The sequence below is a fragment of the Streptococcus sp. SR4 genome (assembly GCF_000517725.1).
In the GTDB taxonomy this organism is placed as follows: Bacteria; Bacillota; Bacilli; order Lactobacillales; family Streptococcaceae; genus Streptococcus; species Streptococcus salivarius_F.
In genome coordinates this window covers 1-57,671 of the sequence record NZ_AZYW01000070.1, presented here as the reverse complement: position 1 = coordinate 57,671, position 57,671 = coordinate 1, and the positions used below count along the sequence as shown (strand labels likewise).

The window sequence follows — 57,671 nt, the reverse complement described above, 5'->3', positions numbered from 1 at the left end:
AGGCAGAAATGGCTTATCTAGTAGCCAGTACGCTGTATAAAGAAACATAAGAGGTAAAATATGGTAAAAGAATACGATTATATTGTCATTGGTGGTGGTTCTGGTGGTATTGCCAGTGCCAATCGTGCTGCCATGCATGGTGCTAAGGTTATTCTCTTTGAAGGAAAAGAGGTCGGTGGTACCTGTGTCAATGTAGGTTGTGTGCCTAAAAAGGTCATGTGGTATGGTGCTCAGGTTGCTGAAACCCTTCACCGTTATGCAGGCGAGTACGGTTTTGATGTGACAATTAATAAGTTTGATTTTGCAACGCTTAAGGCCAATCGTCAGGCTTATATCGACCGTATCCATGGTTCTTATGAGCGTGGTTTTGATAGCAATGGCGTTGAACGTGTATACGAGTATGCAAGATTTGTTGACCCTCATACGGTTGAAGTAGCGGGTGAGCGTTATACAGCACCCCATATCCTTATTGCGACTGGTGGTCACGCCCTTTATCCAAACATTCCAGGTAGTGAATATGGGATTACCTCCGATGGTTTCTTTGAACTAGATGAGGTGCCAAAACGTACAGCTGTTATTGGTGCTGGCTACATCGCCGTTGAGGTTGCTGGTGTTCTCAATGCTCTTGGAAGTGATACACACCTCTTTGTGCGTAAAGATCGTCCATTGCGTACCTTTGATAAGGATATCGTTGATGTTTTAGTTGATGAAATGGCTAAATCTGGTCCGACCCTCCATACGCATGCTAATGTGACAGAGGTAGTGAAGAATGCAGATGATTCCTTAACCATTAGTTTTGATAATGGAGAAACGATTACTGTTGATTGCCTCATCTGGACTATTGGACGCGCAGCCAACACCTCTGGTTTTGGACTTGAAAAGACAGGTGTTAAACTGACTGAAAAAGGAACAATCTATTCGGATGAGTTTGAAAATACATCTGTTCCTGGAATCTATGCCCTTGGCGATGTAACTGGTAAACTTGATTTGACACCAGTTGCAGTCAAGGCTGGACGTCAATTGTCAGAGCGACTCTTCAACAATAAAGCTGATGCTAAGCTTGATTACACTGATGTAGCCACTGTGGTCTTTAGCCATCCAGTTATTGGTTCTGTTGGCTTGACTGAAGAAAAAGCAATCGCCAAATATGGTGAGGAGAATATTACGGTTTATAAATCTAGTTTCACTCCAATGTATACGGCCCTTGGAGAGAATCGTCAGCCTTCAACTATGAAATTAGTAACGCTTGGTGAGGATGAAAAAATCATTGGTCTTCACGGTATTGGCTATGGTGTTGATGAGATGATTCAAGGTTTCTCTGTGGCTATTAAGATGGGAGCAACTAAGGCTGATTTTGATAATACGGTTGCCATTCATCCAACAGGTTCAGAAGAATTTGTAACGATGCGATAGAAAAGTGAAGTCTGTTAACCGAGAGTTTCAGGCTTTTCTTTGTGTCTGAATGGGTTCAATTGAAACTATCCTTCTAACGGGTTCAGAAGAATTTATAACGATGAGATAGAAAAGTAAAGTCTGTTAACCGAGAGTTTCAGACTTTTCTTTGTGTTCAAATAGCAGCCTACACTTTGTGTAAAACTATAGACTGTCTAAATAAAAAAAGGCCTTCAGGCCTTTCTTTCGTTAATTAAGTAGTTTCTTACTTCTGAGATAAAGTAAAGAGATCCAGTGACAACAAATAGGTCATCAGAATTTGATGATTCAGCTTGTGCTAACCAGTCTCTATAGTCGGCTGCACGTTTGAAGTCTTTGGGATAGTCGTCCAAGGGCAGTGCCTCAAAAAAGTCAAAGCTGGTTACCGTTATATCATAATCTTTCAATTCCTCTAGTAAGTCTGCCAAAGGCTTTCGTCTAAGTCCTGCAAAGAGGATATGTACCCTACGATTAGCGAAGTTATCTTTTAGTACCTGCTTTAAGCTGGCAATTCCTTGAGGGTTATGGGCACCATCTAGATAAATGTTATTTCCTATCCACTCACTACGACCAGGCCAATGCGTCTCTTCAATCCCCTCTTGGATGCTCTTATCGGTAATCTTAGAAAATGTTTGAGCTAGGAGATGGGCAGCAGTGACAGCTAGCCCAGCATTGTTTTCTTGATGCTGCCCTAACATTGGAAGTTTAAGATTTGGACTTTCCCAATGGTCATAAGAAATTTGGATCGTTCGATTGTCTTTCGGAAGCAGCTGAATTTCCCTATCAATGATGGCTAAAGGAGCTTGTAGGTCATGTGATTTTTGGTCGAAGAAATGTTCAACTTCTGCAGAGACACGCCCAAGTAAGATGGGTGTATTTTCTCGCATGACGCCTGCCTTATGATTGGCAATGTCCAAAAGGCTATTGCCCAAGGTTTCAGTGTGATCAAAGCCAATCGAAGTACAGATGACAAGCTCTGGCGAAAGAACATTGGTCGAATCAAGTCGTCCACCAATTCCAGCTTCAATGATAGCCATATCAACCTGTTTAAGGTCGAAGTAGAGGAACATGAGTAAGGTGACCAACTCAAATTCCGTTGGTCTGCCAAAATTAGTGTGCTCTTCTAAATCGTTGAGAATAACCTGAGCTTTCGCGACAAGGCTAATCAAATCCTTATCAGGAATTTCTGTGCCGTTAATACTAATACGTTCGTTGAAGCGAGTAATATAAGGGGAGGTGAAAGTCCCGACCTGATAGCCTGACTTTGTTAGGATATTTTGTAGGTAGCTAGTTGTTGACCCCTTACCGTTGGTCCCGACAATATGTACCGTTGGATAGTGAGACTGGGGATCTCCAGCTTGTTTCAAGAGCCAACGCATACGTTCGAGTTGAGGGCGACGGCCATTGCCCTTGAAAGAATGGATAAAATTTAGAGTTTCTGTATAGTTCATAGGATTATAGAAAAAAGGCAGGGTTTCCTAGCCTTTTACATGTCTTAGTTAGAAGCGGCGTCACCAGTTGTTGCACCACCAGTAGTCGCATTGCCAGATGTTGTGTCTGCAGTAGCTGCTGATGAAGAGGTAGTCGTATTGCCACCCGTTGTTGTATCTGCAGATGACGAATAGGTATTAGTTCCTGCTTGGCTACTTGTTTCTGTTTCTGAATCAGTCGCATTGCCATAACTAGATGAGGCAGCACTTGATTCTTGAGTCTTATTATTGCCTTCTTTGATGACTACAGTTGATTGATTGGCTGATGAATCAGAAGTGTCCTTATTTTTAGAGGCTGTGAAATTCATGATAGTGATTGAAGCCACGATGATTGATAAAATTGTCCCGACGGCAGTAAGGACTTTTTGGAAGGCAGTGAAGCCTTTTGTAACGTGTTCAGTCACCTTTGGGGCAGATTTTTTTTCTTCTTTTGATGAATGATTACGGCGTGAGTAATTTTCAGACATGATGCTCTCCTTAAAAATATTTCGTACTTTCTATTATATGATTTTCTCGCAAAAATTGCTAAAAAAATTATGCTATAATAAATAGTAAATAAAAATCGAGGAAAAATCATGATTTATTTTGATAATTCGGCCACGACGGTGCCTTATCCAGAGGCACTTAGAACCTATCAAGAAGTGGCTACTAAAATTTTTGGGAACCCATCCAGCCTACACCAATTAGGAACATCTGCGACACGTATTTTGGAGGCTTCTCGTAAGCAAGTTGCGGAACTCATTGGAAAATCAGCCGATGAGATTTTCTTTACGTCTGGAGGAACCGAAGGTGATAACTGGGTCATCAAAGGTGTAGCTTTCGAAAAGGAGCCTTACGGCAATCACATCATTGTTTCTGATATTGAACACCCTGCGGTAAAAGAATCTGCCAAATGGCTTTCAGAACATGGTTTCGAGGTATCTTATGCACCAGTAAATGAGCAAGGGTTTGTGGATGTTGAAGCTCTTGCTGGATTATTACGCCCTGACACAATCTTGGTTTCGGTTATGGCTGTTAATAATGAAATCGGATCAATTCAACCTATTCAAGCCATCTCAGATCTCTTGGTTAATGAGCCTACCATATCTTTTCATGTGGATGCTGTCCAGGCTATTGGAAAGATTCCAGTATCGTCCTATTTAACTGACCGTGTAGATTTTGCGACTTTTTCTGGTCACAAGTTTCATGCTGTTCGTGGTGTCGGTTTTGTCTACAAAAAGGCAGGGAAAAAGATTACGCCACTCTTAACTGGTGGTGGCCAAGAAAAAGATTTTCGTTCAACGACTGAAAATGTTGCCGGCATTGCGAGTATGGCCAAGGCCTTGCGCTTGGTAACTGACAAAGAGGAATTTTCTCTTCCTAAAATTGCCAAGATGAAAAAGATTATCTTTGACGAATTGGCTAAGTACGAGGACATTTCTATTTTCTCAGGTGAGGGTGAGGGTTTTGCTCCCAATATTTTGACCTTTGGAATCAAGGGTGTTCGAGGTGAAGTTATTGTCCATGCTTTTGAAGAGCATCAAATTTACATTTCAACGACATCAGCATGTTCATCTAAGGCGGGTAAACCAGCGGGAACCCTTATTTCTATGGGTGTACCGACTAAGTTAGCTCAAACGGCCGTTCGTATCAGTCTTGATGATGACAATGATATGGGACAGGTGGAACAGTTCCTCACGATTTTCAAGCAGGTCTACGCCAAGACACAAAAAGTGAGATAGCAAGATTTAATCGATTAAACAATAAAACTAAATTCACATTTAAAAGGAAAAGGAATGACACTAACATATTCAGAAATTATGGTTCGCTATGGTGAATTGTCTACTAAGGGCAAGAACCGTATGCGCTTTATCAATAAACTTAGAAATAATATTAAAGATGTCCTATCCATCTATCCAGAAGTTAAAGTGACTTTTGATCGAGACCGTGGACATATCTACCTCAATGGTACAGACTACGAGCCAGTAGCAGAGTCTTTGAAGCAAATTTTTGGTATTCAAGCCTTTAGTCCTGTTTACAAGTTTGAAAAAGATGTCGAGGTTTTGAAAAAAGCTGTTCAAGACATTATGACTGGACTCTATCGTGATGGTCTCACTTTTAAAGTAACTGCCAAACGTAGTGACCATGACTTTGTTCTCGACAGTCGCGAGCTCAATCTTACTTTAGGAAATGCAGTCTTTGATGTATTGCCTGATATTAAGGCTCAGATGAAGGGACCAGATGTCAATCTTAAGGTAGAAATTCGTGCCGAGGCGGCTTATATTTCTCACGAGGAAATCAAAGGAGCAGGCGGTCTACCTGTAGGTACTGCTGGTAAAGGAATGCTCATGCTTTCAGGTGGGATTGATTCGCCAGTGGCAGGTTATCTTGCCCTTAAACGTGGTGTGGATATTGAAGCTGTCCACTTTGCAAGTCCTCCTTACACTAGTCCTGGAGCTCTTAAAAAGGCTCAAGATTTGACCCGTAAGTTGACTAAATTTGGTGGTAATATTCAGTTCATCGAAGTACCATTTACTGAAATTCAAGAGGAAATCAAAGAAAAAGCACCAGAAGCTTATTTGATGACCTTGACACGTCGCTTTATGATGCGTATTACTGACCGTATTCGTGAAGAACGCCGAGGCCTTGTGATTATCAATGGTGAAAGTCTTGGTCAGGTTGCTAGTCAGACCATGGAGTCTATGCAGGCGATTAATGCTGTTACATGTACGCCAGTGATTCGCCCGGTTGTCACTATGGACAAGTTGGAAATCATTGATTTGGCACAAAAAATTGATACCTTTGACATTTCCATTCAACCTTTTGAGGATTGCTGTACCATCTTTGCACCTGACCGTCCAAAGACTAATCCAAAAATCAAAAACGTTGAACAATATGAACGTCGTATGGATGTTGACGCCTTGGTTGAACGTGCGGTTGCAGGAATCATGGTGACTGAAATCACACCTATTGAAGAGGCGCAAGACGAAGTGGGTACACTTATCGAAGACTTGCTCTAATCTAGGAAGATATCGTACTAACATAGTAGTGCTTAGCTGCTACTAGAGTTAGGTATGTCGAAAAAGAAATGTCGATGTTGAACTTTTACCCAGAAAGGAAAATACATGACTGTTTATAACATCAATTTAGGAATCGGTTGGGCATCAAGTGGTGTTGAGTACGCCCAGGCCTATCGTTCTACAATTTTCAAAAACACAGGTATTAAGGCCAAATTTGTCTTTATGGATATGTTCTTGCAGGACAATCTTTCTGATTTGACCCGTAACATGGGGTTTGCGGATGAAGACATTATCTGGCTCTATAGCTATTTTACAGACCTAAAAATTGCTCCAACGACCTATACGGTCAAGGATTTGGAAAAGGAAATTCCTTATGACATCACGCGTCGTGAGATTAATGGTAAGGTGGTTAAGCTTTTTTGTGCCAAGGAAGATATCTTCTATGCAGCCTACTTGCGTAAAGAGGGTGAAGATATCGTTCACCGTGTGGAAAAAGTATCGCGTGGTTGCTTAATCCGTAAAGATTTTTACTCTTACACTAAGATGTTCACAGAGTACTACACACCGGTAGACAATAAGGCTCACCTCTATCAACGCCGTTTCTTCAATGAAGATGGTAGTGTTGCTTATGATGAAATTGTTGATGGAAAGGATAGTGTCTTCCGTTTTCCAGATAAGATTTTGTCATCTAAGCATGAATTTATCGCCTACTTCATGTCTCAACTTGGTCTAACTGACCAGGACATCGTCATCTTGGACCGTGCAACTGGTACAGGGCAGGCCGTTTTCCGTAACACCAAACCTGCTAAGCTTGGGGTTGTGGTCCATGCAGAGCACTTTAGTGAAAATGCTGTGACAGACAAGACTATTTTATGGAATAACTTCTACGAGTACCAATTCAGCAATGCAGATAAGGTTGATTTCTTTATCACAGCGACAGAACGTCAACGTAGCATTATGCTAGACCAGTTCAATAAATACACACCATTTACACCTCATATTGTAACCATCCCTGTGGGAAGTGTGGATAAACTGAGAAAGCCTGAAGGAGAGCGTAAACCATTCTCAATCATCACAGCCTCACGTTTGGCCAATGAAAAACACGTGGACTGGTTGGCCAAGGCTGTCGTTAAGGCTAAAGAAAGTCTGCCACAGGTAAACTTTGATATCTATGGAACAGGTGCTGAAGAAGCCAAACTTAAGGCCATTATCGAGGAAAATCAAGCTCAGGATTATATCCACCTTAAAGGTCACCAAGACTTGACAGAAGTCTACAAGGACTACGAACTTTACCTATCAGGTTCTAAGAGTGAAGGGTTTGGTTTGACACTTCTAGAAGCCGTGGGATCGGGTCTCGGTATGATTGGTTTTGATGTTCGTTATGGGAACCAAACCTTTATCAAGGATAATGAAAATGGCTACCTCATCCCTCGTTTTGAAAAAGATGATGAGCCTGCTATCGTAGCTGCTTTGGCAGAGAAAATTGTAGCCTTTTTCAATCGCTCAGATTTGGATCATGTTCATCAAGTTTCTTATGATATTGCCAAAGGCTTTTTGACAGAGGAAATCGAGCAGAAGTGGCTTAACTTAGTAAAGGAGATGACTAGTCATGATTAATTTATTTGAAAACTATAGTCAGGGTAGTTGGGATCTCCATTACTCACTGATTGTCGCTAGCTATGTAAATACAACAGTTTGTCTTTCAGATGATGGCTTTCTGCCTAGTGATGTGACCTCACCCTACCTTTATTTCACTGGTTTTGACAAGGTTCAAGGTTCCGCACTTTACTTTAATCAGGTCCCTGTGCCTGACTACTGGGAAATTATAGGAACGAATAGCAATGCGGAAATCTTCCGTTTTGATAAGAAACGTGGTCATATTCATTATGCCCATCCTGCTCACCAACGTTTAGTTAAAGCAGTGGACTGGTATGATGAGTCAGGACGCTTGCGCGTGACTGATCGCTACAATAACAAGGGTTACCGATTCTCACAAACAACCTATAATGTTAAGCAAGAAGCGACCATTACGAGCTATTTCACTCCAGACAATAAGGAAGTTATTGTCATCAACCATTTGACTAAAGACGTTATCTTGAATTGGAAAGACAAGGTCTACATTTTCAAAAATAAATCTGAATTTGTCGTCTTCTATCTAAAAGAAGCTGGTTATGATTTGAGTCGTATTCTATACAACTCACTGGCGACGCCTTTCTTGACAACTATGAATCTTCCAAATTCTGGTCAAGACGTTCTCTTCTGGCAAGAGCCTATCACTGATTCAGTTCCTGGGAATATGCGTCTGCTTCTTGAGAGCAACCATCGTCAGACTAAGATTGTTGTACAAGATTACACAGCTTATACGAATCTTCTAAAGTTGGTTAGTCCAGAGCAGGCTTCTCGCGTGGCCTTCCTTGGATTCATGTATCCATTTGCCCGTCAGAACAACTTCCAAAATCAAGCGCTTATCTTGACCAACTCAGATCAGATTGAGCATTTGGAAAGTATTGTCAGTGAAGTGCCTACCATGCACTATCATGTTGGGGCAATCACAGAAATGTCAAGTCGCTTGATGGATTTGGCTAAATATAGTAATGTTAGTCTTTACCCTAATATTACAACAGAGCAGGTTAAGCGTCTTTATAAGGAAGCGGATTTCTACTTGGATATTAACCATCAAAATGAAATCTTGTCAGCGACACGTGCTGCCTTTGAAAATAACTTGCTTATCCTTGCCTTTACGAACACTAGCCATGGTCCTGAGTATACCGCGCCAAGTAATATCTTCTCACCAATGAATGCTGGGCAATTTAAGCAAACGCTTAAAGAAGCCTTGGGCAACCGTGACTTCCTTAGTCACTTGCTTGATCGCCAACGTGAGCACGCTCATGTAGCAACACCAGAAGATTATAAGAAGGTTATTGGTTAGGAAAATGACATTAGAGGTTCGTAACATTTATCCTCTGACACCAACATTTAAGAAGGTCGCTTCGCTTTATGAAGCGGCTTTTCCTGTGGAGGAGCAACTCCCACTCTGGCAATTGTCTTGGAACAGCTTGAAAAGAGGACAATCTTTCTTGGCCTATTTTGATCAGGAAGTCTTCGTTGGCTTGACCTATGCCATTTATACTGACAACCTGGTCTACCTACTTTTTCTTGCAGTTGAGGAAAGTAAACAATCTCAGGGATATGGCAGTCAGATTTTGGCACAAGTTAAGAAAGAAGCAGGGGTACGACCCTGTGTGCTTACGATTGAACCCATGGATGAGGAGGGTGCTTCTAACCGTAATCAGCGCTTAAAACGCTTAGCATTTTATGAGCGACATGGCTATCAGCTATTGAATCACTTCTATTTTGAAGGGACTGAACGCTATCAAATTTTGACAACGGATAGGAGCCTTTGTTTAGCTGATTTGGAGCAGGATCTAGCTAAGACCTTCTTAGGAAAATACGGAATAAGGGTTGAGTAGGGGAATCATTACTTGGTTAAAGGTCAATGAGCAGAATAAGAATAATCAAAATAACTTTTTCTCTTGTCATTAGAGGGAAAAAATGATAGAATTGTAACGTTGACTAAATGCACGTCCTGTGCAACCGCACGACTACTGTTTGCAAGTGGGTTCGTCCCCGCAGTACTAGGCGAGTCTTCACAGAGGGAAACCTCAGACACATTAAAAATTTTAATAGGAGGTGCATCATGAGCACATACGCAATCATCAAAACTGGTGGAAAACAAGTTAAAGTTGAAGTAGGTCAAGCAATCTACGTTGAAAAAATCAACGCTGAAGCAGGATCAGAAGTAACTTTTAACGAAGTTGTTCTTGTCGGTGGTGATAAAACTGTAGTAGGTACTCCAGTTGTTGAGGGAGCTACTGTTGTCGGAACTATCGAAAAACAAGGTAAACAAAAGAAAGTTGTTACTTTCAAATACAAACCTAAAAAAGGTAGCCACCGTAAACAAGGTCACCGTCAACCTTATACAAAAGTTGTTATCAACGCTATCAACGCGTAAGTTAGCGACTAATCACTAAGAAAGGACACAATCTTATGTTGAAAACTCTTGAAAACTTGCAACTTTTCGCCCACAAAAAAGGTGGGGGTTCTACTTCCAATGGTCGTGATTCACAAGCTAAACGTCTTGGTGCTAAAGCAGCTGATGGACAAACTGTATCAGGTGGATCAATCCTTTACCGTCAACGCGGTACACACATCTACCCAGGTGTAAACGTAGGCCGTGGTGGTGACGATACACTCTTCGCTAAAGTTGAAGGTGTTGTACGTTTCGAACGTAAAGGTCGCGACAAAAAACAAGTATCTGTATACCCAGTTGCTAAATAATTAAGCTAAAGTCTGCACTTTTGTGTAGGCTTTTCTTTATGAAAAAAGGAGAATTCCATGCCTTTAAATCACTACCAACAAGAAGTAGGGCCAAGTCTAGCGGATGCTAGTCCGGGTAAAATGCCAGATGTTGCTCTATTAGAAGGTCGTTATTGCAGCGTTGAACATTTGACGGTGGCAGAGCATTATGAGGACATTTTAGACTTTTACTTTACTAATCAGATCCTTTCTGATTGGACCTATATGTATGCGGATCCTTTTGAATCTGAAGAAGCTGTACGTCAGTGTTTGGAGGATTATGAGCAATCCCAAAATCCTTATTTCTTTGCCATCAGGGATAAGGCTTCAGGTAAGGTTCTGGGAACCTTTTCACTTATGGCTATTACACCCAAAAATCGTAGTGTTGAGATGGGACGGGTGATTTTGGCACCTGCTTTACAAAAGACTCGAGCAGCCACAGAAGCTCAATACCTGCTTATGAAATATGTCTTTGAAGATCTTAGCTATCGTCGTTATGAGTGGAAATGTGATAGTCTCAACCGTCCTTCTGCTAATGCTACCATGCGTTTAGGGTTCACCTATGAGGGGCGTTTTCGTAACCATGCTATCTATAAGGGGCGTAGCCGTGATACGGACTGGTTCTCGATTATTGATAGTGAGTGGCCAGCACTTAAGAAACGATTTGAGAATTGGCTAGCTCCTGAGAATTTTGATGAAAAGGGACAGCAGAAACGTTCTCTTAGGGACTGTTAGTTGATATGAAAAGAGCTCTCTTCTGATGAAGAAGCTCTTTTTTAGTTGTCTGAGGGCTAAATCAAAGCTCCTACTTTGCTAGTGCCCAGTAATGCCGTCAGAATCAGTCTAAATACTCATTTTTCTGTCAATAATATTCCCATAAAAAAGCATATTTATGCTATAATAAAGAGTAATTGTATCAAGGAGAATATGACTAATGGAATTAATTCGCGAAAAAGTATTTGTTAACCGTTACCACTACGATGTTCGTAACCATGAGTGGGAAAAAGAGAATGGTGTTCCTAAAACAAATGTTGAAGTAACTTTCCAGTTGCACAATAAAGATGAAGAAGCTAACAATACGTCTGTTGTAGCTGTTTTGCAATTTATGATTGTCCGTGATGAGTTTGTTATCTCAGGGATTGTTTCTCAAATGGACCACATTCAAAACCGTATCGTCAATGAACCAAAAGACTTCTCACAAGAAGAAGCAGAAGCCTTGGCTGCACCGCTCTTGGATACGCTTCAACGTTTGACTTATGAAGTAACTGAAATTGCCTTGGATCGTCCAGGTATCAATTTGGAGTTCTAAGATGTCTCTTGCAGTTATTACGGATTCATCGGTTAATCTCCCTGCTGAAATTCAGGGCCATGCTGATGTTTATGTTTTAGATATTCCGGTCATCATTGAGGGGCAGCCTTTTGTTGAAGGAAAAAACTTGGATGTCAATCAGTTTTATGCTCAAATGGCAAACTCTGAGGAACTGCTCAAGACGTCGCAACCTAATCTAGCTGACTTGGATAACTTGCTTATGGAGTTTGAGGAGAAAGGTTATACCCATGTCGTTGGGCTTTTCCTTTCTTCAGGAATCTCTGGTTTTTGGGCCAATAGTCAGTTTTTGATTGAGGACCATGCCAAGTTGAAGATTGCTTTTCCTGATACAAAAATCACAGCAGCTCCTATGGGAACCATGGTGAGAAACGTTTTGCATTGGTCAGCTCAAGGGATGTCTTTTGAGAACATTTTGAAGAAGCTTGAGGAGCAGGTTGACCAAACGACGGCTTATATTCTTGTGGATGATCTTAATCATCTGGTAAAAGGTGGTCGTTTGTCGAATGGTTCGGCGATTTTAGGAAATCTTTTGTCTATCAAACCTATTTTGAATTTTAATGACGAAGGAAAAATCGTTGTTTTTGAAAAGGTACGTACAGAGAAGAAAGCTGTGAAACGTTTGGTTGCCCTAGCTGAGGAAAATCGTGAAATGGAACTTAGTATCCTTCACACGAATGCTCCTGAAAAAGCTGAAGATTTTAAAAGACAGCTAGAAGCACAGGGAATTAGCGTTTCAACAGTGGTATCCTTATGTGCCGTAATTGCGACACACTTGGGTGAAGGAGCGCTAGTACTAGGTCTAACACCTAAATTTACCAAATAAGTACTATCCATCTGGGATGGGGCTTGTCTATGATTAAGATCAATAGAGAGGAAAAATAACATGTCTATTAAAGTTATTGTTGCTGGATTTAAAGGAAGAATGGGTTCAACTGCGGTTGAAATGGTCAAGGGAGATGACGAATTGACTTTGGCTGCCTTGCTTGACCCATTTGCGACAGAAAAAGAAGTGGACGGTGTTCCTGTCTTCACAGATAAAGCGGATTTGGTTGGCTTTGACGCAGATGTCTGGGTGGATTTCACTATGCCAGCCGTTGCCTATGAAAATACTCGTTTTGCTTTGGAGAATGGTTTTGCACCAGTTGTGGGTACCACAGGATTTACTGAAGCACAAATTCAGGAATTGACAGACCTTTCTAAAGACAAGTCTATTGGTGGTTTGATTGCACCTAACTTTGCTATTGGTGCTATCCTTCTTATGAAGTTTGCGGCAGAAGCTAGCAAATATTTCCCAGATCTTGAAATCATTGAGCTTCACCATGACAAGAAAAAAGATGCGCCATCAGGTACAGCAGTGAAAACAGCTGAACTTATTCGTGAGGTTCGCGAGACTAAACGTCAGGGAGCTGAGGATGAGGTGGAAACACTTGCTGGGGCACGTGGTGCGGAGTTTGATGGTTTCCGCATTCACAGTGTGCGTTTGCCAGGTCTTGTGGCTCACCAAGAGGTTATCTTTGGTGCCCAAGGAGAAGGATTGACCTTGCGTCACGACTCTTACGACCGCATTTCCTTTATGGGTGGTGTTAATCTTGGGATTAAAGAAGTTGTTAAACGTAATCAGCTTGTTTATGGTTTGGAACATTTACTATGAGATTAAGTTATTTGCCTTCTGAATTTCAGAAGGCTTTACCAATATTAGAGAAAATTAAGGCTGCAGGGTTTGAGGCTTACTTTGTTGGTGGTTCGGTACGTGATGCCCTTCTTAACCGTCCCATTCACGATGTTGATATTGCTTCGTCTTCTTATCCTGAGGAGACTAAACAGATTTTTGAGCGTACGGTAGACATTGGTATTGAGCATGGGACCGTTTTGGTCTTGGAAAATGGCGGTGAGTATGAGGTGACGACCTTCCGAACAGAGGACGTTTATGTCGATTACCGTCGTCCGTCTAGCGTTTCCTTTGTACGTTCATTGGAAGAGGACCTTAAGCGTCGTGACTTTACAGTCAATGCTTTTGCTCTTAATGAAAATGCTGAGATTATTGATAAGTTCAATGGTCTTGATGATTTAGACAACCGTGTCTTAAGGGCTGTTGGTAAGGCTGAGGAACGCTTTAACGAGGATGCTCTTCGTATCATGCGGGGCCTACGTTTTGCAGCGAGTTTAGACTTTGATATCGAAGAAAAGACTTTTCAGGCTATGGCCAGCCATGCTCCTCTTTTGGAAAAGATTTCGATTGAGCGAAGTTTCATCGAATTTGATAAGTTGCTCTTGGCACCACATTGGAAAAAAGGAATCAAGGCTCTTTTAGCGACGAAGGCTTATCAGTACCTTCCGGATTTTCAAGAAACTGCTGAAGAATGGCAGTCTTTTGTGTCAGATTATGCTGATGACTTTAGATTTACAAGTTCTGAGCAGGCTTGGGCGGCTACTCTTTTGGCTCTCAAACATGATAACCCGCGCTCTTTTCTTAAAAAATGGAAGACATCTGTTAATTTCCAAAAGACAGTTCAGTCCCTGGTTGACATTTTCAATTTCCGTTTGGAGAGAGCTGTGACCAAGCAAGATGTTTATCAGTATGGTAAGGAACTCTTAGAGGAGGCTGAAACCTTGAGACGGGCTCAGGGCTTGGACGTCGATTATGAGCGTATTGCCGAGTTGGATGGTCAGTTGCTCATCCATGATAAGCACGAAATCGTTGTGAATGGTGGCACACTGATGAAGGAGCTAGGATTCAAACCTGGTCCGGACCTTGGTCGTGCACTTAAGGCTATCGAAAATGCCATCGTTGATGGTCAACTAGCTAATGCCGAGGAAGCCATCATGGCCTTTGTTCAAGCTATGAAATAAGTCTAGAGACGTGATAAAAATGACACACCGCTACAGAGCATGCGTAGGATCCGTAGCGGTGTTATTTGTAAGAAGGAAGTAAGATGTCAGATTTTATTGTTGAAAAATTAACCAAGTCCGTTGGGGACAAGACGGTTTTTAAAGAGATTTCATTCATTATCCATGATCTAGATCGTATCGGGATTATTGGTGTCAATGGGACAGGTAAGACAACCTTGCTAGATGTTGTATCTGAGCGTATTGGTTTTGATGGTGATGTGTCACCTTTCACCAAGGCTAATGGCTATAAGATTTCTTATTTGACTCAAGAGCCAGAATTTGATGATAGCAAGACGGTTCTTGAAACTGTCTTGTCATCAGACCTTCGTGAGATGGCTTTGATTCGAGAATATGAAACCCTTATGGCAGAATATTCTGAGGAGAATCAGGCTCACTTGGAGAAGGTAATGGCTGAGATGGATAGTCTAGATGCTTGGTCCATTGAGAGCGAGGTTAAGACAGTCTTGTCTAAGTTGGGATTGTCAGACCTCTCGCAAAAGGTCGGGGACCTCTCAGGTGGTCTTCGTCGCCGTGTGCAGTTGGCTCAGGTTCTCTTGAATGATGCAGATCTCTTGCTCTTGGATGAGCCAACTAACCATTTGGATATTGATACTATTGCTTGGTTGACTAATTTTCTCAAGTCTTCTAAAAAAACGGTCCTCTTTATTACCCACGACCGTTATTTCTTGGACAATGTGGCCACACGTATCTTTGAGCTAGACCAGGCTAATCTGATTGAATACCAGGGAAATTATCAAGACTATGTTCGTCTAAAGGCTGAACAAGATGAACGAGATGCAGCAGCTCTTCACAAGAAAAAGCAACTCTATAAGCAGGAGTTGGCATGGATGCGAACGCAACCACAGGCACGTGCGACCAAGCAACAAGCTCGTATCAATCGTTTTAAGGAGCTTAAGGGTGAGGTTCACCAAACGATCAATAATGACGATCTTGAAATTAACTTTGAGACTAGCCGTATTGGTAAGAAAGTAGTGAACTTCGAGCATGTCGATTTTGCTTATGAAGATGGCAAGCAAATTCTCAGTGATTTCAATCTTATCATGCAAAACCGTGATCGTATCGGTATTGTTGGGGATAATGGTGTCGGGAAATCGACCTTGCTTAATCTGATTAATGGTGACCTTGTGCCTACAGCTGGTGTTCTGGATATTGGTGAGACGGTACGTATTGGTTATTTCTCGCAGCAAATTAAGGACATGGATGAGAGCAAGCGTGTCATTAACTACTTGCAAGAAGTTGCAGATGAGGTTAAGACAACGGTTGGAACAACTAGTATCACAGAGCTCTTAGAGCAATTCCTCTTTCCTCGTTCTACCCATGGGACACAGATCGCTAAGCTCTCTGGTGGGGAAAAGAAACGTCTTTATCTACTTAAGATTTTGATTGAAAAGCCTAACGTTCTGCTCTTGGATGAGCCGACAAATGATTTGGACATTGCAACTTTGACGGTTTTGGAAAACTTCCTTAATGGTTTTGGTGGCCCTGTCGTGACCGTAAGTCACGACCGCTATTTCTTGGACAAGGTGGCTAACAAGATTCTAGCCTTTGAAGAGGGTGGTGTGCGAGAGTTCTTTGGTAACTACACTGACTACCTTGATGAAAAAGCCTTCTTCCAAGAGCAAGCAGTCCTCTTAGAGAAGGAAAAAGCACAAGCTAGCGTTAAAGTTGAGAAAGTCAAAGAAGACAAAAAACGCATGAGCTACTTTGAAAAACAAGAGTGGGCGACCATCGAGGACGAGATTGCTGACCTTGAAGCCAAAATCGAAGAGATTGAAGCAGCTATGCTTGAAAATGCTAGCGATTATGGACAGTTAGCTACCCTTCAACGTGATTTGGATGCTGCTAATGAAACCTTACTTGAAAAGTATGAACGCTATGAGTATTTGAGTGAGCTAGAGGGATAAGCTCTTTAGTAATCAAAGTATGACAAAAGCCCTGCATTTGCAAGGCTTTTTTATGTTTATGTAGTGTCTGGTTTCTTCTTACCACAAGCGGAATGAAAAGGAAAGGACTGAAACACCCGTAAAGATAATTAAGGAAGCTACCAAGCGCCCAATAAGAAAGGCTGAGAAAAACGGAGCACTAAAGAGTAAGAGCCCAAATACCAGACAAATTAAGGCGATTGACAGGGCAGGTTGTCCTGAGAAGCCGAATTGACGTTGGCGATGAGCTTGAAAGCCTTGTGTAAAGGCTGAGACAAGAAGCCACCAAGCGATAATGGTTACAGCTACACCTGAGAGCACCCATGCTGATGTTGATAGCAAAATAATCCCAAAAACAATGGAAATGATACTCTGAAGCAGTTGGAAGAAGGAGCGGTTTTCGTTATCTCGTTTAAAATAAACCATGAGACTTGAAACACCAGATACCAGCATCACTAGGGCAAACAGCCAACCAACGATGGCAAGAAGGTTTGTAGGATTAGCGAAGAAAAAGACACCCAAGAGTGTAATGAGAATGCCACTAATCAATGTAAAACTTTTCATAGGCTACCTCTTATTAATTTTTCTTAATACTACTAAATAAGTATCAAATTGTCAAACAAAGACCTACTTTAGAGTGGCTTGATGTTATAAGTGTAGGTGGCAGCTTTTCTGGTTCTCGTAGCTACCTGACGACCTGTTTTTTGGAAGAGGTGTTTAAAGCGGCGCAAGAAATTTGTGGAATCCATCTTGAGGTAGTCTTCATTAAAGGTACCAAAAAGTTGACGGTAGGTAGTCAAGGTGTTTTCCTCGGGCATAATGGAAAGGATAGTTGGATAGTATTCGAGTCGTCCCTTGATACGTTTCATAGCTGTTAAGAGGATTTCCCAGTGGTCAAAGGCGAGGTCATCATGTGATAGTTGTTTTTCACCATCAACAAGTTGCAGTCGACCGTCTACCATGGCGATGTCTAACCAATGCGTAGATGCTGCATCGTCGGCAGCCTTTTCCACTTGAATGTCATTAAAGGTCATAAAGCAGAGATAAGCCACTGTAATGGTCCACATTCGAGGATCCCGATAAGGTGTTCCCACTGTAATGAGTTGCTCAATGTGGTCAGGATTGAGTTTAACGGATGTTTCTTCCTGTACTTCGCGACAGACAGCTAGATTGAGATCTTCTTGCTCCTGAACGAAGCCACCACTGAGGGCGTATTTCCCCATGAAGGGATGGTTTTTTCGCTTGATAAGTAAGGTTTGGACTCTTCCTTCATAATAGCGGAAGATGACCGAGTCAACGGTCACTGAGGGCTTAACGTACTTATCCTCTTCCTCTCGCCTATAGATGTCCAAAAATTCCTTTTCACTACCAGAGTTTTCGAAGGTTTTAGTCATAGGTTTCCTCCTTTATTTATTGTAAGTGCAAATGATGAGTGCTTTACACCAGTCTTCTAAATCTCGATGTGTAGACGTTCCTTGATTGCTTTTTTGGCATTGTGGTAGTTGTCCGCAAAGAAGCTGTCGCTATTACTATTTTCCCCTAAAATAACAATTTTATCTTTGAATGGTGATAGGAGGTTTAAGAGATGCTTGGTAAACCAGTCACGTGTTTGATTATCGGCCATAGTCATGTCACGGAAACCATCATCTACATAGTTTGATTTTGGCAGAATCACAAAAATCAAATCCCACTTTTCACGGGCCTGAGTTACCTGATAGAGACGATCCAACATGTCGAACTCTTCTTGGGAGATATTTTCTTTCAAATAGTAGTCAATATAGACCTTAGTGACTGTTGAATTGGTATCGGCAAAGATAAGTCCTGAGTGTTGCCCTTTGTCAATGATATCAGAGGTCTGGGCATATTGATCTGTTAGGAGGTGAATATAGTCGTTGGTATCTAACTCGTCATCTCGTACATTATACTTTTCTTGATATTCCCTAGCATATTCCAGAGAGCAGGGAGCATTGTAAGTGCGGGCCAAATCCTTAACAAGAGTAGTCTTTCCACCGCTAGCAGAGCCCACAACAAGGACCTTGCGCGTAAAGTGGCGACGGAAAGGCTTGGTGATAAAACGCCAATTTTCCATCGGATTGTCTCGAATCTCAGTAGCAGAGATATTGATAATAGACCGTTCGATGAGTTCTACCTGAGCTTGAGGGTAATAGCGATTGAGCTCAGTCACATACTCTGGCTCTCCAACATAGAAGGTAATCTTTTCAGGATCATCCGTATTCTTAGCGATAAGCTCTTTGACACGATTAACCCAAGGCACCCAGCCCTCTGGATAGGCTGGCATCCCAGCTTCGTCTAGTTTATCCACAACGACTAATTCATCATCATAGAAGACTTCTCGAACATAACGGAAACGTCGATTGAGTGATAGGCCTGCGCGTGTCCCACGATCTTCTTGTGTGTTGCTGCCACTTACGATGACGAGCACATTGTCATTAGCGCGTTTTGCCTTGGTAATGAGGTCAACGTGTCCAACGTGCATTGGAGCGAAAGTTCCAAAAACAATGCCGATGCGCTTTCCAGATAATTGTTTTCTTTTCATAAAAATGATCCTTTTTGAGATTTAGTAAAATTACTAAATTCATGATAACATAGTTGGTAATCTTTGTAAATGTAAAAATAGTAAATTTACTAAATTATTTTCAACACATTTTAGCCTTAAAGTTCAAAAAAAGTTTAAAAAATTTTGGAGAAAAACTAGAAAAATGGAATCCGCTTACATTGTTGAATTGATAACATTTTAGGATTAACTTAAAAAAGAGAGGTCACTTGCTATGTCATAAAACCTAACATAAAAATCAAAAAAATAGCAGAAAATACTTGACAAGAAGATTCTGAAAATTTATACTATTCATGTAATTAAATTACTAAGGTAATTATTTGAAAGGAAACATTGATATGACAACAGGTAAAGAGTACGTTGCTAGCGTTTTTGAAAAAGTGAAAGCTCAAAATGGCCATGAGGCTGAGTTCCTTCAAGCAGTTGAAGAAGTTTTCGATTCACTTGTTCCTGTCTTCGATAAATATCCTAAATATATTGAAGAAAACCTTTTGGAACGTTTGGTTGAACCAGAACGTATCGTTTCATTCCGTGTGCCATGGGTTGACGATAAAGGACAAGTACAAGTAAACCGTGGTTTCCGTGTACAATTCTCATCAGCTATTGGTCCTTACAAAGGTGGTCTTCGTTTCCACCCATCAGTAAACCAATCAATCATCAAATTCCTTGGTTTCGAACAAATCTTTAAAAACTCATTGACTGGTCAACCAATCGGTGGTGGTAAAGGTGGATCAAACTTCGATCCTAAAGGTAAATCAGATAACGAAATCATGCGTTTCTGCCAAAGCTTCATGACTGAATTGAGCAAACACATTGGTGCAGATACAGACGTACCTGCAGGTGATATCGGTGTTGGTGGACGTGAAATTGGTTACCTCTACGGCCAATACAAACGTCTTCGTAACGAGTACACAGGTGTTCTTACTGGTAAAGGTTTGAACTGGGGTGGATCACTTGCTCGTACAGAAGCAACTGGTTACGGTGCTGTTTACTTTGCAGAACAAATGCTTAATGCACGTGGTGAAAACTTTAACGGTAAAACTGCAGTTGTTTCAGGTGCTGGTAACGTTGCCATCTACGCTATCGAAAAATTGCAAAGCCTTGGTGCTAAAGCGGTAACATGTTCTGACTCATCTGGTTTTGTTTATGATCCAGACGGAATCGACGTTGACTTGTTGAAAGAAATCAAAGAAGTTAAACGTGAACGTATCGTTAAATATGCAGAAGCACGTCCAAATGCAACCTTCACACCTGCTGGTGGTGAAAAGACAGTTTGGTCAGTTAAAGCTGACTTGGCATTCCCATGTGCAACTCAAAATGAATTGGATGAAACAGATGCAGAAACACTTGTAGCAAATGGTGTATTGGCTGTTTCAGAAGGTGCTAACATGCCATCAACTTTGGGAGCTATTGATGTCTTCCTTAAAGCTGGTGTATCATTTGGTCCTGCCAAAGCTGCTAACGCTGGTGGTGTTGCTGTATCAGCCCTTGAAATGGCGCAAAACAGCGGACGTACACAATGGACATTCGAAGAAGTTGATGCTAAACTCTACGATATCATGAAAGGTATCTACGAAAATGCAGCAGCAGCAGCTAAAGAATTTGGTCATGAAGGTAACCTTGTTGTAGGTGCCAACATTGCTGGATTCCTTAAAGTTGCAGATGCTATGTCAGCACAAGGTATCGTTTAATTGATAGACTATTGCCAATAGCCTCTCGATAAAATAAGAAAAGAAGCCTGCGGGTTTCTTTTTTTGTCTAGACAGACTTAGGAGGAGATTTGTCCTTTTTTGGTATAATGAGCTAGTAAGAAATCTCTTTCTAGAGTAAATTTTGATGAATTAGAATACGAGAGGAGTAATCGTGAGTCTTGGAAAGGATCCCTGTGGGGCAAAAGAAAAGAAGTATACTAATCAGACAGTCATTCTAATAAGTTTCTTGATCAGCATAGTGTCAATACTGCCTATGTTCTTTTTTAGGGACAAGCTTTATGGTGATGATATTGTCTTTCACATTAACCGACTGTTATCCTTGGATACTGTCTGGAAGAGTCCTATCAATTTTACAACTAACGGAGGGACCGGACAATTAATCAATACCTTTTATCCCTGGTTAACCTATTATCCTATTTTCATAATCTATAAGCTGACTCAGTCAGTCTTTGTAGCCTGGATGAGTTTTCAATTTCTTATTCGCTTTGTAACTTGTTTGCTTAGTTTTTACGGATTACGTTTATTGAACTATTCTGATAAACAGGTGATGATATTTGTTACCTTTTATCTTTTTTCGGGTTATTTCTTGCACAATTCTTATTACCGGGCAGCCGTTGGCGAAACGCTGGCTATGATTTTTTTACCCCTAGTTTTCGTTGGCGTTCGTTTGATAACATTTGGAGATTATAAGAAATGGTGGGTCTTGACTCTTGGCATGCTTGGTTTAGTCTATTCCCATGTCTTATCTGTCCTTTTGGCTTCTCTTATGATTTTCATAGCAGTGGTAGCTAGTTTTGGGATTTGGGATAATAAAAAAGAACGTATTCTAGGATTTCTTAAGGCCACTCTTGTCACTCTTAGTATGTCTCTAGCTTTCTTTGTTCCTATGATAGAGCAATTCAAGTATGTCACCCTACGAACGACTTTTAAACCACTCCTATCAAAGACTGCCTTAAGTCTGGCAGACAACTGGGAGTTGATTCTAAAAAGTGATTTAAGGACTCCATCAGTTAATCTTCTCTATCTCTTGGGTCTAGTGCTAAGCCTAATCTTTGCTAAGCGTTTTGTGAAGGATAAGGAAGCTAGAATTTACCTTTTTATTTCTCTTGTTTTGGCCTTTTTAACTTTGAATAGTTTTCCTTGGCAGTTATTGCAGGAGAGTCTAGTGTCCAATCTTCAATTTCCTTGGAGATTATGGAGTTTTGCCTTGCTTTTCTTCAGCTTAGCCTTGGCTAATGTCTTAGAAAATATTTCTATGAAGGCAGCGATGTTGCTTGTCTTGTTGGGTCTTTGTCTGAATATGTTTCAGATTGGTACTGTCCAAGATAAGATGACTAAAGCCAAGAATATATTGCCAAGCAATACAAAAGTCACGAGAGAAATGCTAGCTAAGGGAACTTATAAAAATATAAATGGCGATTACACCAATAAAGAAGTGCCCTTTGGCTTTGTCTTTGACAAACATCTTTTCTTGGATAATCAGGAAATTAAGTCAACCATCAGCCGTTCTCCAAAGGAGCTAGCACTTACAGTAGATAATGAGTCAAAAGAAGCTAAGGTTTTGTCGCTACCAGTTTTCTACTATAAAGGACAAGAAGCGAGGATTGATGGAAAGCGAGTAACTACTTACTTAGCTAAGGAAAAGAATCCAACTAATCTAGTCCTACCACCAGGTAAGCATGGTGTCGTTTTGACCTATAGCTATACCCCAGTTGCCAAATTGGCAATGGGTGTTTCAACTATTAGTCTTTTGGCGTTTATTGGTTATTTGTATAGAGTGAAGAAAGATGACTAAAAAGAAGCCTGCGGGTTTCTTTTTTTGACTGTTTTACTAGAGGGTAGGCCTTTTGATATAATAGGTCAAGGTGATTAATATGAAATTGAAAACCTTTGGTTTCGATAAAAGAAAGGTATATGATTTCATATTTTAGATAAGAAAAGGGAGTAAATAGATGATAAAAACTATCGTAAAGGATGTCTTTTTCCTTGGACAAAAATCGACAGAAGCGACTAAAGAAGACCTCTATTTGGCTAAAGATTTACGTGATACACTGGAGTTTCATAAGGATGCCTGTGTGGGTATGGCTGCCAATATGATTGGCGTTAAAAAGCGTGTTATTATCGTCAATATCGGTTTTGTTAATCTAGTTATGTTTAATCCTGTTTTAGTCAGCAAGTCCTCACCTTTTCAAACAGAGGAGTCTTGTTTGTCTTTAGAGGGAAGTCGTCCAACCAAACGTTATGAGTCGATTGAGGTTGCTTATTTAGATGAACAATGGATGCCTAAACAGTTAAGTTTTTCTGGTATGCCAGCTCAAATTATCCAACATGAATTGGACCATTTGGAGGGGATTATTATTTAGATAGCTTGGCTCAGGTGGTCTTACATTTTAGACCCTAAGGTCTTAATAATCACAGTTACGGAGTGAGAGTGAAAAGCAATTTTCTTTCTCACTCTTTTTTAGTTCTCATAAGAACTTTTTTCTTGACAATAGTTCTTATGAGAACTAAAATAGTTTCCATGAGAATTATTCAAGGAGGAATTTGCGATGCATGGAAAAGATCCTTTTAGTGAATTCAGAGAATTCATCAATACTATGGAATCTCGCGTGCAAGAGTTAGGAAAGGTCCATGGGGTTGAGCATTTAGCTGGCCCTCAAGGATTTGCTGTCAAGTATTTGTCTGACAATCAAGATAAGGAAATTTTTATCAAAGACATTGAAAAAAGACTATGTATTTCTAAATCAGTGGCTAGTAATTTGGTCAAACGAATGGAAAAAAATGGTTTTGTTGAGTTGGTGACATCGGATAAGGATAAACGCTACAAATATGTTCATCTGACAGACTTAGGTAAAAAGAAAGCTCGAGATGTCAAACATTTTCGAGAGGCCATCCATGAACAGCTGTTAGAAGGTATTTCCAAAGAAGATGCTGAAACAGCCTTTCGTGTCTTTCACCAAATTCGTATGAATTTAGAAAAAAATAAGGAGTAACTTATGTTTAAAATTTTTAAACGTTTGACGACAAAAGAGTTAATTATGATTGTCTTTGCGGTGATTTTTGTTTGCTTGAACGTCTATCTAAACTTGAAAATTCCAGACTATATGTCTGATATTACGACACTCTTATCAACTAAGGGAACTAAAGCGTCGGATATTTTTGCCTGGAATACAGATGCCCCAGGGATGCGAATGCTTTTAATGTCATTTGCAGGCTTTATGGCCTCTGTTGTGGTTGGTTTCTTAGCTGCCAGAACAGCGGCAAGTTTTACCACCCGTCTTCGTGATGATATCTTCCATCAGGTTCTAGATTTTTCGGATGCAGAGATTAAGAAATTCTCAATTCCTAGTCTTTTGACCCGTACGACAAATGATATTACCCAATTGCAGATGGTACTGACCATGGGATTACAGGTCATTACACAGGGGCCTATCATGGCCATTTGGGCGATTACAAAGATTGCCGATAAAAATGGAAATTGGCTCCTTGCCTTGCTTGTCGCTGTGGCAGTGATTGCCATTCTCATGCTCTTCCTCTTGATTATGGTTATGCCTAAGCAACGCTTGATTCAAACTCTGACCGATAAACTGAATAGCGTAACACGTGAATCTCTTACAGGAATTCGTGTGGTGCGTGCCTATAACGCCGAAAGTTACCAAGAGGAGAAATTTGAAAAGGCCAATACTGATTTGACCCAAAACAATCTCTTTATCGGTCGTTCTTTTGCCTTACTGACACCGGTGATGACTGCTGTATCAAGTGGTTTGACACTGGCTATTTATTGGATTGGTGCGCATTTGATTGAAGATGTTAAGATTCCAACAGATCCAACTAAGATTGCTGGTGCCATGGAAAATAAGGTCCATCTCTTCTCAGACATGGTGGTTTATTCATCTTATGCCATGCAGGTTGTTATGGGATTCATGATGATGATTGTTGTTTTCTTCCTTCTTCCACGTGCAGTTGTAGCAGCTGGTCGTATCAATGAAGTTCTAGATACCCAATCTTCAGTCTCTTATCCTGAAAATAGTTCTGAAAAGCCTAAAGAAGTGGGTACTGTCGAATTTGATGATGTTTCCTTCCGTTATTCTGAAACTTCAGAGCCTGTTTTGGAGCATGTTAGCTTCAAAGCTAAAAAAGGTGACACGGTGGCCTTTATTGGTTCGACTGGATCTGGTAAATCAACACTTGTCAACCTTATCCCACGTTTTTATGATGCCACGCAAGGAACAATCAAGGTTGACGGAGTCGATGTACGCCATTATGACCACGAAACCTTGCACAATATAGTCGGTTATATTCCACAGAAGGCAGTGCTTTTCTCAGGTGATATCACGTCAAATATGACGATGGGAACGAGCAATAACAGTCCTCTTGATGATGCTAAGATTTGGGAAGCTCTCGAATTGGCTCAAGGAAAAGACTTTGTTGAAAATAAAGAAGGTCAACTTAAAGCAGAAGTTGCCCAAGCTGGGTCTAACTTCTCAGGTGGACAGAAACAACGTTTGGCTATTGCGCGTGCTTTGGCACGTAAGCCTGAAATCTTGATTTTTGACGATTCCTTCTCAGCCTTGGATTATAAGACCGATCGTAAGTTACGTCAAGAATTGGCTGAAAAAACACAAGACTTGACCAAGTTGATTGTTGCCCAACGTATCTCTACTATTATGGATGCTGACCAAATCTTGGTACTTGACCAAGGTAAGGTTGTTGGTCAAGGAACTCACGAGGAACTCTTGGCAAATAATGAGGTTTACCAAGAAATTGCCTATTCACAATTGTCTAAGGAGGAGTTAGAAAATGGAAAATAAGCCAAAAACATCATCCTATAAACGTTTAAAACCCTATATTAAAGGTTTCCAAATTCCGTTTGTCCTTGCGATTTTTGGAGCAATTATTTCAGCGGTCATTACAGTTATTGGACCAGATAAGCTTAAAGAAATTACCAATACTATTACTGAAGGTATTACACCTACCAAAATGGGGACGATTCCAGGCATTGATTTGGACAAGGTAGCAAGTATTGCTATGACCTTAGCTGTTTTATATGCCATTTCAGCGATTGTTGGTTACTTACAAAGCTTTACGGTTGCGACAGTTACACAACGCTTTTCACAACGTTTCCGTACAGCTATCCAAAAGAAAATTAACAGTGTCCCTCTTAATTATTTCGACAGTCACTCTCAAGGGGATACCCTCTCTCGTGTGACCAATGACGTTGACCTTTTGGGACAATCGCTTAGCCAAGGGTTAGGTACCTTGATTACTTCAAGTGTTCTCTTGGTGGCAGCCATTATTATGATGTTCTACTCAAATGTCACTATGGCTTTCACTGCGATTGGTTCTGTCTTGATAGGTTTTGTTCTGGTAGCCTTCATCATGGGCTTCTCGCAACCCCTTTTCAAGCGCCAACAAGAAAATTTGGCTAATATTAATGGTTATATTGAAGAAATCTACACGGGTCAAGCAGTCGTAACGAGTTACAATGCTGCTCAAGAAAGTAGTCAAGCTTTCAAGGGACTTAATGATAAACTCTATAAATCGATGTGGCAATCACAGTTTATCTCAGGTATTATGATGCCACTTATGATTTTCATTGGGAACTTTGGTTATGTCATGGTCTGTCTTGTGGGTGCTATCAAAGTTATTGATGGTAGCTTGACGATTGGTGATGTGGTAGCCTTCATGACCTATGTTCGTATCTTCTCACAACCTCTTTCTCAAATTGCACAAGGAATTACACAACTCCAATCAGCTACTGCAGCCATTGGTCGTATCTTTGAATTTTTGGAAGAAAAAGATATGGACGACGAGTCAGCTAAGACAGCTGAGTTGACAGATACTAAAGGTCAAGTAGTCTTTGACCATGTTTCCTTTGGTTATACTCCTGAAAAGACTATTATTCATGACTTTTCAGCTCTTGCTAAGCCAGGTCAAAAGATTGCAATCGTTGGTCCAACGGGTGCTGGTAAGACGACTATTGTTAACCTACTTATGAAGTTCTATAACATCGACCAAGGTCGTATCACCATTGACGGTGTGGATACTAATGACATGAAGCGTGAAACTGTTCATGATCAATTCTCTATGGTGCTTCAAGACACTTGGCTCTTTGAAGGTACTATTCGTGATAATTTGATTTACAACCAAGAGAATATTTCTGATGAGCAAGTTATTGCTGCAGCCAAGGCCGTCGGTGTTCACCACTTCATTACCACACTTCCAAAGGGTTATGATACTTATTTGGATGATTCTGTGACCTTATCAGTTGGACAGAAGCAGCTCTTGACCATTGCACGTGCGCTTCTTAAGGATGCCCCTCTTCTTATCTTGGATGAAGCGACATCATCGGTTGATACCCGAACAGAAGAATTGATTCAAAAAGCCATGGACAAGCTTATGGAAGGGCGGACTTCCTTTGTCATTGCCCACCGCTTATCAACCATTCGAAATGCTGACCTTATCCTTGTGATGAAAGATGGTAACATTATTGAACAGGGCAATCATGATGAGCTCATGGCAGCAGATGGTTTCTATGCTGATCTTTATAATAGTCAATTTACAGAAGAAGTTGCCTAAACTTTTCTTATAAAATTATAAGATTTTACAAAAGGCCATAGAACGTATGACTGTCAGTCATGCGTTTTGTGTTATACTGAAAAAAACAGACAGATTAGGAGATTATGATGCAATATCGCAAAGCAAGACTAGACGAAGTTCAGGAAGTTGCACAAGTATGTGCCGATGCCTTTGAAGATTACCCCTATCTTTCAATGATTGCCAGTAATTTAAAGAAGCCTGAACAGTATCAGGAATTTGTCTTAGCCTTGCAGGAAATATTGGTGCGTTTGGCGATTAAACGGGACTCATGTTTGGTGGCTGAAAAGGATGGTCGCATTGTTGCGGCAGCTATTTTACAACATCAGACGATTTCTATGCTTAATTATCTTCAAAATGGGGCGACCAAGCTTTTCCGTTTTATAAGCATCACTAAGTTGTTCAAGTATTTTAACTTTGTTGAAGAGTCCGAAAGACATCTGGAAGATTCTGCAGAATACGACTGGTACTTGATGATGTTGGCGGTGACTCCAGATTATCAAAGAAAAGGGATAGGAAGTCGCTTTTTGCTTGAAGGGGTTGAACCTTTTGTGCGTAGTACAGGCGGTCACAGTCTTGGTTTGATTACCAATCGCGATTACAATGTACCTTTCTACGAGAAAAATGGTTACAAGCAATGTGGTTATAAGGTCTTGACCTATGAAACACACAAACTAGGCAACTGGCCTTTTGTCAAATCACTTGATGCATAGCCTTGTGCTATTTAACTTAGATAAGCAAAATAAATCTGGCTTCGGCTGGATTTTTTTCTTAGCTTTAGAGTCCTTCTTGTCTGGCTCATTCCTTATTTTTAAGCCTAACTATGCTATAATTAGGAAACGCTATTAGAGGAGGTTTATATGTCAACTCCAAGTATTTATGGGGAATATGCTCAGTATCTCCCCAAGATTTTACAAGAAATAACAGACCCGATTATTGCGGCTAATATAACTAGCAAAAAAGAAACAGGCTTTAAACTCTATGAACATTTTATTTCACGAATCAAAGAAAGCGATTCTATGCGTGAAAAGTGTCGTAGGAAAAATTTGCCTGAAACCAGCCAATCTGCTCTCAAGGAAATTCGTGATAGTATTGGGATTCGAATTGTTTGCGGCTTTGTCGATGATATTTACAAAACTATCGATGTCATCAAGGCTATCCCTGGCGTTTCCATCTATAACGAGAAAGATTACATTTTAAATGCTAAGCCCAATGGCTATCGTTCTTACCATCTCATTTTGGAAGTAGAAACCGAGTTTCCAGATGTTCTAGGAAATGAGAGAGGAACCTATTTTGTTGAGGTTCAGTTACGGACCATTGCTCAGGATTCCTGGGCCAGTTTGGAGCATCAGATGAAATACAAGCACGACATCAAGAATCCAGAAATGATTACCCGTGAGCTTAAGCGCTGTGCGGATGAATTAGCTTCATGCGATTTGACCATGCAGACCATCCGTAACTTAATTCAAGAAGGAGGGGACTAGAATGGCTTTGAAAATTCTACTTGCTGAGGATGAAGAGGCTCTTTCTCGAGTTTATAAGGTAGCCCTAGAGCATCAAGGTTATGAGGTAGATCAAGCATTCAATGGGCAAGAGGCAGTAGACCTAGCTGCACAGAATGCCTATCAAGTAATGATTATGGATATTATGATGCCCATTAAAACAGGTATTGAGGCCCTGAAAGAGATTCGCTCCTCTGGGGACAGGACACATGTCATTATGTTGACAGCTATGGCTGAAATTGATGATCGCGTGACCGGGCTTGATGCTGGGGCAGACGATTACTTGACCAAGCCTATTTCCCTGAAGGAACTTTTGGCGCGTTTGCGCTCATTAGAGCGTCGTGTGAGTGAGAGCTTCACAGCCAAAATTTTGACTCTTGGTTCTGTTCGTTTGGACCAAGAAGAGCAGGAGTTGGTAGCTGGGAACGCCATTCGACTTTCAAGCAGAGAGACCAAGTTAATGGCCCACTTCATGCTCAATCCTGCCAAGAAATTAACGACTGAGCACCTTTTTAAGACCATTTGGGAGGATGAGGAAGATGTGGACGAGTCTATTGTCTGGGTCTATATTTCCTATCTGCGTCAGAAATTGCAAGCCATCCAGGCTGATATTAGCATTCTTGGTGAGAAGGGTGGCGACTTTTGCCTCCGTACCAATTAGAGAGGAGCAGCCTATGTTTAGACGTTTGCGACTTCAATTTATTACGATTGCTTCCTTGGCTATCCTTTTTATCTTGGTCTTTACGGTGGGAATCATCAATACGGTGAGGTCCTTTCAGACAGAGCAGGAAATTAGTAAGGTTCTTAACACGCTTACAGAAAATAATGGTAGTTTTGGAAAAACAAAAAAAATTGAGACCAACCAAGGGTATGAAATTCCAGCAGATAGTTTTCGTTTTTTCAGCGTGACCTTGTCTGGTGATGAAGTGGTCAGTCAGGACACCAGTCATACTTCCTTGATAAATGATGAAGAGGCTGCTACTTATGCCCGTGCAGCTAGCCGAATGACGAGTACTCTTGGAACCATTAGAGAAAAAAATATTAATCTCAGTTATCAGGTTAGTAAAGTTAGCAAAAATAAGATCCTTGTGGTCTTTCTAGACACGACCTCTTATTATAATTTTTCCCAAGCCTTGTTAAGTCTTTCTATCCTTTTATCAATGTTTGGCTTTATCTTTTTTGTCATCATTGTCAGTGCCTTATCAGGAATTGTCATTCGTCCCTTCATTCGAAACTACGAAAAACAGCGACGTTTTATCACCAATGCAGGTCATGAATTAAAGACACCATTGGCCATTATTTCTGCTAATACGGAGCTACAAGAACTCATGACTGGAGAGAACGAATGGACCAAGTCGACGAACGACCAGGTGGCACGTTTGACTACTCTAATCAATTCTCTGGTAGCCCTATCCCGTCTGGAGGAGCAGCCGGATATTGTTCTTCAAGATGTAGATTTTTCCTATATTACTGAGGATGCAGCAGAGGACTTTAAGGGGCCTGTTGTCCGAGATGGTAAATCTTTCGTTATGGACATCACACCAGATATTCATGTGAAAGCAGAGGAGAAGTCTCTCTTTGAACTTGTAACCCTCCTTGTGGATAATGCTAACAAGTATTGTGATCCAGAAGGGACAGTTACGGTAAGGCTCCGTCAGATTGGAAGGACACGAAAACGGGCTCGTTTAGAAGTATCGAACACCTATAAAGATGGTAAGGATGTTGACTATAGTAAATTTTTTGAACGTTTTTATCGTATTGAAGAATCCCATAATAACAGGGAACATAAAGGTTTTGGTATTGGCCTCTCTATGGCTCAAAGTATGGTCAAATTATTTAAGGGACGTATCTTTGCCTCTTATAAAAATGACACCATCACCTTTACGGTTATCTTGTAAGGATATTTTTTAAATATTTGACTAGGTGAAAACCCTAATTTATGATAAAATAGTAAGGATGAAGATTTAGTGTTTCCTTTGCAAAAAAGAAACTATTTTCCTATCCCAATCATAAAAAGGAGATGCTCGAATGAGACCCCTTAACCACCTTAAAAGGCTGGTAATGGACGACTTAGGAAAGATAAATCTCAGCTAAGAATCAAATCATAAAACAAAATAGTTAATAGGGAGAAATCATGGCAGAACCAAAATACAAACGTGTCCTCATTAAGCTTTCAGGTGAAGCTCTAGCTGGTGAACGAGGTGTTGGGATTGATCTTCCAACTGTCCAAGCTATGGCTAAAGAAATTGCTGAAGTAGCGGATTCAGGTATTCAAATTGCTCTAGTTATCGGTGGTGGTAACCTTTGGCGTGGTGAACCTGCAGCTGAAGCAGGAATGGATCGTGTTCAAGCGGACTATACTGGAATGCTTGGAACAACTATGAATGCCCTTGTTATGGCAGATAGTTTGAAACAACTCGGTGTTGATACACGTGTTCAAACAGCGATTGATATGAAATCTGTGGCAGAGCCTTACATTCGTGGTCGTGCCCTTCGTCACCTTGAAAAAGGTCGTATTGTTATCTTTGCAGCAGGTATTGGTTCACCATACTTCTCAACAGATACAACAGCGGCTCTTCGTGCAGCTGAAATCGAAGCTGATGCTATTCTTATGGCTAAAAACGGCGTTGATGGTGTCTACAATGACGACCCTCGTAAAAACGCTGATGCTGTTAAATTTGACGAATTGACACACGTGGAAGTAATTAAACGTGGTTTGAAAATTATGGATGCCACAGCTTCTACCCTTTCAATGGATAATGACATTGACCTTGTTGTCTTCAACATGAACGAACCAGGAAACATCAAACGTGTTATCTTCGGTGAACAAATTGGAACAACTGTATCTAACAAAGCAGAATCACACAAATAAGAAAGAGAGAATTTATGACAAACGCAATTATTGAAAAAGCAAAAGAACGTTTCGCCCACTCACACGAGTCATTGGCCCGTGAATTTGGCTCTATCCGTGCAGGTCGTGCCAATGCCTCACTTCTTGACCGCATCACTGTAGAATACTATGGTGCTCCAACACCACTTAACCAATTGGCTTCAATCACGGTTCCTGAAGCACGTGTCCTTTTGATTTCACCATTTGATAAAGGTTCAATTGCTGATATCGAACGTGCTATCAATGAATCTGACCTTGGAATCAACCCAGCTAATGATGGTTCTGTTGTGCGCTTGGTTATCCCAGCACTTACGGAAGAAACACGTAAAGAGTTGGCTAAAGAAGTGAAAAAAGTCGGCGAAAATGCTAAAATCGCTATCCGTAACATCCGTCGTGATGCTATGGATGAAGCTAAGAAGCAAGAAAAAGACAAAGAAATCACAGAAGATCAATTGAAATCTTTGGAAAAAGATATCCAAAAAGCAACTGATGACGCTGTTAAGAAGATTGACAGCATGACAGCAGAAAAGGAAAAAGAACTCCTTACTGTTTAATCAATAGAAAATAAGGAGAGTGGGACAGAAGCAAAAGAGCATGGACTATGTTAGCTTCCTTGTCCGACTCTCTTTTTAGAGGAAAAAAGATGAATACATTACTTGGAACAATTATTACTGCCCTAGTAACTGATGAAAATGACAAATTTTATTTTGTTCAAAAGGACGGTGTGACTTTTGCCTTGTCTAAAGAAGAAGGGGAACACGCCATTGGTGACATGGTGACAGGTTTCGCCTATACAGATAGCAAGCAAAAATCACGTCTGACTCAAAAGGAAATCAAAGCAACTCGTGATTCTTATGATTGGGGAGAGGTCACTGAAGTTCGTAAGGATTTGGGTGTCTTTGTAGATGTGGGAATTCCAGATAAGGAGATTGTTGTCTCCCTTGATGTTTTGCCGGAACTCAAAGAGCTTTGGCCTAAGAAAGGCGATAAGCTCTATATCAAACTCGATGTGGATAAAAAAGACCGTATTTGGGGGCTTCCTGCTGAACCTGAGGTCTTTCAACGTATGGCTGGTCCCGCTTACGATAATATGCAAAACCAAAAATGGCCAGCCATTGCCTACCGTCTCAAACTCTCAGGAACCTTTGTTTATCTACCAGAGAATAACATGCTTGGTTTCATCCATCCCTCAGAACGTTATGCTGAGCCACGCTTAGGTCAGGTCCTTGAAGCGCGTGTGATTGGGTTCAGAGAAGTTGACCGTACCCTCAATCTTTCTCTTAAACCACGTTCTTTTGAAATGCTTGAAAATGATGCTCAGATGATTTTGACTTATTTAGAGAGCAATGGTGGCTTTATGACGCTTAATGACAAGTCATCACCAGCAGATATCAAGGCAACCTTCGGTATTTCTAAGGGACAATTTAAGAAAGCTTTAGGTGGTCTGATGAAAGCTAAAAAAGTCAAACAAGACCAGTTTGGAACAGAATTAATCGGTTAGGAGAAGGCATGAGAAAATCCTTTTATACTTGGTTGATGGCCCAGCGTAATCCGAAATCCAATGAACCAGTAGCAATCTTGGCTGACTTGGCTTTTGAAGATTCAACCTTCCCGAAGCATACTGATGACTTCGAAGAAGTCAGTCGTTACTTGGAAGATCAAGCTAGCTTTTCCTTTAATCTGGGGCAGTTTGACCAGATTTGGGAAGATTATCTGGCTCATTAATAGCGACTAAGTCTACGATAAGCATAATGACTTTTAGCATTTTCTTTAAAAAGTAATTACCATTTGAATTGGTATGAATTGTTACAATTTTTTACAAATATCTCAGCTGTTTTTCAATAAATTAGGCTTGTTACAACTAGTTAGTAATTGCTTTAAAGTGCAGTAAATCACCCCTTTTTTGACAAAAAGTGTGGTATTATTGTAGATGTTAAAATTGTTAAAAAAGGAATGAATTATACATGTTATCAAAATCTAAAACAACAAAGGCACTTCTTTACTCGACTGCAGCACTTTCACTTTTTGCTGCAAGTCACGTACATGCCGATGAAACTTCAAACTGGGCAGCACGTTCAGTAGATCAAATCAAAGCAGATATCGCTGTAAGTGATAACCAACAAACTTATACAGTTCAATACGGTGATACTTTGGGAAGTATCGCTGAAGCAATGGGTATCGATGTGAATGTTTTGGCTAACATCAATCAAATCACAAACATTGATTTGATTTACCCTGGAACAGTCTTGACAGCAACTTACAATGCTGATAATCAAGCTATCTCTGTTAAAGTTGAAACTCCAGCTTCAGAAACATCAACTACACCTGTAGTTGCAGAAGCTAATTTGACAACTAACGAAGTGACTGTAAATGGTCAATCTGTAGTTGCAGCGGACTTGACAGCTCCAGTTGAAACAGTAAGCACAACAGCTACTCAAGCACCTGCTACAGAAGAGTCAACTCAAGCTGTTTCAGAAGTGACAGAAGCTATCGCATCAGCATCAGAAGCACCAGCATACGCAGAAACTGAACAACCAGTTGCTGATGCTATTGATCATGTAACTGCGTCAGCAGAAGCTACGCCTGAAGCAGAAGCTACTCCAGCTGCTGAAACACCAGCACAACCTGAAGTAAAAGAAGAAGCACCAGTGGCAGAACCAGCAGCAACATCAGAAGCGTCTTCAGAAGCACCAGCGACATCAGAAGCGCCAGCAGAACAGCCAGCGGCAGAACCAACAGCAACATCAGAAGCGTCTTCAGAGGCACCAGCTGCTTCAGAAGCGCCAGCAGAACAGCCAGCGGTAGAACAAGCAGCAACGTCAGAAGTGGCATCAGAAGCACCAGTAGCTTCAGAGGCACCAGCAGCACAACCTGCATCAACGAATACACTTCCAACGGATCCACACCTTCAACCACAAGCTGAAGCTTTCCGTCAAGATGTAGCAGCACAATTCGGTCTTACTGATATCGGTGGTTACCGTGAAGGTGATCCACAAGACCATGGTAAAGGACTTGCCGTTGACGTTATGGTACCAGTTGGTTCAGAAGTTGGTAATCAAGTCGCTCAATATGCTGTAGACAATATCTCAAATGCAGGTATCTCATATGTCATCTACAGACAACAATTCTACGCACCAGTAGATAATATCTACGGACCAGCTAACACATGGAACCAAATGCCAGACCGTGGTAGCGTTACTGAAAACCACTATGACCACGTTCACGTGTCATTTAATGAATAAGTCAGAATAATAAAAAGTCACGCCTGGCGTGATTTTTTTGATATAATGGAGAAAAATACGAAAGAAAGAGGAACTCTATTTGCAAGAGTATTCTGTTGAAATTACCCTAAATCACCCAGATGATGTCTTGTCACTTTTTGGGACCAATGAGCGCCATCTAAAACTTATCGAGGAAAACCTAAATGTTATCATTCATGCTCGAACAGAGCGGGTGCAGATCCTTGGAGATGACGAGGAAAGTGTTGAATTGGCTCGTTTGACCATTCAAGCCCTCCTTGTTTTGGTGGAGCGTGGGATGCTAGTCAACACTTCAGATGTTGTCGCAGCCTTAACCATGGCTCAAGATGGTTCGATTGACAAGTTTGTTGCTTTATATGAAGAAGAGATTATCAAGGACAACAGTGGTAAGCCTATCCGAGTGAAGACCTTGGGGCAAAAGGTTTATGTTGATAGCATTAAAAACCATGATGTGGTCTTTGGGATTGGTCCAGCTGGTACAGGGAAGACCTTTTTGGCGGTTACCCTTGCGGTTACAGCTCTTAAACGTGGTCAAGTTAAACGTATAGTTTTGACACGTCCAGCAGTTGAGGCGGGTGAGAGCCTTGGTTTCTTGCCTGGTGATCTCAAGGAAAAGGTGGATCCTTACCTTCGCCCTGTTTATGATGCTCTTTACCAAATTCTCGGCAAGGAGCAGACGACCCGCCTTATGGAACGTGAAATTATTGAGATTGCCCCCCTTGCTTATATGCGTGGTCGTACCCTAGAGGATGCCTTTGTTATACTTGATGAAGCACAAAATACAACCATCATGCAAATGAAGATGTTCTTGACCCGTCTTGGTTTTAATTCTAAGATGATTGTCAATGGGGACATGAGTCAGATTGACTTGCCACGTCGTGTTAAATCAGGCCTTGTCGATGCTATGGAGAAATTGAAGGGAATCAAGGCTATTGATTTTGTTCACTTCTCTGCTAGCGATGTCGTACGTCACCCAGTTGTAGCTGATATCATTAATGCCTATGAAAAAGATGCACCTAAGCTTGACTTTGAGGGAAAATCAGAGGAAGCAAACAAGGTTGAAGAAGTAGCGTCAGGATTGACTGAATACCCAGTTATTGGTGCTGAGGATCTTAAAAAATAAATAGCTAAAAAGAGGTTTGAGAATATGTGTTCTCAACCTCTTTTCCTTTGTAGTCATGTTATCAGCTTTTCCCCTATTTTTGGTAAAATAGTATTGAAGAATGGGCCAATAAGAAGGGAAAAAGTATGACTAAAGCAAAAAAATGGAAGATTGCTATCATTGTATTGCTTGGACTTGTTGTGACAGTCTTGATAGCTATGGTAGAGGGAAGATTTTGGAAGTATCAACAGAACTATATTCCAGACGGCACTTATCAGATGATAAAATATGAGGCTAAATCGGCATATTCCAATGAATTGATAAATTGGACTGAGCGGGGAGAGAATAATGATAGTTTATATGAGGATTTTATAGTTGTTGAGAATATGAAATCTCAATTTTATTATGTTTTTGTGGGAGATGGGGAATCTTTTGTCTCACCATTTGAGCATGATGAAAAGCTCCCACAGACTTTTGACCCACGTACAGGGACTTTGAAACAGGATCTAACAGTCTCTGAATATGAAGCTCTAGTGATTTCTCATATAGATAAGATTTCTAAAAAGGGAGAGGAGTATTCAAGAGTAAAAGAAGTATCTGTCCAAAGGTGTGTAGACGATTATAAAAAAATGTTGAAGCAAAAAAGAACTTATGAAAAGCGCCCTAATGGTCTCGTTCTGACTGTTTATGCTGATGATGGACATATTGAGTCGCGTAGAACTTTTAAACGATTGAGCTCAGAGGAAGCCAAAGGGGTCAAAAGTGGTTATGATAGGGATTATGAGTATGCCTTGAAGTATTATAATTATTCAAGGCATGATGGGGATTATCTCATCTGGCGCTGATCCACTTACCAATCAAGCACCTCTTTACTATTGAGAATCATAGCCTAACGTTTTATTAAAGAACCTTACAGTCTTTATGATAATTGTCAAATACTATTTCACCATTTATTTTGGTACAATAGAACAGTAGACCAATAAAAAAGGAGATTATTATGAACCAGCAAGAGTGGATTGAGTACTTTGAATTAGTCAACGGTCGCAAACCAACTCCCGCAGAGTTAGCTCAAGCTCAGGCAGCAGGCGAGTTTATCCTTGAACGACCTAACCCTAACGTCTTTGGCTCAAATGGACAGGTGACGGAGCAAAGACCGATTAAACCAGCTGAACCTGTGATAACGATGACACAGCAGCCTCAGTTTGCCCAAACAACAGCAACCTTCCAACAAGTCGTACCTGCTAAAAAAGGTATGTCTAAGAAAACTAAGATTATTTTGGCATCAGTCTTTGGTTCCTTGGCAGCGATTTTACTTATCGTTGGAGGCTACTCACTATGGCGCTACCAATCAGGTAAGATTGCGGATGGAACATATGAGGTAGTTTCTTTCTCTCGTTATGATGAAGACAAAGATAAAATGGTTGACGGCATAGATGAATACAAGAACGAGGATTTGGAGTTTCAGTCTTTTGTAGTTGTAAAGAATAATCAATCTAGAACCTACAATTTAGTAGAGAGTGACAATAAATCATATGTTAGTTTGATGGACTATGAGATAGATGTTCCTCAGGTATTTGATCCGTGGAATAGAACAGAGAGTCAAGTTTTAGATGCGGATCAAGTCGAAGATGTCACAAAAGACTTCATGAAAAAGATGAGAAAAGACTATTCGTTTTATACCAAAGAGGAAGCTGACAAAGTCGTTAAAAAAACAACAAGAGAATATAAAGATACCTTGAAGGAAAAACGTACCTATGTCAAGCATGGCGATGAATACACTCTGACTACTTATGATAAAAAAGGGAAGCTTCAGTCACGTATTACTTATAAACGTATGAGTAAGGGAGACGCTGAGGAGCGCTGGGATGACTATAAGGATGCCATCAAAGATTATAAGAAAGATTTGAAGACTTATAGTGATCAATATGATGACTTCAAGGATTACTATGATTATGGTTATGGCTACAATTACGGCTATGGTTATGGTAATGACTATGGCTATGGTAATAGCGATGACTATGGTAGTGGTTCTAAATCAGGCTCTGACGATAGTAAAAGTAGTAAAAAATCTAGTGATAAAATCTAATCACCCAATGATGTAAATGAGTAAAGTGGTACGAGAAGGAGAGCCAAAACTCCATTCTGGTATCGCTTTTCTTTATATGGAAATAATCAAATAGCCTTGGAGTCTTTTTTCTGTTAGAATGGAAGTATCAATGAAAAAGGGGACTTTTATGAACGAAAAAGAGTGGTTAGATTATTTCGAAACAATCAATAATCGTAAGCCGACAGAGGAAGAAATCCAACAAGCAAAAGCTAATGGGGAATTTATTTCTCAAGAGGCTAAGGACGAGGGTATTAATCCACAGCAAGCTCAGTTGAGTGACCAAGTGACACAAGCCGTTTCACAAGTTGCTCCTGCTAAGACAGGCTTGTCTAAGAAAGCTAAAATTATTATTGCTTCTGTAGTGGGGGCGATTGTCCTAGTGGCACTTTCATTTGGTGGCTATGCGTTTATGCACTTGCAAGGCGGTAAAATACCTGAAGGAACCTATCTGCTTGAAACTTATCGCTTTTACCATAAAGATAAGAAGAAAATGGTTGATGGTATGGAATCTTTCAAGAAAAGTGGTCTAGAGGCTCATGATTTTGTTAAAGTCAAAGGTAATAATGTTAAATTTTATTTTTATACCTTAGCTGGCGGGAACAATCTGGTTGACTTTACAGACTATGATACTGACGAAGCATACCATCCAGATGCTTGGTCAGGAACGCTTAAACCAACCATGTCACTATCTGAATATACCAAAGTCATTGACCAAGCGGTAGATAATCAATACAAAATAAGTGAATATCGAACTCAGGCTGATAACGATGAAAGTAAAAAGATTTACGTTAAATCCTACAAAGAATCTCTTGAAGAAACCGTTCGATACAAGGTTAAGGGTGATAGATTGATCGTTACAACTTATAATAAGAAAGGCAAACTTATTGAAGAAAGAAGTTTCAAACGCCTATCAGGGGATGACGTGAAGAAATTAGATTATGACTATGAACGTGATGTTAGAGTTGATAAAAAGCGCTTCCAAAACTAGTAATGTTTAAAACCAGCTTAGCTGGTTTTTTTAGTGTCCAAAACGTGCTATAATAAGATGTTATATCATCAGTGTTAGCCCATTTGTTAACACATGAAAGGAAATTAAAATGACAAAAACATTCTACATCACAACACCTATCTATTACCCATCTGGTAAATTACATATTGGTTCTGCCTATACGACCATTGCTTGTGACGTCTTAGCACGTTACAAACGTATGATGAACTATGATGTCTTCTACCTTACTGGGCTTGATGAACACGGCCAAAAGATTCAACAAAAGGCTGAAGAAGCAGGAATCACACCACAAGAGTATGTGGATGGTATGGCTGTTGGTGTTAAGGACCTCTGGCAACTTTTGAATATCTCATACGATAAATTCATCCGTACGACTGATGATTACCATGAAAAAGTTGTTGCTCAAGTTTTCGAGCGTCTCTTGGAAAAAGGAGATATCTATCTTGGTGAATACTCAGGTTGGTACTCAGTTTCAGATGAAGAATTCTTCACTGAAAGTCAGTTGGCAGAAGTTTACCGTGATGAGCAAGGGAATGTCATTGGTGGGGTAGCTCCATCAGGACATGAAGTAGAGTTGGTTTCTGAAGAATCATATTTCTTTAAACTCAGCAACTACGCAGACCGTTTGACTGCCTTCTTTAAAGAACATCCAGAATTTATCCAACCTGATGGTCGTATGAACGAAATGCTTAAAAACTTCATCGAGCCAGGCTTGGAAGACTTGGCCGTGTCACGTACAACCTTTACTTGGGGAGTAAAAGTACCATCAGATCCAAAACACGTGGTTTATGTCTGGATTGATGCTCTTATCAACTATATCACTGCCCTTGGTTATGGTCAGGATGAGCATGGTAACTTTGATTTATTCTGGCAAAATGATGAAAATCACGAAATCATCCACATGATTGGTAAGGATATCCTTCGTTTCCACTCTATCTACTGGCCAATCATCCTTATGGCTCTTGATTTGCCATTGCCTACACGTCTTGTTGCCCACGGTTGGTTCGTCATGAAAGACGGTAAGATGTCTAAGTCTAAGGGAAACGTGATCTATCCAGAAATGTTGGTAGAACGTTTTGGTCTTGATCCACTCCGTTACTACCTCATGCGTAGTCTTCCTGTCGGTTCAGATGGTACCTTCACACCAGAAGACTATGTAGCTCGTATCAACTACGAACTGGCTAACGACCTTGGAAACCTCCTCAACCGTACAGTTGCCATGATTAACAAGTATTTCGGTGGGCAAGTGCCTGCCTATGTTGAGAACGTTACAGACTTTGATGCTGATTTGGCTAAAGTTGTGGCTGAAAATATCGAAGAGTTCCACAAACAAATGAAGGCTGTAGATTTCCCACGTGCCTTGGACGCCGTTTGGAACATCATTTCACGTACCAATAAGTATATTGATGAAACAGCTCCATGGGTCCTTGCAAAAGAAGATGGTGACAAGGAACAATTGGCAGCTGTTATGGCTCACTTGGCTGCTAGTCTTCGTGTCGTTGCCCACCTCATCCAACCATTCATGATGACCACTTCAAATGCCATCATGGAACAGCTCGGATTGTCAGGAGCGTTTGACCTTGAAAATCTTGAACTTTCAGGATTCCCAGAAAATGTGACAGTCGTTTCAAAAGGAACTCCAATCTTCCCACGTTTGGACATGGATGAAGAGATTGCCTATATCCAATCTCAAATGAACGCAGGCAAACCTCAAGAGAAGGAATGGAACCCAGAAGAGGTTGAACTTAAGTCTGAAAAAGACCAAATCAAATTTGATGACTTTGACAAGGTTGAAATCCGTGTCGCTGAAGTTAAAGAAGTAGAAAAAGTCGAAGGTTCAGACAAATTGCTTCGCTTCCGTCTTGACGCTGGTGACGGTGAAGATCGTCAAATCCTCTCAGGTATTGCTAAATTCTATCCAAACGAACAAGAATTGGTCGGCAAGAAACTTCAAGTCGTGGCTAATCTCAAACCACGTAAGATGATGAAGAAATATGTCAGCCAAGGTATGATTCTTTCCGCAGAACATGATGGCAAACTCACAGTCTTGACAGTAGATCCATCGGTTCCAAACGGAAGTGTGATTGGGTAAAATATCATGAAAAACAGTTTATCAATCTTTTGAATTGGGAAACTGTTTTTTACGAATCTTCAGTTGTGACTAAAGCGCTTGAAATAGATCTTTGTTGAGTGCTCGGCAGTTTTGCTTCCTTAAAACCGGAAATCATCTACTCTTAAGGAAAGTCTTAAGAGGACCTGATGTATAAGAAAACGAGTTCAGTCGAACTCGTTTTTTTATACACTATATTTCAATAAATGTTTAATGCGTTCCACACTTTCATCAGGACCATAAGCATTTGGGTATCGGTCTAGTTTACTGATAGCGTCAAGGTCTGCTTGGTCTAGGTGGAAGTCAAAGCTATTAAAGTTTTCCTTCATCCGTTCGATATGGGTACTCTTAGGAATGGTCAAAATCCCTTGTTGGGTTTGCCATCTGAGGATGACCTGGGCAACTGTCTTGCCATGTTTTTCAGCAATAGCAGTTAGAGTTGGGTCCTGAAAAATACCATCCTCTCCTCTATGAAAAGGAGCCCAGGCTTGCGTTAGGGTACCAAATTCCTTATCAGCTTTCTGGATTAGTTTGTGTTGTTTATAGGGATGCAACTCGATTTGATTGACTGCTGGAATTACAGGTGTCTGCAAGGCAAAATCCTCCAAACGCCCTGTTGAGAAGTTAGAAACACCAATGGCTCTAATAAGTTCTTCATGCTTAAGCTCAATCATAGCACGCCAGGCACCATGTAAGTCGCCAAAAGGTTGATGAATCAAATATAAATCAAGATAGTCAGTATCTAGTTTGCGAAGTGTTTCTTTTAGGGCTAATTTGGTATCTTCGTAGCCAAGCTGGCTAATCCAGGCCTTACTAGTCAGGAAAATATCCTCGCGAGGGATACCAGATGCCTTAATAGCACGTCCCACGGCTTCCTCATTTCGATAAAGGCTAGCAGTATCAATCAATCGATAGCCTACAGAAAGAGCATCTTCAACGGCTTTTTGACATTCCTTTTGATTAAAAATTTGCCAGACACCAAAACCAAGCACGGGTATTTTGATGCCATTATTAAGTGTTTGAAATTCCATTTTCTTCTCCTTAGTGGTGGGGTAGTAAGCTATCCTGAATTTCCTCGATAAAAGCTTGAATAATTGCGGATTGTTTCTGTTTATTATTGGTCACAAACCCCAAGGTGTGCTTTGGACTGTTCTTCAGTGGAAGTAAAACAATTTGGTCCTTAATGAAACTATTAACAATACCGAGACCAGAAGCGTAACTATCTGAGGCACAGAGCAGATTCATGACACTGCCTCGGTCATTACTGTAAATTACTTGTTGGTCAGGCAGAACCTCGAGAGGATCTTCGTCAAAATGGATTCCAGAGCTTTCTTGACGAAAGCGGACCTGTGGGTATCCCTCTAAATCTTTGAGATTGAGGGATTTTTTGTGAGCTAGGGGATGTTGGCGACCTAAGAAAATCTTAGTTTCAAACTCTCCAAGTGGGGTGAAAGTCAGATCCATGTGTTGGAAACTGCGTTCAAGGATATGGTCATTGTCTTCATCTAGATAAATAATCCCCAGGTCACTTTCGAAGCTCTCAACGCTTTTGAGAATCTTCCTAGTCGTTGTTTCAATCAGTTGAAATTCTTGATAATCACTACGAAAACGTTGGGCAATGTGAGCCATGGGAAGTGATAAGAAATCGTAGTGGTGACTGGCAACAGTGAATGATTTCTTGAATGATTTACGGTAACGTCCTTCTAGGAGATCTAACTCTCCAAGAATACGTTTGGCGTATTTGAGAAAATCATGACCGTCATCAGTTAGTTTAGCTCCTGTATTGGAACGCTCAAAGAGTTGGACACCAAGTTCTTCCTCTAAGTCACGGATGGATGCTGAGAGATTAGGCTGAGTCAAAAAGAGTTTTTTAGCAGCCTTACTAAAAGACCCTGTTTCAGCGATAGTCTGAACATAGCGACATTGTTGAAAATTCATAAGCATCCCCTTTGAAAAATATGATTGTAGGTCATATTATAACAAAATGAGAAGTCTAAAATCAGCAAAATTCTGATAGGAATAGATGAAGACCTGATATGAAATTTCTATGATTAAATCGTTTTAGGAGTAATTATGGAAATTGAGATAAGTCGTAAGAAAGCAGTTCTGATAAATGAAAAACTGCATCCACAGGTTAGACACTGAAAATCTAACTTATGGGATGCAGTTTGAAATATTAATCATTAAGATATCTAATGGCTTTCAATTTTTTAGGACGAATAAGGAAGAGTCCTAGGGCAATTAAAGGTAGCCAGAAAATGAAATTCCAGATACTTGTAGCTGGTGCAGCCTGTGTTGATTGCGAGATAAGGACACTGCCAAAATCAATCAAAAAGTGCAGAATAATAGTCCACCAGAGGCTACCGGTACGTAGGTAAATAGCAGCAAAGAATATGCCATAAGCTGTTGCATAATAAACTTGGAACAGGGTAGCGTTCAAGGGCTGGTGAGTAAGATTTCCGAGATGGGCCAATCCAAAAAATATGGCAGACAAGAAAACGACTCCTAAAACCTGTTTTGAAGATCTAATACCATCTTGAAAGGCGAGCTTAAGGAAAAGTCCACGAAAAAAATATTCCTCAAAAAAACCGGCTCCTAAGGCAATAATCAAGGCAGTTCCTATCATGTGAGGTGCTTTACTGATACCCAAAGCAACCGCAGAAAGAAAGAAAAAATCTGCCAAAAGAACCAACCAACAAACACTTAGGGTTTCAGACCAACTTATCTTTTTTGTCGATTTGATCTTTAATCCGAGGCGTCTCTGTACGATGAAATAGTACACACACATAAGGCCAAGCGTTTTAATGAGATAAGCTATATTCTCAGGCAGAGGCCTAAGAATCAAACGAAGTACAAGGTTCGCTAAAATAATACTAATCCCAAGAAGGATCAGCAATCTCATTTCTTTTTTTGTCATTGAAAAGTCCCCCAACTTTCTTAACATTTTTTTCAAGCATACGACGAAAAACGCTTAAAGTCAAGGTCTTGAAGGTATTTTTTATGTGTTTTTAGTTATGAAGAGGCCAGTTATTGATGACCTGCTTCTAATAGGAAGCCTATTCTATCGTTGAAACAGTTTATTATGAGAAAAAAATGAACGGCTGTAAGAAAGTAATAAGTGAAAACTCTGTAAAATCCTTACGAATTATAATTAATTGTAAAGAAATGATTAAATTATAACAAAAGTGTGTCAAATTTTAAAAACATGTAGCAAATATATAATATTTTTTTCAGAAAGCTATTGCCAAATTTTGAAAATCACGGTAGTATATTAAACGGTGAAGAAAATAGGTTAATAAAATGTTAACCAAGAAGGAGAAAGTGTAAATGAAAGTCAATCCATTTAAAACAACATTGTATTCAAGCGTATTGCTTGCAGGACTCGCGGCTACAAGCGTAGCAGCTGCGGATGAAGCTAAAGATGTAACAGCAACTACTGATACTGATGCAACCGTATCAAATACGGCTGCAGAATCAAGTGCTAACCTTGTTAAAACAACAGGTGATGCAGCAGTTGTTACTACAGTACCTGGAACAGAAGAAAAAACTACTACTGAAACAGATACTACTGTAAAAACAACAACTAAAGCTATTGCTGAAGTTTCAAATCCTGACTTCGATAACGCTGTTGAAGCTGCAACAACGACTGCAGCAGCATCAAAAGATTCTGCTGATGTTAAAGCTGTCCAAGATCAAGCAGCTAAAGATGCTCAAGAAGCTTCAAATACAGTTGTTTCTGAAAATAAATTGACTCGTGAAGAAGCTGATGCAGCTCTTACATCTGCAAAAGCAAATGTTGTTGCAACAGGGGGATTCACAGCTACAGAAGAAGCAGGTGTTAAACACACTAGCGTCGAAGCTGCTAACAATGACAACAAAGTTCAAACAACAGCTTTGACAACTGCGGTTTCAGAATATAAACAAAAACTTGCAGATTACAAGACACAATTGGATAAATACTACCAAGACGTTCTTGCCTATGCTGCTTGGGAAAAAGCTTATAAAGAATACACTGGTGGAACAACTGCTCGTCTTTTGACAAAAGGATTGGCTGAAAATGCTACCGGCTTGATCTATAAAACAGAATCTGATGCTACCATGACTGTTGAAAATTCAGCAGGTTCTGTTGACTACTTGGATAAAACAATCCAATCAGGTCACTCAGTAGATGAAATCCTTGAACAATTCAACACATCTCGTTACATTCCAAGTGACTTCAGCGCAGCTAACGGTACACAATACACTATCAATGCTGACGGTGAATACACTGAAGATGTATGGTTGAAGATGGCTACAGGTCAAACATTGACTGTAACATACAACAACCTAAACGGAACATCATTCAATGGTACTCCAGTTAAGAAAATTGTTGCAACTTACACTTTGGTAGAAACACCAAGTACAGATGGTTCAGCCATTGTTAAGTTGTATCACGATCCAACTAAGACACTTTTCATTGGTTCACAAACTGACGACACTAACAAAAAACTTCACGTTAAGATGAACTTGAACTTCTTTGATTCTGAGTCATCAGTGACACCACTTGATTTGTCTAAGAACGGATCAGTTTTGAGTATCTCATCACTTAACCACTGGAACACTGAGCTTGGAAACCACATTGAAAAAGTTGGTTTGAATGGTAATGAATACGTTCAAATTCCTGGTTCATCTATCACTTTGCATGAAGATGGTTATGCTTATGCAACAAACGATAACGAATTTGTGGCTAACGGTTCACGCTTTAACAGTGACCCAACAGTGGATCCAACAACTGGTGAAGTTACAGATGAAGGTTGGGATGCGATCAACCCAGACGGAACACCTCGTACGAAGAATGCCTACTATGGCGCTGCTGCAACAATCTTCAAGGGTGAACCAATGGACTTCATCGTAAGCGGAAATAACCTTAACGTTCCAACTGCTTACTGGTTCGCAACTAACTCAACAGTAGTTGTTCCTGAATTGCCAGAAGAACCAAACAAACCAGTTCTTCCAAACACTGTTTCAGCAAAAGTTACTTACCACAAAAACTTTGTATCTGTTGAAGAAACAACTGAGAAACCAAAACCTCAAGTACCAACAACTCCAACAGAACCTACACCAGGTAAACCTGTAACACCAACATCAGTACCTGTAAAAGAAGAAGCTCCAGCTCTTCCATCTACTGGTGAAAAATCAACAGCAGCTTCTGCAGCAGCAGGTGCAGCTATGGTGACATCAGCTTTGGCCTTGTTCGGTATTTCAACTTACAAACGTAAACACTAAGATAATACATAAAAAGCTAGGAAAATTTCCTAGTTTTTTTAGTTTGGAAAAATCAAGTTAACCAGAAATAATAAAGATGAAATTTTCTGACATTTCCTAAAATTACTTGATTTAGACTGAAAAAAGAAAAATAGACATACATTTTCTAATTTTTTCAAAATCGCAACTAAAGCCTATATTATAAGCTTTTCTCTATAGTTAACTATGTGTAAAATAAGGGTGTAAATATTATTTTCAAAAAATATGAAATAAATTAATTGACAAAAAATTATAATACAGTATAATAGATTGTGTTAGGAAGAGTTTGTTTTTTTGGCAGGGTGACTCCCTAGTCAAAAAGGACTAGCTTAGAATCTGGAATTCTAAGTTATCAAATTCCAATGTTTCATTGTGATGATTTAAAAAAGAGAAGATTTAAACAGCAAAAAATTAGATTAATCGATTTAAAACATCAGCATCATCGTAGCGGGAGCTAGCGGTATTTTTAATCCGTGTAGAGCAAACGACAGATTCAAAAACAGCAGAATCGGTAGAAACTAATCGTCAAAAGCGAAGAGGGAAAGAAAATAAAACAGTAACTGCTAATATACCTATCAGAAGGTGGACTAAACCTAATGACTGATAGGTGGTATGTTTTGAGAGTGCGGTTTTTAGCCGATACTCTTCTAGGAAATAGTATCTTGTAAGCAGTGCGACGTTCTGCGTAAAGAAGCTAGAGGGAAAGTTCTTCAGATTGACTGACTATCAATCACAAGATACTCTTAACTAGAAACCATTTTGGACCAACACGGTTTTGCGTTTGTTGGTATTGAACTGCACCTAGGGAAATGGTGGTTCAATGTTAGTAAATAAAGACTTTAACTAGTAAAAGTCTAAAAATTGTTTTATCTCATTATCAACTCAAGGATTAAGGTTTTAGTGGGATTGCGGAACAAAAGGGTGATAAGCATATTGGGATGATGCTTCAGTGACGGAATTTGACCAGATGTTTGTGAGAGCATCTGTCTATGCTACAATAGCTATTTTTAATGGCTATGTGGGATAGGAACTGTTTTCAAGGTCCTGGTACCAAGGAAAGTTGGGGGATTTTCCTTTAGGTATCGAGATTGTTGAAAAGAGATCAAATGGACTGAGCGGCACTTGTATCCCAAGGTAAGCAATACACCTATAAACCTAAGTTTCCATACAGCAGGGAGCAAGTTTCAGTTTGAATGGGGAACGCATCTAGAGTAATCTAGATGTTTTTTTATTTTGTGAATTCTTTTACGAATAAGTAAGAGAGTGCACGAAGGAGAGAGTCATGTTAATTGCAAGAAATCAGGAGGGGAAGCTTGTTTCAGCTCTAGAAACCAGTTTGCAACGTAAGGAATCCTATAGCTGTCCTGGTTGCCAGGGAGTTGTCCTGTTAAGGCATGGCCAGGTAATGTGTCCACATTTTGCTCATAAGTCTTTGCAAGATTGTCAGTTCTTCTCGGAGAATGAATCGGCCCAACATTTATCCCTTAAGGCAGCTTTGTATAAATCTTTGGTTAATCATGGTGAAAGAGTATGGATTGAAAAGGTTTTGCCTGAGATGGGGCAAATTGCAGATTTATTTGTCGGAGATTCCCTAGCTCTGGAAGTCCAGTGTTCTCGTTTATCCCAGCAACGTTTGAGAGAGAGGACACGTGCTTATCATCAAGCGGGTTACAAGGTGCGCTGGCTTTTAGGCGAAGACCTTTGGTTGGGTCAGCGTTTAACTGGTTTACAGCGGGACTTTCTCTGTTTTACGGCTAAGATAGGATTTCACCTATGGGAGCTTGATTGGAAGCGTGAGGAAATTAGACTTAAGTATCTCATCTATGAGGATATTTTTGGGAAAGTCTATTATTTAACTAAGGCCTGGTCGTTAACCGAAAATCTCATGACCGTTTTACGTTTTCCTTATCAAGCAGAGCAGGTTGAGACTTATCAAGTAACTCAGCGAAAGAGGGTCTCACATGTGATTCAACGAGAATTAATGGGGAAAAATCCAAGATGGATGAGAAGGCAGGAAGAAGCCTATCTTAAGGGAATGAATTTGTTATGCTTGTCTGATCAGGATTTTTTTCCACAAGTGAGATTTCCAGAATCTAAGCAAGGTTTTGTACAAATTAGACAGTCACTTGAAGGTTTTGAAAAGCTTTTTAAGCAATATTACCGAAAAAGGCATTTTTCTTATCGACAAACTCTCTACCCTCCCACCTTTTATGCTAAAATAGTAAAGAATAGATACAATTAAGGAGAATATTATGTCAGACAATCGTGCTCATTTAGAAGAGAAATATACATGGGATTTGACGACCATTTTTGCGACAGATGCAGATTGGGAGAATGAATATGAAAGCACTGTTCAGGATTTGAAGAAGGCTAGTGCGTATGCAGGTCATCTCTTAGATTCTGCTAAGAACTTGCTTGAGGCAACAGAACTTTATATGAGCCTTATGCGTCGCTTGGAGAAGATTTATGTCTATGCGTCAATGAAAAATGACCAAGACACAACAGTAGGGCTTTACCAAGAGTACCAAGCTAAGGCTTCAAACCTATATTCACAGTTGAGTGAAGCCTTTGCATACTTTGAGCCTGAATTTATGGACTTAGATGATAAGAAATTAGCTGAATTTAAAGAACAAGAGCCAGGTCTTGGACTTTATGACCACTATTTCGAACGCCTTTTGGCAAACAAGGACCACGTTCTTTCTCAAGAAGCTGAAGAGCTCTTGGCAGCAGCCGGTGATATTTTCAACGGTCCAACGGATACCTTCAATGTCTTGGATAATGCTGATATCCTCTTCCCATGGGTATCAGATGGTCAAGGGGATGTGGTTGAGTTGACACATGGTAACTTTATCACTCTCATGGAATCTAAGGACCGTGACATTCGTAAGGGAGCTTATGAAGCGATGTATGGGACTTACGAGCAGTTCCAACATACTTATGCACAAACACTCCAAGGCGTTGTCAAGGTTCACAATTACCAAGCCAAAGTTCGTCACTATAATTCAGCACGTCATGCAGCACTCGCGGCTAACTTTATTCCAGAGAGTGTTTATGATTCACTCTTGGAATCAGTGAACAAGCATTTGCCACTTTTGCACCGTTACCTTGATTTGCGTAAGAAGGTCTTGGGGCTTGACGAGCTTAAGATGTATGATGTTTATACACCACTTTCTGAGACTGAAACTGCTCTTACTTATGAAGAATCCCTCAAGAAAGCAGAAGAAGTCTTGGCAATCTTTGGTGAAGAGTATAGTAAAGGGGTTCATGCAGCCTTTACGGAACGTTGGATTGACGTTCACCCTAACAAAGGAAAACGTTCAGGTGCTTACTCAGGTGGGGCTTATGATACCAATGCCTTCATGCTTTTGAACTGGCAAGACACTTTGGACAATCTCTTTACCTTGGTTCACGAGACTGGCCACAGTTTGCATTCAACGTTCACACGTCAGACTCAACCATATGTTTACGGAGATTACCCAATCTTCTTGGCGGAAATTGCGTCTACAACCAATGAAAATATCTTGACAGAAACGCTTCTTAAAGAGGTTAAAGATGACAAGACACGTTTTGCTATTCTTAACCACTATTTGGATGGTTTCAAGGGAACTGTCTTCCGTCAAACACAATTTGCCGAGTTTGAACATGCTATCCATGAGGCAGATGCATCTGGTCAAATCTTGACCGCGGACTTCATGAATAAGCTTTACGCAGACCTCAATGAGAAATACTATAACCTCAAAGCTGAAGATAACTACGAAATTCAGTTTGAGTGGGAACGTATTCCACATTTCTACATGAATTACTATGTCTACCAATACGCTACAGGATTTGCTGCAGCAAGCTACTTGGCTGAAAAAATTGTTCACGGTACTGAAGAAGATAAGGAAGCCTACCTTACTTACCTTAAGGCGGGAAGCTCAGACTATCCTTTGGAAGTCATCAAGAAAGCTGGTGTTGATATGACCAATACCGACTACTTGGATGCTGCCTTCAAAGTTTTTGAAGACCGTCTCGTCGAATTAGAAGCCTTGGTTGAAAAAGGTGTGCACCTTTCTTAAAAAGAAGTTACCATATGAGAGAATCATTCTGAATCAGGATGATTCTTTTTATGTCTAAAAACGAACGTTTACTAGAATACAAGTTCTAATTGATTTGAAAATGTGTTGATGAGCATATTTATAGCCCCTAGTTTATATTCATGATAGACTGAAAACCTAACGTTTTATAGTTGATAAGTGAACAATGTTCAGAAATAGAAAGTAGGTTTTTGTGAAAACAACCAATCGTTATCTTGTAGCAACGTGTGGTGTCTTACTCCATCTCATGTTGGGGTCTACCTATGCTTGGAGTATCTATCGTAATCCTATTATGGCCCAGACTGGCTGGGATCAATCTTCAGTTTCTTTTGCCTTTTCGTTGGCCATCTTTTGTCTAGGACTCTCTGCAGCTTTCATGGGGCGTCTGGTTGAAAAATTTGGTCCTAGGGTGACTGGAAGTATGTCGGCTGTTCTCTATGCTGGGGGAAATATTCTGACAGGAGTTGCCATTGCTCATGGAGAGCTGTGGATGCTTTATCTTGGTTATGGTATTCTTGGTGGTCTAGGACTGGGTGTGGGTTATATTACACCTGTTTCAACTATTATTAAGTGGTTTCCTGATAAGCGTGGACTTGCGACTGGCCTTGCCATTATGGGCTTTGGCTTTGCCTCGCTGCTAACTAGTCCCATTGCTCAATATCTGATTCAGGCACGTGGTGTTGAGCAGACCTTTTATATTTTGGGAGTCGTTTATTTTGTTGTTATGCTATTTGTCTCACAATTCATTAAACGACCAAGTGTAGAGGAAGCACAACTGTTGGCTGACAAGAGTCCAAACCGTCAGGCTGCTGATTTGAGCAAGGGAGTTACGGCTAATGAGGCTCTGAAATCATCAACTTTCTACTGGTTATGGCTTATTCTGTTTATCAATATTTCATGTGGCTTAGCCCTTGTCTCTGCTATTTCTCCAATGGCTCAAGATATGGTTGGGATGTCAGCGGAATCAGCGGCAGTTGTTGTAGGTGTTATGGGAATCTTTAATGGTTTTGGTCGCCTTCTGTGGGCAGGTTTATCAGATTATATTGGGCGTCCGAAGACTTTTATCCTCCTCTTTGTGGTTAATATCGTTATGGCCATCCTCCTAATTGTCCTGCAAGTGCCACTTGTCTTTGTGGTTGCGATGGCTGTTCTGATGACTTGCTACGGGGCAGGATTCTCCTTGATTCCTCCCTACCTTAGCGATATCTTTGGGGCAAAGGAGTTGGCTACCCTTCATGGTTATATTTTGACTGCCTGGGCTATGGCAGCCTTAGTGGGGCCGATGCTCTTATCGGTAACTTATGAATTGACAAAATCTTACCAGATGACACTTCTTGTTTTCATCGCTCTTTACATGGTAGCTTTGGTCATTTCCTATCTCGTGAAAAAGAAGGTCATCAGTCAAGTGGCTTAATAATTACGATTTGGTTTATAGATAAGAAATATCTATAGCACTCGCTAGGGATTTTTTATATAATAAAACACATGGTTAAATCATATAGTAAAAATGCAAATCACAACATGCGTCGCCCAGTAGTAAACAAAGATATCGTAGATTACATGCGAACGCATCTTCAAGAAAATACAGGGCATTTGGCTGAACTGGAAGCCTTTGCTCGGAAAGAAAATATTCCAATTATCCAGCACGAGGTTGTTGCCTACTTCCGGTTCTTGTTGCAGACCTTGCAGCCTAAGAAAATCCTAGAGGTAGGGACAGCTATTGGTTTTTCAGCCCTCCTTATGGCTGAGTACGCTCCTGATGCTCAGATTACGACGGTTGATCGTAATGAAGAAATGATTGGCTTTGCCAAGGAAAATCTAGCCAAGTATGACAGCCGCAAACAAATTACCTTGGTTGAGGGGGATGCAGCAGAAGTTTTGCAAGATTTGGACACTGATTATGATTTTGTCTTTATGGATTCAGCCAAGTCTAAATATATCGTCTTTCTGCCTGAAATCCTAAAACGTCTCAAGGTAGGTGGTGTCATCGTCTTTGATGATATCTTCCAAGGTGGGGACATTGCCAAAGACATCATGGAAGTTCGTCGTGGTCAGCGTACGATTTACCGTGGCTTGCATCGTCTGTTTGATGCGACCTTAGATAACCCTGGATTGACTGCTAGTTTGGTCCCTATGAGTGACGGACTTCTTATGCTTCGGAAAAATTCTGAAAATATTATCTTGCCAGATTAAGCATTATTTAAGTAAGTGTGGTATAATAGCAGAGATATTGACAATTTAAGGAGTAGATAGAATGGCTAAAGAAAATGAAAACCTTGAGTCAACAGAAGAAACTGTTGAAGAGGTTGTAGCAGACAAAGACGCAGAACAAGAGCATCTTGATCGCCAAAAAGAAGAAGAGGAAAGCATCGCCCTCGCCAGTGAAAAAGCGAAAGAAAAAGCTAAACGTGCTAAAACTAAAAAGACACGTGATGCTGGTAAACCAAGCTCAGGTGGTCGCTTCCTTGGGGGTCTTGCCCTTGTAGCTGTTTCAGCTCTCGTTGGTGCAGGTGCTATGTATGTTTCTCTAGGTAACAAAACAACTGAAGAAACAACTTTGGTATCTATGAAAGGTGATACTGTTACTGTTGGTGATGTTTTTGATTCACTTAAAGGTAGCAGCCAAACACAACAAAGTGTTTTGAGTGCAACTTTGCAAAAGGCTCTTGAAAAAGAATATGGTAGCAAGGTCAGCAAAGAAGACGTTGACAAAGCTTATAAGCAAGCTTCAGAACAATACGGAGATCAATTCTCACAAGTACTTGCAGCCTATGGTCAAACAGAAGAGTCATACCGTAATCAAATCCGTACACAAAAATTGGTTGAGTATGCTGTTAACCAAGCCGCACAAAAAGATTTGACGGAAGCAAATTACAAGGCTGCCTACGATAACTACACACCAAATACAGAGGTGCAAGTGGTTTCAACTACTGATAAAGCAGTTGCAGATAAAGTAGACTCTGAAGCTAAGGCAGAAGGAGCAGATTTCTCACAAGTTGCTAAAGATAACAGCTTGGAAGTGACTTCTAAGACAGTTAACTCAGCTTCTCAAGACTTCCCAGCAGATGTTTTGACAGCAGCCTTCAAACAAGATGCTAATGCCGTCTCTGACGTGGTGACTGTTTCAAACAGCTCAACTGGTGCTGCAACTTATTACATCGTCAAAACTGTTTCAAAATCTGAGAAAAATGCAGATTGGAAAAATTACAAGGATGATTTGACTAAGGTTATCATCAATGGTAAGAAAGCTGATACTAACTTCACTAACTCAGTGATTGCTAAGGTCCTTAAGAAATATAATGTTAAAGTTGTAGACAAGGCCTTCAGTGCAATTCTTGACCAGTATGTGACTGGTTCTGGGGCTTCATCAAGTTCATCATCAAGCTCTAGCAAATAAATCACAAGATAGAGTTGATAATGCCATTATCAGCTTGACCTAAGACCTAAAACACGTTAAAATGGAGAGTAACTGAGAGTTTTAATATCATGAGACTTTTAGTTTTCCCTTTGAGAATGGTAATCATCGCTTCTGATACAGAAAAATGGCGGTCGCTGCGAGCCATGGACGAATCTGGTTACTTGCTACTCAAAGTTCACAATTAAAGACAAATAAGAATGACAAGTTCATTGAATGAAGGTGGTACCGCGGTTCACGTCGCCCTTCGTTTAGTGGTCTTGTCTTTTATTCTTTGGGTATTTTCTGAATGAAATGTATGGCAATATTGGAGGTAGCGTATGAAAACCTATTTTGTCAAACAGAAGTTTCGATTGGGTGGCGAACGCTTTGATATCAAGGATGATCAAGGTAGAGTTGCCTATCAGGTTGAAGGGTCCTTTTTTAAGATTCCAAAGACCTTTACGATTTTTGGTGAGGACGGTCGTGAGGTTAGTCATATCACCAAGGAGCCACTTAGTCTCTTGCCTAAGTTTACAGTAGACTTGCAGGATGGTTCGAGTTTTTACATTCGTAAAAAACTAACCCTTCTTCGTGATAAGTATGATGTCGATAATCTTGGCTTGCGAATAGAGGGTAATATTTGGGACTTGGATTTTCAACTGCTTAATAGTCAAAATCAGGTAGTTGCTAGGATTCAAAAGGAGCTCTTCCATCTGACATCGACCTATACTGTTACTGTTTATGAAAATACTTACGCCGATTTGGCCATTTCCCTGTGTGTTGCTATTGACTATGTGGAAATGCTCGAGAATAGCTCAAAATAAGAAACATTTATTTAAGGAGAAACAATGAAACAACTTACTTCAGCACAAATTCGTCAAATGTGGCTTGATTTCTGGAAATCAAAAGGTCACGCTGTTGAACCATCAGCTAACTTGGTTCCAGTTAACGATCCAACCCTTCTTTGGATTAACTCAGGGGTTGCCACTTTGAAAAAATACTTTGATGGCTCTGTGATTCCTGAAAATCCACGTATCACCAACTCACAAAAGGCTATCCGTACCAATGATATCGAAAACGTTGGTAAGACAGCTCGTCACCACACAATGTTTGAAATGCTTGGTAACTTCTCAGTTGGTGACTACTTCCGTGACGAAGCTATCGAATGGGGTTATGAGCTTTTGACAAGCCCAGAGTGGTTTGATTTTCCAAAAGACAAACTTTACATGACTTACTATCCAGATGATAAAGATTCATACAACCGTTGGATTGCTTGCGGTGTTGAACCTAGTCATTTGATTCCAATTGAAGATAACTTCTGGGAAATCGGTGCTGGACCTTCAGGACCAGATACTGAAATCTTCTTTGACCGTGGCGAAGACTTTGACCCTGACAATATTGGTATTCGTTTGCTTGAAGAAGATATTGAAAACGATCGTTACATTGAAATTTGGAACATCGTTTTGTCACAATTCAACGCAGATCCAGCTGTTCCACGTTCAGAATATAAAGAACTTCCTAATAAAAACATTGATACGGGCGCAGGTCTTGAACGTCTTGTAGCCGTAATGCAAGGGGCTAAAACAAACTTTGAAACAGACCTCTTCATGCCTATCATTCGTGAAATCGAAAAAATGTCTGGTAAAACTTATGATCCAGATGGTGACACAATGAGCTTCAAGGTTATCGCTGACCACATCCGTTCATTGGCATTTGCCATTGGTGATGGTGCCCTTCCAGGTAATGAAGGTCGTGGTTATGTCCTTCGTCGTCTTCTCCGTCGTGCCGTAATGCACGGCCGTCGTCTCGGCATTTCTGATGCTTTCTTGTACAAACTTGTTCCAACTGTTGGTCAAATCATGGAAAGCTATTACCCAGAAGTTCTTGAGAAGAAAGACTTTATCGAAAAAATCGTTAAACGTGAAGAAGAAACCTTTGCACGTACCATCGATGCAGGTTCAAGCATGCTTGACGAGCTTCTTGCTAACCTTAAGAAATCTGGTAAAGATACGCTTGAAGGTAAAGATATCTTCAAACTTTACGATACTTATGGATTCCCAGTGGAATTGACAGAAGAGTTGGCTGAAGATGAAGGCTTCAAGATTGACCATGAAGGTTTCAAAGCTGCCATGAAAGAACAACAAGAACGTGCGCGTGCTAGCGTGGTTAAAGGTGGTTCTATGGGTATGCAAAATGAAACACTCGCCAACATCACTGAACCATCTGAGTTCTTGTATGAGGCTGAAACAGCAGAAAGCCGTTTGAGCGTCATCGTTGCTGACGATGCTCGTCATGATAGTGTAAATTCTGGTCAAGCACTCCTTGTCTTTGAACAAACACCATTCTACGCTGAAATGGGTGGACAAGTAGCAGACCACGGTACGATCTCAGATGCAGCTGGTACAGTCGTTGCGCGTGTTGTTGATGTTCAACGTGCGCCAAATGGACAAGCCCTTCACACTGTTGAGGTTGAAGGCGAACTTGTTGTAGGTGCTAACTACAAACTTGAAATTGACCACACACGTCGTCACCGTGTTATGAAAAACCACACAGCGACTCACCTCTTGCATGCTGCCCTTCATAATATTGTTGGTGATCATGCTGTTCAAGCGGGTTCTCTTAATGAACAAGAATTCTTGCGTTTCGACTTCACTCACTTTGAGGCTGTAACTCCAGAAGAATTGCGTGCTATCGAAGAACAAGTCAACGAAGAAATCTGGAAAGCAACTCCAGTAACAACTATTGAAACAGACATTGACACTGCTAAATCAATGGGAGCTATGGCCCTCTTTGGCGAAAAATATGGTAAGAATGTTCGCGTCGTTTCAATCGGTGATTACTCTGTTGAGCTTTGTGGTGGTACGCACGTTGCCAACACTGCTGAAATCGGTATGTTCAAGATTGTGAAAGAAGAAGGTATCGGTTCAGGAACACGTCGTATCTTGGCAGTGACATCACGTGAAGCTTACCTTGCTTACCGTGAAGAAGAAGATGCCCTCAAAGCGATCGCAGCAACACTTAAGGCACCACAATTGAAAGAAGTACCTAACAAGGTTGCTAGCCTTCAAGAGCAGTTGCATGCCCTTCAAAAAGAAAATGCTGCTCTTAAAGAAAAAGCAGCAGCTGCAGCAGCTGGTGATGTCTTCAAAGACGTTAAAGAAGCTAACGGTGTTCGTTACATCGCTAGCCAAGTGGAAGTATCTGACGCAGGTGCCCTTCGTACATTTGCTGACCAATGGAAACAAGCAGACTACTCTGACGTCCTTGTCCTTGCAGCTCACATTGGCGAAAAAGTTAATGTCCTTGTAGCAAGCAAGTCTAAGGATGTTCACGCAGGTAATGTCATCAAGGTTCTTGCACCAATCGTATCAGGTCGTGGTGGTGGTAAACCAGATATGGCCATGGCCGGTGGTAGCGATGCCAATGGTATCCAAGATCTTCTTTCAGCAGTAGCAGAACAGCTTTAAGATGTGATACAATAAAAGAAACTTGAAAAGGTAGGATGAAAATCCTATCTTTTTTTCTTTAAAAACTTTAGTAATAATATTGAAATAATTGTAAAAAATATTTCAAAGGGGTATAATAGAAATATGAAAACGGTTCCAATTTTTTG

Annotated in this window: 50 protein-coding genes and 1 other annotated feature; of the genes, 42 read left to right on the top strand and 8 right to left on the bottom strand. The window is 40.5% G+C overall.

Annotated elements, in window-relative coordinates:
* Positions 1-60 precede the first annotated feature (60 nt).
* The gene (gene gorA, locus HMPREF1519_RS09655; protein ID WP_022496024.1) at positions 61-1,413 is read left to right on the top strand and encodes a glutathione-disulfide reductase; all 1,353 of its coding nucleotides are present in this window, start codon (positions 61-63) and stop codon (positions 1,411-1,413) included.
* Positions 1,414-1,625: 212 nt separating this feature from the next.
* Here gorA and HMPREF1519_RS09650 read toward each other — a convergent pair whose 3' ends face one another.
* On the bottom strand, positions 1,626-2,882 hold the full coding sequence (locus HMPREF1519_RS09650; protein WP_037612033.1) for a bifunctional folylpolyglutamate synthase/dihydrofolate synthase: 1,257 nt from the start codon (positions 2,880-2,882) through the stop codon (positions 1,626-1,628).
* A gap of 44 nt (positions 2,883-2,926) precedes the next feature.
* Positions 2,927-3,388 (bottom strand): DUF6556 family protein, encoded by a 462-nt coding sequence (locus HMPREF1519_RS09645; protein WP_022496261.1) that lies wholly within the window; start codon positions 3,386-3,388, stop codon positions 2,927-2,929.
* A 108-nt stretch (positions 3,389-3,496) separates the two neighbouring features.
* Between HMPREF1519_RS09645 and HMPREF1519_RS09640 the strand changes: the two genes are divergently transcribed.
* The 13 genes from HMPREF1519_RS09640 (at position 3,497) to HMPREF1519_RS09580 (ending at position 16,420) form a co-directional block, all read left to right on the top strand.
* Positions 3,497-4,642, top strand: coding sequence for a cysteine desulfurase family protein (locus HMPREF1519_RS09640; protein ID WP_037612032.1), 1,146 nt, complete (start codon positions 3,497-3,499; stop codon positions 4,640-4,642).
* A 54-nt stretch (positions 4,643-4,696) separates the two neighbouring features.
* The gene (gene thiI, locus HMPREF1519_RS09635) at positions 4,697-5,920 is read left to right on the top strand and encodes a tRNA uracil 4-sulfurtransferase ThiI (protein ID WP_037612031.1); all 1,224 of its coding nucleotides are present in this window, start codon (positions 4,697-4,699) and stop codon (positions 5,918-5,920) included.
* 105 nt (positions 5,921-6,025) lie between these two features.
* Positions 6,026-7,537, top strand: a complete 1,512-nt coding sequence (gene gtfA / locus HMPREF1519_RS09630; RefSeq protein ID WP_002885573.1) for an accessory Sec system glycosyltransferase GtfA — start codon at positions 6,026-6,028, stop codon at positions 7,535-7,537.
* The gene (gene gtfB / locus HMPREF1519_RS09625) at positions 7,530-8,849 is read left to right on the top strand and encodes an accessory Sec system glycosylation chaperone GtfB (RefSeq protein WP_022496258.1); all 1,320 of its coding nucleotides are present in this window, start codon (positions 7,530-7,532) and stop codon (positions 8,847-8,849) included. Before gtfA ends, gtfB begins: the two co-directional genes overlap by 8 nt.
* Before the next feature lie 4 nt (positions 8,850-8,853).
* Complete coding sequence (locus HMPREF1519_RS09620) at positions 8,854-9,390, top strand: GNAT family N-acetyltransferase (RefSeq protein ID WP_022496257.1); 537 nt, start codon at positions 8,854-8,856, stop codon at positions 9,388-9,390.
* A gap of 112 nt (positions 9,391-9,502) precedes the next feature.
* Positions 9,503-9,577 (top strand) — a sequence feature (ribosomal protein L21 leader region).
* Between the two features lie 40 nt (positions 9,578-9,617).
* Positions 9,618-9,932 (top strand): 50S ribosomal protein L21, encoded by a 315-nt coding sequence (gene rplU, locus HMPREF1519_RS09615; protein ID WP_002885597.1) that lies wholly within the window; start codon positions 9,618-9,620, stop codon positions 9,930-9,932.
* 35 nt (positions 9,933-9,967) lie between these two features.
* Positions 9,968-10,258: a 50S ribosomal protein L27 gene (rpmA, locus tag HMPREF1519_RS09610; protein WP_002885483.1), complete on the top strand. Its 291-nt coding sequence runs from the start codon at positions 9,968-9,970 to the stop codon at positions 10,256-10,258.
* Positions 10,259-10,315: 57 nt separating this feature from the next.
* Positions 10,316-11,011 carry a GNAT family N-acetyltransferase gene (locus tag HMPREF1519_RS09605; protein WP_037612030.1) on the top strand — a complete coding sequence of 232 codons (696 nt, stop codon included), beginning with the start codon at positions 10,316-10,318 and terminating at the stop codon, positions 11,009-11,011.
* Between the two features lie 199 nt (positions 11,012-11,210).
* The gene (locus HMPREF1519_RS09600) at positions 11,211-11,585 is read left to right on the top strand and encodes a DUF1149 family protein (RefSeq protein ID WP_037612029.1); all 375 of its coding nucleotides are present in this window, start codon (positions 11,211-11,213) and stop codon (positions 11,583-11,585) included.
* A gap of 1 nt (position 11,586) precedes the next feature.
* Complete coding sequence (locus HMPREF1519_RS09595) at positions 11,587-12,429, top strand: DegV family protein (RefSeq protein ID WP_037612028.1); 843 nt, start codon at positions 11,587-11,589, stop codon at positions 12,427-12,429.
* Between the two features lie 60 nt (positions 12,430-12,489).
* Complete coding sequence (gene dapB / locus HMPREF1519_RS09590) at positions 12,490-13,257, top strand: 4-hydroxy-tetrahydrodipicolinate reductase (RefSeq protein WP_037612027.1); 768 nt, start codon at positions 12,490-12,492, stop codon at positions 13,255-13,257.
* Positions 13,254-14,456, top strand: a complete 1,203-nt coding sequence (locus HMPREF1519_RS09585) for a CCA tRNA nucleotidyltransferase (RefSeq protein WP_037612026.1) — start codon at positions 13,254-13,256, stop codon at positions 14,454-14,456. The genes dapB and HMPREF1519_RS09585 overlap by 4 nt, the downstream gene beginning before the upstream one ends.
* Before the next feature lie 83 nt (positions 14,457-14,539).
* Positions 14,540-16,420 carry an ABC-F family ATP-binding cassette domain-containing protein gene (locus tag HMPREF1519_RS09580; protein ID WP_037612025.1) on the top strand — a complete coding sequence of 627 codons (1,881 nt, stop codon included), beginning with the start codon at positions 14,540-14,542 and terminating at the stop codon, positions 16,418-16,420.
* A gap of 78 nt (positions 16,421-16,498) precedes the next feature.
* Here HMPREF1519_RS09580 and HMPREF1519_RS09575 read toward each other — a convergent pair whose 3' ends face one another.
* The 3 genes from HMPREF1519_RS09575 to HMPREF1519_RS09565 form a co-directional block, all read right to left on the bottom strand.
* A complete protein-coding gene (locus HMPREF1519_RS09575) occupies positions 16,499-17,002 on the bottom strand; it encodes an HdeD family acid-resistance protein (RefSeq protein ID WP_037612024.1) in 504 nt (167 codons plus the stop codon).
* A 68-nt stretch (positions 17,003-17,070) separates the two neighbouring features.
* Positions 17,071-17,832, bottom strand: a complete 762-nt coding sequence (locus HMPREF1519_RS09570) for an NUDIX domain-containing protein (RefSeq protein ID WP_022496252.1) — start codon at positions 17,830-17,832, stop codon at positions 17,071-17,073.
* Between the two features lie 56 nt (positions 17,833-17,888).
* Positions 17,889-18,995 (bottom strand): AAA family ATPase, encoded by a 1,107-nt coding sequence (locus HMPREF1519_RS09565; RefSeq protein ID WP_022496251.1) that lies wholly within the window; start codon positions 18,993-18,995, stop codon positions 17,889-17,891.
* Positions 18,996-19,351: 356 nt separating this feature from the next.
* Between HMPREF1519_RS09565 and gdhA the strand changes: the two genes are divergently transcribed.
* From gdhA to metG, 20 genes are all read left to right on the top strand, one after another.
* Positions 19,352-20,704: an NADP-specific glutamate dehydrogenase gene (gene gdhA, locus HMPREF1519_RS09560; protein WP_002885547.1), complete on the top strand. Its 1,353-nt coding sequence runs from the start codon at positions 19,352-19,354 to the stop codon at positions 20,702-20,704.
* Positions 20,705-21,185: 481 nt separating this feature from the next.
* The gene (locus tag HMPREF1519_RS09555; protein WP_231470877.1) at positions 21,186-22,520 is read left to right on the top strand and encodes a YfhO family protein; all 1,335 of its coding nucleotides are present in this window, start codon (positions 21,186-21,188) and stop codon (positions 22,518-22,520) included.
* 157 nt (positions 22,521-22,677) lie between these two features.
* Positions 22,678-23,088 carry a peptide deformylase gene (locus HMPREF1519_RS09550; RefSeq protein ID WP_014633541.1) on the top strand — a complete coding sequence of 137 codons (411 nt, stop codon included), beginning with the start codon at positions 22,678-22,680 and terminating at the stop codon, positions 23,086-23,088.
* A 186-nt stretch (positions 23,089-23,274) separates the two neighbouring features.
* Positions 23,275-23,718, top strand: a complete 444-nt coding sequence (locus HMPREF1519_RS09545) for a MarR family winged helix-turn-helix transcriptional regulator (RefSeq protein ID WP_037612021.1) — start codon at positions 23,275-23,277, stop codon at positions 23,716-23,718.
* A gap of 3 nt (positions 23,719-23,721) precedes the next feature.
* A complete protein-coding gene (locus HMPREF1519_RS09540; protein ID WP_037612019.1) occupies positions 23,722-25,536 on the top strand; it encodes an ABC transporter ATP-binding protein in 1,815 nt (604 codons plus the stop codon).
* On the top strand, positions 25,526-27,304 hold the full coding sequence (locus tag HMPREF1519_RS09535) for an ABC transporter ATP-binding protein (protein WP_037612017.1): 1,779 nt from the start codon (positions 25,526-25,528) through the stop codon (positions 27,302-27,304). The genes HMPREF1519_RS09540 and HMPREF1519_RS09535 overlap by 11 nt, the downstream gene beginning before the upstream one ends.
* Before the next feature lie 107 nt (positions 27,305-27,411).
* Positions 27,412-28,035 carry a GNAT family N-acetyltransferase gene (locus tag HMPREF1519_RS09530; RefSeq protein WP_021144625.1) on the top strand — a complete coding sequence of 208 codons (624 nt, stop codon included), beginning with the start codon at positions 27,412-27,414 and terminating at the stop codon, positions 28,033-28,035.
* Positions 28,036-28,182: 147 nt separating this feature from the next.
* Positions 28,183-28,806 carry a GTP pyrophosphokinase gene (locus tag HMPREF1519_RS09525; RefSeq protein ID WP_002890107.1) on the top strand — a complete coding sequence of 208 codons (624 nt, stop codon included), beginning with the start codon at positions 28,183-28,185 and terminating at the stop codon, positions 28,804-28,806.
* A 1-nt stretch (position 28,807) separates the two neighbouring features.
* Positions 28,808-29,485: a response regulator transcription factor gene (locus HMPREF1519_RS09520; RefSeq protein WP_037612015.1), complete on the top strand. Its 678-nt coding sequence runs from the start codon at positions 28,808-28,810 to the stop codon at positions 29,483-29,485.
* Positions 29,486-29,498: 13 nt separating this feature from the next.
* Positions 29,499-30,722 carry a sensor histidine kinase gene (locus HMPREF1519_RS09515; protein WP_037612014.1) on the top strand — a complete coding sequence of 408 codons (1,224 nt, stop codon included), beginning with the start codon at positions 29,499-29,501 and terminating at the stop codon, positions 30,720-30,722.
* Positions 30,723-30,958: 236 nt separating this feature from the next.
* The gene (gene pyrH / locus HMPREF1519_RS09510; protein WP_002885551.1) at positions 30,959-31,696 is read left to right on the top strand and encodes a UMP kinase; all 738 of its coding nucleotides are present in this window, start codon (positions 30,959-30,961) and stop codon (positions 31,694-31,696) included.
* A gap of 14 nt (positions 31,697-31,710) precedes the next feature.
* A complete protein-coding gene (gene frr, locus HMPREF1519_RS09505) occupies positions 31,711-32,268 on the top strand; it encodes a ribosome recycling factor (RefSeq protein ID WP_014633971.1) in 558 nt (185 codons plus the stop codon).
* An 89-nt stretch (positions 32,269-32,357) separates the two neighbouring features.
* Positions 32,358-33,215 carry an RNA-binding virulence regulatory protein CvfB gene (cvfB, locus tag HMPREF1519_RS09500; protein ID WP_002886710.1) on the top strand — a complete coding sequence of 286 codons (858 nt, stop codon included), beginning with the start codon at positions 32,358-32,360 and terminating at the stop codon, positions 33,213-33,215.
* Positions 33,216-33,223: 8 nt separating this feature from the next.
* Positions 33,224-33,439, top strand: a complete 216-nt coding sequence (locus HMPREF1519_RS09495; RefSeq protein ID WP_002885591.1) for a YozE family protein — start codon at positions 33,224-33,226, stop codon at positions 33,437-33,439.
* A gap of 239 nt (positions 33,440-33,678) precedes the next feature.
* Positions 33,679-34,956, top strand: a complete 1,278-nt coding sequence (locus tag HMPREF1519_RS09490) for a LysM peptidoglycan-binding domain-containing protein (RefSeq protein ID WP_037612012.1) — start codon at positions 33,679-33,681, stop codon at positions 34,954-34,956.
* 79 nt (positions 34,957-35,035) lie between these two features.
* The gene (locus HMPREF1519_RS09485) at positions 35,036-36,097 is read left to right on the top strand and encodes a PhoH family protein (RefSeq protein WP_037612010.1); all 1,062 of its coding nucleotides are present in this window, start codon (positions 35,036-35,038) and stop codon (positions 36,095-36,097) included.
* A 125-nt stretch (positions 36,098-36,222) separates the two neighbouring features.
* Positions 36,223-36,921 carry a hypothetical protein gene (locus tag HMPREF1519_RS09480; RefSeq protein WP_037612008.1) on the top strand — a complete coding sequence of 233 codons (699 nt, stop codon included), beginning with the start codon at positions 36,223-36,225 and terminating at the stop codon, positions 36,919-36,921.
* 152 nt (positions 36,922-37,073) lie between these two features.
* A complete protein-coding gene (locus tag HMPREF1519_RS09475) occupies positions 37,074-38,162 on the top strand; it encodes a hypothetical protein (protein ID WP_037612006.1) in 1,089 nt (362 codons plus the stop codon).
* Positions 38,163-38,292: 130 nt separating this feature from the next.
* Entirely contained in the window at positions 38,293-39,171 is an 879-nt protein-coding gene (locus tag HMPREF1519_RS09470) for a hypothetical protein (RefSeq protein WP_037612004.1), read from the top strand.
* A 109-nt stretch (positions 39,172-39,280) separates the two neighbouring features.
* A complete protein-coding gene (gene metG, locus HMPREF1519_RS09465) occupies positions 39,281-41,284 on the top strand; it encodes a methionine--tRNA ligase (protein ID WP_022496238.1) in 2,004 nt (667 codons plus the stop codon).
* 203 nt (positions 41,285-41,487) lie between these two features.
* Here the strand turns inward: metG and HMPREF1519_RS09460 are convergent, their stop codons facing one another.
* The 3 genes from HMPREF1519_RS09460 to HMPREF1519_RS09450 all read right to left on the bottom strand — a co-directional run bounded on the left by HMPREF1519_RS09460 (position 41,488) and on the right by HMPREF1519_RS09450 (position 44,219).
* Entirely contained in the window at positions 41,488-42,333 is an 846-nt protein-coding gene (locus HMPREF1519_RS09460; protein ID WP_022496237.1) for an aldo/keto reductase, read from the bottom strand.
* Between the two features lie 10 nt (positions 42,334-42,343).
* On the bottom strand, positions 42,344-43,240 hold the full coding sequence (locus tag HMPREF1519_RS09455; RefSeq protein ID WP_002885507.1) for a LysR family transcriptional regulator: 897 nt from the start codon (positions 43,238-43,240) through the stop codon (positions 42,344-42,346).
* 238 nt (positions 43,241-43,478) lie between these two features.
* On the bottom strand, positions 43,479-44,219 hold the full coding sequence (locus HMPREF1519_RS09450; protein WP_037612002.1) for a CPBP family intramembrane glutamic endopeptidase: 741 nt from the start codon (positions 44,217-44,219) through the stop codon (positions 43,479-43,481).
* Positions 44,220-44,629: 410 nt separating this feature from the next.
* Between HMPREF1519_RS09450 and HMPREF1519_RS09445 the strand changes: the two genes are divergently transcribed.
* From HMPREF1519_RS09445 to alaS, 8 genes are all read left to right on the top strand, one after another.
* Positions 44,630-46,567: a GbpC/Spa domain-containing protein gene (locus HMPREF1519_RS09445; protein ID WP_037612001.1), complete on the top strand. Its 1,938-nt coding sequence runs from the start codon at positions 44,630-44,632 to the stop codon at positions 46,565-46,567.
* Between the two features lie 1,300 nt (positions 46,568-47,867).
* Complete coding sequence (locus HMPREF1519_RS09440) at positions 47,868-48,827, top strand: competence protein CoiA (RefSeq protein WP_037611999.1); 960 nt, start codon at positions 47,868-47,870, stop codon at positions 48,825-48,827.
* Between the two features lie 10 nt (positions 48,828-48,837).
* Positions 48,838-50,643 (top strand): oligoendopeptidase F, encoded by a 1,806-nt coding sequence (pepF, locus tag HMPREF1519_RS09435; protein ID WP_037611997.1) that lies wholly within the window; start codon positions 48,838-48,840, stop codon positions 50,641-50,643.
* 211 nt (positions 50,644-50,854) lie between these two features.
* The gene (locus HMPREF1519_RS09430) at positions 50,855-52,075 is read left to right on the top strand and encodes an L-lactate MFS transporter (protein WP_037611995.1); all 1,221 of its coding nucleotides are present in this window, start codon (positions 50,855-50,857) and stop codon (positions 52,073-52,075) included.
* Between the two features lie 71 nt (positions 52,076-52,146).
* Positions 52,147-52,854, top strand: coding sequence for an O-methyltransferase (locus tag HMPREF1519_RS09425; RefSeq protein WP_037611993.1), 708 nt, complete (start codon positions 52,147-52,149; stop codon positions 52,852-52,854).
* Positions 52,855-52,915: 61 nt separating this feature from the next.
* Entirely contained in the window at positions 52,916-54,058 is a 1,143-nt protein-coding gene (locus HMPREF1519_RS09420; protein ID WP_037611991.1) for a peptidyl-prolyl cis-trans isomerase, read from the top strand.
* Between the two features lie 338 nt (positions 54,059-54,396).
* On the top strand, positions 54,397-54,882 hold the full coding sequence (locus HMPREF1519_RS09415) for an LURP-one-related/scramblase family protein (RefSeq protein ID WP_037611989.1): 486 nt from the start codon (positions 54,397-54,399) through the stop codon (positions 54,880-54,882).
* A gap of 24 nt (positions 54,883-54,906) precedes the next feature.
* Positions 54,907-57,525: an alanine--tRNA ligase gene (gene alaS, locus HMPREF1519_RS09410; RefSeq protein ID WP_013990152.1), complete on the top strand. Its 2,619-nt coding sequence runs from the start codon at positions 54,907-54,909 to the stop codon at positions 57,523-57,525.
* Positions 57,526-57,671: the final 146 nt, after the last annotated feature.

What these genes read in the sequence shown, in the direction of transcription:
- gorA (WP_022496024.1), top strand. Translation starts at nt 61, where the DNA reads ATGGTAAAAGAATACGATTATATTGTCATTGGTGGTGGTTCTGGTGGT.
- HMPREF1519_RS09650 (WP_037612033.1), bottom strand. Translation starts at nt 2,882, where the DNA reads ATGAACTATACAGAAACTCTAAATTTTATCCATTCTTTCAAGGGCAAT.
- HMPREF1519_RS09645 (WP_022496261.1), bottom strand. Translation starts at nt 3,388, where the DNA reads ATGTCTGAAAATTACTCACGCCGTAATCATTCATCAAAAGAAGAAAAA.
- HMPREF1519_RS09640 (WP_037612032.1), top strand. Translation starts at nt 3,497, where the DNA reads ATGATTTATTTTGATAATTCGGCCACGACGGTGCCTTATCCAGAGGCA.
- thiI (WP_037612031.1), top strand. Translation starts at nt 4,697, where the DNA reads ATGACACTAACATATTCAGAAATTATGGTTCGCTATGGTGAATTGTCT.
- gtfA (WP_002885573.1), top strand. Translation starts at nt 6,026, where the DNA reads ATGACTGTTTATAACATCAATTTAGGAATCGGTTGGGCATCAAGTGGT.
- gtfB (WP_022496258.1), top strand. Translation starts at nt 7,530, where the DNA reads ATGATTAATTTATTTGAAAACTATAGTCAGGGTAGTTGGGATCTCCAT.
- HMPREF1519_RS09620 (WP_022496257.1), top strand. Translation starts at nt 8,854, where the DNA reads ATGACATTAGAGGTTCGTAACATTTATCCTCTGACACCAACATTTAAG.
- rplU (WP_002885597.1), top strand. Translation starts at nt 9,618, where the DNA reads ATGAGCACATACGCAATCATCAAAACTGGTGGAAAACAAGTTAAAGTT.
- rpmA (WP_002885483.1), top strand. Translation starts at nt 9,968, where the DNA reads ATGTTGAAAACTCTTGAAAACTTGCAACTTTTCGCCCACAAAAAAGGT.
- HMPREF1519_RS09605 (WP_037612030.1), top strand. Translation starts at nt 10,316, where the DNA reads ATGCCTTTAAATCACTACCAACAAGAAGTAGGGCCAAGTCTAGCGGAT.
- HMPREF1519_RS09600 (WP_037612029.1), top strand. Translation starts at nt 11,211, where the DNA reads ATGGAATTAATTCGCGAAAAAGTATTTGTTAACCGTTACCACTACGAT.
- HMPREF1519_RS09595 (WP_037612028.1), top strand. Translation starts at nt 11,587, where the DNA reads ATGTCTCTTGCAGTTATTACGGATTCATCGGTTAATCTCCCTGCTGAA.
- dapB (WP_037612027.1), top strand. Translation starts at nt 12,490, where the DNA reads ATGTCTATTAAAGTTATTGTTGCTGGATTTAAAGGAAGAATGGGTTCA.
- HMPREF1519_RS09585 (WP_037612026.1), top strand. Translation starts at nt 13,254, where the DNA reads ATGAGATTAAGTTATTTGCCTTCTGAATTTCAGAAGGCTTTACCAATA.
- HMPREF1519_RS09580 (WP_037612025.1), top strand. Translation starts at nt 14,540, where the DNA reads ATGTCAGATTTTATTGTTGAAAAATTAACCAAGTCCGTTGGGGACAAG.
- HMPREF1519_RS09575 (WP_037612024.1), bottom strand. Translation starts at nt 17,002, where the DNA reads ATGAAAAGTTTTACATTGATTAGTGGCATTCTCATTACACTCTTGGGT.
- HMPREF1519_RS09570 (WP_022496252.1), bottom strand. Translation starts at nt 17,832, where the DNA reads ATGACTAAAACCTTCGAAAACTCTGGTAGTGAAAAGGAATTTTTGGAC.
- HMPREF1519_RS09565 (WP_022496251.1), bottom strand. Translation starts at nt 18,995, where the DNA reads ATGAAAAGAAAACAATTATCTGGAAAGCGCATCGGCATTGTTTTTGGA.
- gdhA (WP_002885547.1), top strand. Translation starts at nt 19,352, where the DNA reads ATGACAACAGGTAAAGAGTACGTTGCTAGCGTTTTTGAAAAAGTGAAA.
- HMPREF1519_RS09555 (WP_231470877.1), top strand. Translation starts at nt 21,186, where the DNA reads ATGAGTTTTCAATTTCTTATTCGCTTTGTAACTTGTTTGCTTAGTTTT.
- HMPREF1519_RS09550 (WP_014633541.1), top strand. Translation starts at nt 22,678, where the DNA reads ATGATAAAAACTATCGTAAAGGATGTCTTTTTCCTTGGACAAAAATCG.
- HMPREF1519_RS09545 (WP_037612021.1), top strand. Translation starts at nt 23,275, where the DNA reads ATGCATGGAAAAGATCCTTTTAGTGAATTCAGAGAATTCATCAATACT.
- HMPREF1519_RS09540 (WP_037612019.1), top strand. Translation starts at nt 23,722, where the DNA reads ATGTTTAAAATTTTTAAACGTTTGACGACAAAAGAGTTAATTATGATT.
- HMPREF1519_RS09535 (WP_037612017.1), top strand. Translation starts at nt 25,526, where the DNA reads ATGGAAAATAAGCCAAAAACATCATCCTATAAACGTTTAAAACCCTAT.
- HMPREF1519_RS09530 (WP_021144625.1), top strand. Translation starts at nt 27,412, where the DNA reads ATGCAATATCGCAAAGCAAGACTAGACGAAGTTCAGGAAGTTGCACAA.
- HMPREF1519_RS09525 (WP_002890107.1), top strand. Translation starts at nt 28,183, where the DNA reads ATGTCAACTCCAAGTATTTATGGGGAATATGCTCAGTATCTCCCCAAG.
- HMPREF1519_RS09520 (WP_037612015.1), top strand. Translation starts at nt 28,808, where the DNA reads ATGGCTTTGAAAATTCTACTTGCTGAGGATGAAGAGGCTCTTTCTCGA.
- HMPREF1519_RS09515 (WP_037612014.1), top strand. Translation starts at nt 29,499, where the DNA reads ATGTTTAGACGTTTGCGACTTCAATTTATTACGATTGCTTCCTTGGCT.
- pyrH (WP_002885551.1), top strand. Translation starts at nt 30,959, where the DNA reads ATGGCAGAACCAAAATACAAACGTGTCCTCATTAAGCTTTCAGGTGAA.
- frr (WP_014633971.1), top strand. Translation starts at nt 31,711, where the DNA reads ATGACAAACGCAATTATTGAAAAAGCAAAAGAACGTTTCGCCCACTCA.
- cvfB (WP_002886710.1), top strand. Translation starts at nt 32,358, where the DNA reads ATGAATACATTACTTGGAACAATTATTACTGCCCTAGTAACTGATGAA.
- HMPREF1519_RS09495 (WP_002885591.1), top strand. Translation starts at nt 33,224, where the DNA reads ATGAGAAAATCCTTTTATACTTGGTTGATGGCCCAGCGTAATCCGAAA.
- HMPREF1519_RS09490 (WP_037612012.1), top strand. Translation starts at nt 33,679, where the DNA reads ATGTTATCAAAATCTAAAACAACAAAGGCACTTCTTTACTCGACTGCA.
- HMPREF1519_RS09480 (WP_037612008.1), top strand. Translation starts at nt 36,223, where the DNA reads ATGACTAAAGCAAAAAAATGGAAGATTGCTATCATTGTATTGCTTGGA.
- HMPREF1519_RS09475 (WP_037612006.1), top strand. Translation starts at nt 37,074, where the DNA reads ATGAACCAGCAAGAGTGGATTGAGTACTTTGAATTAGTCAACGGTCGC.
- HMPREF1519_RS09470 (WP_037612004.1), top strand. Translation starts at nt 38,293, where the DNA reads ATGAAAAAGGGGACTTTTATGAACGAAAAAGAGTGGTTAGATTATTTC.
- metG (WP_022496238.1), top strand. Translation starts at nt 39,281, where the DNA reads ATGACAAAAACATTCTACATCACAACACCTATCTATTACCCATCTGGT.
- HMPREF1519_RS09460 (WP_022496237.1), bottom strand. Translation starts at nt 42,333, where the DNA reads ATGGAATTTCAAACACTTAATAATGGCATCAAAATACCCGTGCTTGGT.
- HMPREF1519_RS09455 (WP_002885507.1), bottom strand. Translation starts at nt 43,240, where the DNA reads ATGAATTTTCAACAATGTCGCTATGTTCAGACTATCGCTGAAACAGGG.
- HMPREF1519_RS09450 (WP_037612002.1), bottom strand. Translation starts at nt 44,219, where the DNA reads ATGACAAAAAAAGAAATGAGATTGCTGATCCTTCTTGGGATTAGTATT.
- HMPREF1519_RS09445 (WP_037612001.1), top strand. Translation starts at nt 44,630, where the DNA reads ATGAAAGTCAATCCATTTAAAACAACATTGTATTCAAGCGTATTGCTT.
- HMPREF1519_RS09440 (WP_037611999.1), top strand. Translation starts at nt 47,868, where the DNA reads ATGTTAATTGCAAGAAATCAGGAGGGGAAGCTTGTTTCAGCTCTAGAA.
- pepF (WP_037611997.1), top strand. Translation starts at nt 48,838, where the DNA reads ATGTCAGACAATCGTGCTCATTTAGAAGAGAAATATACATGGGATTTG.
- HMPREF1519_RS09425 (WP_037611993.1), top strand. Translation starts at nt 52,147, where the DNA reads ATGGTTAAATCATATAGTAAAAATGCAAATCACAACATGCGTCGCCCA.
- HMPREF1519_RS09420 (WP_037611991.1), top strand. Translation starts at nt 52,916, where the DNA reads ATGGCTAAAGAAAATGAAAACCTTGAGTCAACAGAAGAAACTGTTGAA.
- HMPREF1519_RS09415 (WP_037611989.1), top strand. Translation starts at nt 54,397, where the DNA reads ATGAAAACCTATTTTGTCAAACAGAAGTTTCGATTGGGTGGCGAACGC.
- alaS (WP_013990152.1), top strand. Translation starts at nt 54,907, where the DNA reads ATGAAACAACTTACTTCAGCACAAATTCGTCAAATGTGGCTTGATTTC.